This window comes from Clavibacter sp. A6099 (genome assembly GCF_021919125.1).
Classification (GTDB): Bacteria; Actinomycetota; Actinomycetes; order Actinomycetales; family Microbacteriaceae; genus Clavibacter; species Clavibacter seminis.
Map to the genome: position 1 here is coordinate 3,106,463 of NZ_CP083439.1, position 54,315 is coordinate 3,160,777.

At 74.4% G+C, this 54,315-nt stretch carries 60 protein-coding genes (2 of these 60 only partly in view); 37 read left to right on the plus strand and 23 right to left on the minus strand.

Annotation, left to right across the window (positions count from 1 at the left end; translation table 11 throughout):
* A protein-coding gene (locus tag KYT88_RS14760) for a DUF2029 domain-containing protein (RefSeq protein WP_051629217.1) crosses the window boundary here: on the plus strand, nt 1-375 show its end. 1,008 nt of this gene lie to the left of the window's left edge; only the last 375 of its 1,383 coding nucleotides appear in the window; its start codon lies off the left edge, out of view; it ends in the stop codon at nt 373-375.
* Here KYT88_RS14760 and atzF read toward each other — a convergent pair.
* Genes atzF through KYT88_RS14775 form a run of 3 tightly spaced genes read right to left on the minus strand, consistent with a single transcriptional unit; the run spans nt 354 to nt 4,224 of the window.
* Complete coding sequence (gene atzF, locus KYT88_RS14765) at nt 354-2,123, minus strand: allophanate hydrolase (protein WP_081840893.1); 1,770 nt, start codon at nt 2,121-2,123, stop codon at nt 354-356. The genes KYT88_RS14760 and atzF overlap by 22 nt on opposite strands.
* Complete coding sequence (gene biuH / locus KYT88_RS14770; protein WP_081840892.1) at nt 2,120-2,851, minus strand: biuret amidohydrolase; 732 nt, start codon at nt 2,849-2,851, stop codon at nt 2,120-2,122. Before biuH ends, atzF begins: the two co-directional genes overlap by 4 nt.
* A complete protein-coding gene (locus KYT88_RS14775; RefSeq protein ID WP_043583864.1) occupies nt 2,848-4,224 on the minus strand; it encodes a purine-cytosine permease family protein in 1,377 nt (458 codons plus the stop codon). Before KYT88_RS14775 ends, biuH begins: the two co-directional genes overlap by 4 nt.
* A gap of 149 nt (nt 4,225-4,373) precedes the next feature.
* Here KYT88_RS14775 and KYT88_RS14780 point away from each other — a divergent pair, with 149 nt between their 5' ends.
* Complete coding sequence (locus KYT88_RS14780; protein WP_043583862.1) at nt 4,374-5,060, plus strand: GntR family transcriptional regulator; 687 nt, start codon at nt 4,374-4,376, stop codon at nt 5,058-5,060.
* Between the two features lie 20 nt (nt 5,061-5,080).
* Here the strand turns inward: KYT88_RS14780 and KYT88_RS14785 are convergent, their stop codons facing one another.
* Entirely contained in the window at nt 5,081-5,779 is a 699-nt protein-coding gene (locus KYT88_RS14785; RefSeq protein WP_043583860.1) for an HAD family hydrolase, read from the minus strand.
* 55 nt (nt 5,780-5,834) lie between these two features.
* The gene (locus tag KYT88_RS14790; protein WP_041464758.1) at nt 5,835-6,344 is read right to left on the minus strand and encodes a MarR family winged helix-turn-helix transcriptional regulator; all 510 of its coding nucleotides are present in this window, start codon (nt 6,342-6,344) and stop codon (nt 5,835-5,837) included.
* 135 nt (nt 6,345-6,479) lie between these two features.
* On the opposite strand from KYT88_RS14790, the gene mmuM reads away from it, so the two are divergent.
* A complete protein-coding gene (mmuM, locus tag KYT88_RS14795; RefSeq protein ID WP_043583858.1) occupies nt 6,480-7,385 on the plus strand; it encodes a homocysteine S-methyltransferase in 906 nt (301 codons plus the stop codon).
* Nucleotides 7,386-7,470: 85 nt separating this feature from the next.
* On the opposite strand, the gene KYT88_RS14800 is transcribed toward mmuM, so the two are convergent.
* On the minus strand, nt 7,471-8,334 hold the full coding sequence (locus KYT88_RS14800; RefSeq protein ID WP_043583856.1) for an SDR family oxidoreductase: 864 nt from the start codon (nt 8,332-8,334) through the stop codon (nt 7,471-7,473).
* 113 nt (nt 8,335-8,447) lie between these two features.
* On the opposite strand from KYT88_RS14800, the gene KYT88_RS14805 reads away from it, so the two are divergent.
* The 3 genes from KYT88_RS14805 to KYT88_RS14815 all read left to right on the plus strand — a co-directional run bounded on the left by KYT88_RS14805 (nt 8,448) and on the right by KYT88_RS14815 (nt 11,176).
* Nucleotides 8,448-8,828, plus strand: a complete 381-nt coding sequence (locus KYT88_RS14805; RefSeq protein ID WP_043583854.1) for a winged helix-turn-helix transcriptional regulator — start codon at nt 8,448-8,450, stop codon at nt 8,826-8,828.
* A 76-nt stretch (nt 8,829-8,904) separates the two neighbouring features.
* Complete coding sequence (locus KYT88_RS14810; RefSeq protein ID WP_043583852.1) at nt 8,905-10,200, plus strand: MFS transporter; 1,296 nt, start codon at nt 8,905-8,907, stop codon at nt 10,198-10,200.
* A gap of 109 nt (nt 10,201-10,309) precedes the next feature.
* On the plus strand, nt 10,310-11,176 hold the full coding sequence (locus tag KYT88_RS14815; protein ID WP_043583850.1) for an aldo/keto reductase family oxidoreductase: 867 nt from the start codon (nt 10,310-10,312) through the stop codon (nt 11,174-11,176).
* Nucleotides 11,177-11,193: 17 nt separating this feature from the next.
* Here the strand turns inward: KYT88_RS14815 and KYT88_RS14820 are convergent, their stop codons facing one another.
* Entirely contained in the window at nt 11,194-12,129 is a 936-nt protein-coding gene (locus KYT88_RS14820) for a LysR family transcriptional regulator (protein ID WP_043583848.1), read from the minus strand.
* An 89-nt stretch (nt 12,130-12,218) separates the two neighbouring features.
* Between KYT88_RS14820 and KYT88_RS14825 the strand changes: the two genes are divergently transcribed.
* The 6 genes from KYT88_RS14825 (at nt 12,219) to KYT88_RS14850 (ending at nt 17,240) form a co-directional block, all read left to right on the plus strand.
* Nucleotides 12,219-13,196: a DMT family transporter gene (locus tag KYT88_RS14825; protein WP_043583846.1), complete on the plus strand. Its 978-nt coding sequence runs from the start codon at nt 12,219-12,221 to the stop codon at nt 13,194-13,196.
* Nucleotides 13,193-13,582 (plus strand): YidH family protein, encoded by a 390-nt coding sequence (locus KYT88_RS14830; protein WP_043583844.1) that lies wholly within the window; start codon nt 13,193-13,195, stop codon nt 13,580-13,582. The genes KYT88_RS14825 and KYT88_RS14830 overlap by 4 nt, the downstream gene beginning before the upstream one ends.
* Nucleotides 13,579-13,932, plus strand: a complete 354-nt coding sequence (locus KYT88_RS14835) for a DUF202 domain-containing protein (RefSeq protein WP_043583842.1) — start codon at nt 13,579-13,581, stop codon at nt 13,930-13,932. The genes KYT88_RS14830 and KYT88_RS14835 overlap by 4 nt, the downstream gene beginning before the upstream one ends.
* Before the next feature lie 113 nt (nt 13,933-14,045).
* Nucleotides 14,046-15,344 carry an ABC transporter substrate-binding protein gene (locus tag KYT88_RS14840; protein ID WP_051629216.1) on the plus strand — a complete coding sequence of 433 codons (1,299 nt, stop codon included), beginning with the start codon at nt 14,046-14,048 and terminating at the stop codon, nt 15,342-15,344.
* Entirely contained in the window at nt 15,344-16,318 is a 975-nt protein-coding gene (locus tag KYT88_RS14845) for a carbohydrate ABC transporter permease (RefSeq protein ID WP_237583699.1), read from the plus strand. The genes KYT88_RS14840 and KYT88_RS14845 overlap by 1 nt, the downstream gene beginning before the upstream one ends.
* Before the next feature lie 10 nt (nt 16,319-16,328).
* Nucleotides 16,329-17,240, plus strand: coding sequence for a carbohydrate ABC transporter permease (locus KYT88_RS14850; RefSeq protein WP_081840891.1), 912 nt, complete (start codon nt 16,329-16,331; stop codon nt 17,238-17,240).
* Between the two features lie 46 nt (nt 17,241-17,286).
* On the opposite strand, the gene KYT88_RS14855 is transcribed toward KYT88_RS14850, so the two are convergent.
* From KYT88_RS14855 to KYT88_RS14865, 3 genes are all read right to left on the minus strand, one after another.
* Complete coding sequence (locus KYT88_RS14855) at nt 17,287-18,075, minus strand: SDR family oxidoreductase (RefSeq protein ID WP_237583700.1); 789 nt, start codon at nt 18,073-18,075, stop codon at nt 17,287-17,289.
* Nucleotides 18,076-18,390: 315 nt separating this feature from the next.
* Complete coding sequence (locus KYT88_RS14860) at nt 18,391-19,281, minus strand: carbohydrate kinase family protein (protein ID WP_043583840.1); 891 nt, start codon at nt 19,279-19,281, stop codon at nt 18,391-18,393.
* Nucleotides 19,274-20,338, minus strand: coding sequence for a LacI family DNA-binding transcriptional regulator (locus tag KYT88_RS14865; protein ID WP_043583838.1), 1,065 nt, complete (start codon nt 20,336-20,338; stop codon nt 19,274-19,276). The genes KYT88_RS14860 and KYT88_RS14865 overlap by 8 nt, the downstream gene beginning before the upstream one ends.
* Nucleotides 20,339-20,451: 113 nt before the next feature.
* Here KYT88_RS14865 and KYT88_RS14870 point away from each other — a divergent pair, with 113 nt between their 5' ends.
* Genes KYT88_RS14870 through KYT88_RS14885 form a run of 4 tightly spaced genes read left to right on the plus strand, consistent with a single transcriptional unit; the run spans nt 20,452 to nt 23,673 of the window.
* Entirely contained in the window at nt 20,452-21,543 is a 1,092-nt protein-coding gene (locus KYT88_RS14870; protein ID WP_043583836.1) for a substrate-binding domain-containing protein, read from the plus strand.
* Between the two features lie 2 nt (nt 21,544-21,545).
* Nucleotides 21,546-22,589, plus strand: a complete 1,044-nt coding sequence (locus KYT88_RS14875) for an ABC transporter permease (protein ID WP_043584183.1) — start codon at nt 21,546-21,548, stop codon at nt 22,587-22,589.
* Nucleotides 22,586-23,383, plus strand: coding sequence for an ATP-binding cassette domain-containing protein (locus KYT88_RS14880; RefSeq protein ID WP_043583835.1), 798 nt, complete (start codon nt 22,586-22,588; stop codon nt 23,381-23,383). Before KYT88_RS14875 ends, KYT88_RS14880 begins: the two co-directional genes overlap by 4 nt.
* Nucleotides 23,380-23,673, plus strand: a complete 294-nt coding sequence (locus tag KYT88_RS14885) for a putative quinol monooxygenase (RefSeq protein WP_043583834.1) — start codon at nt 23,380-23,382, stop codon at nt 23,671-23,673. Before KYT88_RS14880 ends, KYT88_RS14885 begins: the two co-directional genes overlap by 4 nt.
* A 102-nt stretch (nt 23,674-23,775) precedes the next feature.
* Here KYT88_RS14885 and KYT88_RS14890 read toward each other — a convergent pair whose 3' ends face one another.
* Nucleotides 23,776-24,528 carry an SDR family NAD(P)-dependent oxidoreductase gene (locus tag KYT88_RS14890; RefSeq protein WP_043583832.1) on the minus strand — a complete coding sequence of 251 codons (753 nt, stop codon included), beginning with the start codon at nt 24,526-24,528 and terminating at the stop codon, nt 23,776-23,778.
* Between the two features lie 192 nt (nt 24,529-24,720).
* On the opposite strand from KYT88_RS14890, the gene KYT88_RS14895 reads away from it, so the two are divergent.
* The 3 genes from KYT88_RS14895 to KYT88_RS14905 all read left to right on the plus strand — a co-directional run bounded on the left by KYT88_RS14895 (nt 24,721) and on the right by KYT88_RS14905 (nt 28,029).
* Nucleotides 24,721-26,796: a PhoX family protein gene (locus KYT88_RS14895; protein ID WP_043583827.1), complete on the plus strand. Its 2,076-nt coding sequence runs from the start codon at nt 24,721-24,723 to the stop codon at nt 26,794-26,796.
* A 196-nt stretch (nt 26,797-26,992) separates the two neighbouring features.
* Nucleotides 26,993-27,376, plus strand: a complete 384-nt coding sequence (locus KYT88_RS14900; RefSeq protein WP_200871133.1) for a biopolymer transporter Tol — start codon at nt 26,993-26,995, stop codon at nt 27,374-27,376.
* A gap of 47 nt (nt 27,377-27,423) precedes the next feature.
* The gene (locus tag KYT88_RS14905) at nt 27,424-28,029 is read left to right on the plus strand and encodes a hypothetical protein (protein WP_043583825.1); all 606 of its coding nucleotides are present in this window, start codon (nt 27,424-27,426) and stop codon (nt 28,027-28,029) included.
* Nucleotides 28,030-28,048: 19 nt separating this feature from the next.
* On the opposite strand, the gene KYT88_RS14910 is transcribed toward KYT88_RS14905, so the two are convergent.
* Nucleotides 28,049-28,543: a hypothetical protein gene (locus KYT88_RS14910; protein ID WP_119374162.1), complete on the minus strand. Its 495-nt coding sequence runs from the start codon at nt 28,541-28,543 to the stop codon at nt 28,049-28,051.
* Nucleotides 28,544-28,626: 83 nt separating this feature from the next.
* Between KYT88_RS14910 and KYT88_RS14915 the strand changes: the two genes are divergently transcribed.
* Both KYT88_RS14915 and KYT88_RS14920 read left to right on the plus strand, forming a co-directional pair.
* On the plus strand, nt 28,627-29,364 hold the full coding sequence (locus KYT88_RS14915; protein WP_043583820.1) for a ZIP family metal transporter: 738 nt from the start codon (nt 28,627-28,629) through the stop codon (nt 29,362-29,364).
* A 63-nt stretch (nt 29,365-29,427) separates the two neighbouring features.
* The gene (locus tag KYT88_RS14920; protein WP_043583819.1) at nt 29,428-30,078 is read left to right on the plus strand and encodes a hypothetical protein; all 651 of its coding nucleotides are present in this window, start codon (nt 29,428-29,430) and stop codon (nt 30,076-30,078) included.
* 38 nt (nt 30,079-30,116) lie between these two features.
* Here the strand turns inward: KYT88_RS14920 and KYT88_RS14925 are convergent, their stop codons facing one another.
* Complete coding sequence (locus KYT88_RS14925; protein ID WP_051629213.1) at nt 30,117-30,680, minus strand: MarR family winged helix-turn-helix transcriptional regulator; 564 nt, start codon at nt 30,678-30,680, stop codon at nt 30,117-30,119.
* A gap of 156 nt (nt 30,681-30,836) precedes the next feature.
* Here KYT88_RS14925 and KYT88_RS14930 point away from each other — a divergent pair, with 156 nt between their 5' ends.
* Nucleotides 30,837-32,648, plus strand: coding sequence for a MinD/ParA family ATP-binding protein (locus KYT88_RS14930; protein WP_237583701.1), 1,812 nt, complete (start codon nt 30,837-30,839; stop codon nt 32,646-32,648).
* A gap of 80 nt (nt 32,649-32,728) precedes the next feature.
* The gene (locus tag KYT88_RS14935) at nt 32,729-34,057 is read left to right on the plus strand and encodes an MATE family efflux transporter (RefSeq protein ID WP_237583702.1); all 1,329 of its coding nucleotides are present in this window, start codon (nt 32,729-32,731) and stop codon (nt 34,055-34,057) included.
* 19 nt (nt 34,058-34,076) lie between these two features.
* On the opposite strand, the gene KYT88_RS14940 is transcribed toward KYT88_RS14935, so the two are convergent.
* The 6 genes from KYT88_RS14940 to KYT88_RS14965 all read right to left on the minus strand — a co-directional run bounded on the left by KYT88_RS14940 (nt 34,077) and on the right by KYT88_RS14965 (nt 38,145).
* Nucleotides 34,077-34,937: an aldo/keto reductase gene (locus tag KYT88_RS14940; protein WP_043584176.1), complete on the minus strand. Its 861-nt coding sequence runs from the start codon at nt 34,935-34,937 to the stop codon at nt 34,077-34,079.
* Nucleotides 34,938-34,987: 50 nt separating this feature from the next.
* Nucleotides 34,988-35,428, minus strand: coding sequence for a hypothetical protein (locus tag KYT88_RS14945; protein WP_043583813.1), 441 nt, complete (start codon nt 35,426-35,428; stop codon nt 34,988-34,990).
* Nucleotides 35,429-35,503: 75 nt separating this feature from the next.
* On the minus strand, nt 35,504-36,430 hold the full coding sequence (locus KYT88_RS14950; protein WP_043583811.1) for a methyltransferase family protein: 927 nt from the start codon (nt 36,428-36,430) through the stop codon (nt 35,504-35,506).
* On the minus strand, nt 36,427-36,717 hold the full coding sequence (locus KYT88_RS14955) for a hypothetical protein (RefSeq protein WP_147362379.1): 291 nt from the start codon (nt 36,715-36,717) through the stop codon (nt 36,427-36,429). Before KYT88_RS14955 ends, KYT88_RS14950 begins: the two co-directional genes overlap by 4 nt.
* A 152-nt stretch (nt 36,718-36,869) precedes the next feature.
* Nucleotides 36,870-37,385, minus strand: coding sequence for an ASCH domain-containing protein (locus tag KYT88_RS14960; RefSeq protein WP_043583807.1), 516 nt, complete (start codon nt 37,383-37,385; stop codon nt 36,870-36,872).
* 40 nt (nt 37,386-37,425) lie between these two features.
* A complete protein-coding gene (locus tag KYT88_RS14965; protein ID WP_043583805.1) occupies nt 37,426-38,145 on the minus strand; it encodes a class I SAM-dependent methyltransferase in 720 nt (239 codons plus the stop codon).
* A gap of 38 nt (nt 38,146-38,183) precedes the next feature.
* Here KYT88_RS14965 and KYT88_RS14970 point away from each other — a divergent pair, with 38 nt between their 5' ends.
* Together KYT88_RS14970 and KYT88_RS14975 are read left to right on the plus strand one after the other, a co-directional pair.
* Nucleotides 38,184-38,711 (plus strand): hypothetical protein, encoded by a 528-nt coding sequence (locus KYT88_RS14970; RefSeq protein WP_043583803.1) that lies wholly within the window; start codon nt 38,184-38,186, stop codon nt 38,709-38,711.
* 66 nt (nt 38,712-38,777) lie between these two features.
* Nucleotides 38,778-39,338 carry a GNAT family N-acetyltransferase gene (locus KYT88_RS14975; RefSeq protein ID WP_043583801.1) on the plus strand — a complete coding sequence of 187 codons (561 nt, stop codon included), beginning with the start codon at nt 38,778-38,780 and terminating at the stop codon, nt 39,336-39,338.
* Here the strand turns inward: KYT88_RS14975 and KYT88_RS14980 are convergent.
* Nucleotides 39,335-39,853, minus strand: coding sequence for a GNAT family N-acetyltransferase (locus KYT88_RS14980; protein WP_043583800.1), 519 nt, complete (start codon nt 39,851-39,853; stop codon nt 39,335-39,337). The two genes, KYT88_RS14975 and KYT88_RS14980, sit on opposite strands and share 4 nt — an antisense overlap.
* Nucleotides 39,854-39,905: 52 nt before the next feature.
* Complete coding sequence (locus tag KYT88_RS14985) at nt 39,906-40,616, minus strand: alpha/beta fold hydrolase (protein ID WP_043583798.1); 711 nt, start codon at nt 40,614-40,616, stop codon at nt 39,906-39,908.
* 160 nt (nt 40,617-40,776) lie between these two features.
* Between KYT88_RS14985 and KYT88_RS14990 the strand changes: the two genes are divergently transcribed.
* The 11 genes from KYT88_RS14990 (at nt 40,777) to KYT88_RS15040 (ending at nt 50,422) form a co-directional block, all read left to right on the plus strand.
* A complete protein-coding gene (locus tag KYT88_RS14990; protein ID WP_043584173.1) occupies nt 40,777-41,682 on the plus strand; it encodes a DMT family transporter in 906 nt (301 codons plus the stop codon).
* A 24-nt stretch (nt 41,683-41,706) separates the two neighbouring features.
* The gene (locus tag KYT88_RS14995) at nt 41,707-41,967 is read left to right on the plus strand and encodes a ribbon-helix-helix protein, CopG family (protein WP_043583796.1); all 261 of its coding nucleotides are present in this window, start codon (nt 41,707-41,709) and stop codon (nt 41,965-41,967) included.
* Entirely contained in the window at nt 41,964-42,203 is a 240-nt protein-coding gene (locus tag KYT88_RS15000) for a hypothetical protein (protein WP_182480725.1), read from the plus strand. Before KYT88_RS14995 ends, KYT88_RS15000 begins: the two co-directional genes overlap by 4 nt.
* 62 nt (nt 42,204-42,265) lie before the next feature.
* Entirely contained in the window at nt 42,266-42,961 is a 696-nt protein-coding gene (gene nucS / locus KYT88_RS15005) for an endonuclease NucS (protein ID WP_043583795.1), read from the plus strand.
* Between the two features lie 248 nt (nt 42,962-43,209).
* A complete protein-coding gene (locus KYT88_RS15010) occupies nt 43,210-44,418 on the plus strand; it encodes a hypothetical protein (protein WP_237583703.1) in 1,209 nt (402 codons plus the stop codon).
* Nucleotide 44,419: 1 nt separating this feature from the next.
* On the plus strand, nt 44,420-46,078 hold the full coding sequence (locus tag KYT88_RS15015) for a glycosyltransferase family 2 protein (protein WP_043583792.1): 1,659 nt from the start codon (nt 44,420-44,422) through the stop codon (nt 46,076-46,078).
* Between the two features lie 49 nt (nt 46,079-46,127).
* Nucleotides 46,128-46,847, plus strand: a complete 720-nt coding sequence (locus KYT88_RS15020) for an HAD family hydrolase (RefSeq protein WP_051629211.1) — start codon at nt 46,128-46,130, stop codon at nt 46,845-46,847.
* 113 nt (nt 46,848-46,960) lie between these two features.
* Nucleotides 46,961-47,422: a MarR family winged helix-turn-helix transcriptional regulator gene (locus tag KYT88_RS15025; RefSeq protein WP_043583791.1), complete on the plus strand. Its 462-nt coding sequence runs from the start codon at nt 46,961-46,963 to the stop codon at nt 47,420-47,422.
* A 59-nt stretch (nt 47,423-47,481) separates the two neighbouring features.
* Nucleotides 47,482-48,351, plus strand: coding sequence for a M56 family metallopeptidase (locus KYT88_RS15030; protein WP_043583790.1), 870 nt, complete (start codon nt 47,482-47,484; stop codon nt 48,349-48,351).
* Between the two features lie 250 nt (nt 48,352-48,601).
* On the plus strand, nt 48,602-49,711 hold the full coding sequence (locus tag KYT88_RS15035) for a VIT1/CCC1 transporter family protein (protein WP_043583789.1): 1,110 nt from the start codon (nt 48,602-48,604) through the stop codon (nt 49,709-49,711).
* Between the two features lie 63 nt (nt 49,712-49,774).
* Nucleotides 49,775-50,422 (plus strand): HEAT repeat domain-containing protein, encoded by a 648-nt coding sequence (locus KYT88_RS15040; RefSeq protein WP_043583787.1) that lies wholly within the window; start codon nt 49,775-49,777, stop codon nt 50,420-50,422.
* 96 nt (nt 50,423-50,518) lie between these two features.
* Here KYT88_RS15040 and KYT88_RS15045 read toward each other — a convergent pair whose 3' ends face one another.
* Entirely contained in the window at nt 50,519-52,009 is a 1,491-nt protein-coding gene (locus KYT88_RS15045; protein ID WP_043583786.1) for a glycoside hydrolase family 28 protein, read from the minus strand.
* A gap of 106 nt (nt 52,010-52,115) precedes the next feature.
* Nucleotides 52,116-52,982, minus strand: coding sequence for an alpha/beta fold hydrolase (locus KYT88_RS15050; RefSeq protein WP_051629210.1), 867 nt, complete (start codon nt 52,980-52,982; stop codon nt 52,116-52,118).
* A gap of 149 nt (nt 52,983-53,131) precedes the next feature.
* Here KYT88_RS15050 and ectB point away from each other — a divergent pair, with 149 nt between their 5' ends.
* Nucleotides 53,132-54,315, plus strand: partial view of a diaminobutyrate--2-oxoglutarate transaminase gene (ectB, locus tag KYT88_RS15055; RefSeq protein ID WP_200871132.1) — the 5' portion only. The gene runs 151 nt beyond the window's last position; only the first 1,184 of its 1,335 coding nucleotides appear in the window; the start codon lies at nt 53,132-53,134; its stop codon lies beyond the right edge, outside the window.

Here is a 54,315-nt window from a genome sequence, read left to right on the forward strand (position 1 = left end):
GTGCCGATCATCGTGATGCTCGTGCACGACCGCCACGCGCCCGGCACGGCCCTCGCGGCGCGCCTGGGGCTGGTCGTGGCCGCGCTCACGCAGCTCGTGTTCCCGTACGCGTACCTGCTGCTCATCGACGTGGTCCCGGTGATGGTCGGGGTGATCACGCTGCGCGACCTCGGCGAGATCGCGCTCCTGGGCGTGGCCGTGATGCAGCTCGTGCGGCTGCGCGGCACGGCGGAGGACGGGCCCGCGCGGGTGCGGGCGGGACGCGCGGCGCGGGCCGCCGCGACGGCCCCCGCGACCGCAGCTCCCGCCGCCGCCGCGCACGAGATCAGCCCGTGGCGGTCGGCGCCCGCGGATCAGGAGCCCGGGACCGCCTGACCGCGGGACGCCAGGTACCGCATCCACCCGCCGTGCGCGCTGATGTCCGGCGCGTCGGCCGTGTCGGTGCAGAGGAACCCGACGGCCCACGTGCCGTCCTCGAGCTCCAGCGGCCCGAGGGCCATGGGTCGGACCATGCCGGCGAGGAACGCGGCGAGGCCGGCGCGGGTGAGGGTCCAGGCCTCGCCCGCGAGCGCGACGCCGTCGCCGTCGGGCGCCGGCGCGACGCCCGGTCGCGCGGGCTCGCCCGGGAGGTGCGCCATGCGGTACCCGGCGCTCGTGCGCACGTCGCGGGAGAAGCGCGCGCCGAGGTCGCTGAGCTGGCGGTGCAGGGGCTGCCCGCCCAGATGCGCGCCGAACACGACCACGTCGACCGCGTCGGTCGGCAGGAGGGCCGGACGCGCGGGGTCGCCGGTGATCCGGCCGGCGAGGTCGATCACGACCTGGTCGGCGAACGCGGGCGCGACGAGGCTGACGCCGAACGGGGATCCGTCCGCCTCCCCCGCGGGCACCGCGACGGCGCACAGGTCGAAGAGGTTCACGAAGTTCGTGTACGTGCCGAGGCGCGCGTTGACGGCGACCGGCTCGGCGGCGACCTCGGCGAGCGTCGGGTGCTCCGTGGTCGTCGGCAGCAGCAGCGCGTCGATCCCGCGACGGGCGCCGCCCGGGGCGTCGAACACCGCGCACGCGTCGACGCGCAGGCGCTCGAGCAGCGCGCGGTCCTCCACGAGCCGGTGCGCGGGGATCTCGAGGGCGGCGCGCACGATGCCGGCGACCGTGGGATCCAGGTCCGCCGCGTCCGCGAGCACGGACGGCCCCGCCGCCTCGCAGCGCTCGGCCACGAGCGCGCCCTCGTAGAGGAGGAGCGCGGCGCGGAGGAAGGGGCCGAGGTCGACGGTCTCGACGACGGCGCCCGAGGCGCGCATCCGCTCGACGGCCGCCGCGAACGCCGCCTGGGCGCCGGGCGAGAGGGGCGCGAGGTCGCGGTCGGCGGGAACGCCGATCACGGGCGCGCCGCGCGGCGCGAGGCGCGTGGTGGACGGCCAGTCGCGGCTCGCGGGATCCGCCGGGTCGGGCCCGACCATCACGGCGAGCGCGCGCTGCGCGGTCGCGAGGTCCGCGGCGAGCACGCTCACGGTGTCGTAGGAGCGGCAGGCGGGCACGACGCCCGTGGCGGGCACCAGGCCGAGCGTGGGCTTGATCCCGACGAGGCCGTGCAGCGCGGCGGGCACCCGGCCGGATCCCGCGGTGTCGGTGCCGAGCGCCACGTCGACGAGGCCGAGCGCGACGGCGACCGCCGAGCCGGAGCTGGATCCGCCCGAGATGCGGTAGGGCCGGGTCGCGTGCCGCACGGCCCCGTAGGGGCTGCGCGTGCCGACGAGACCGGTGGCGAACTGGTCGAGGTTGGTCTTGCCGAGCACGAGCGCGCCGGCCTCCCGGAGGCGCGCGACCGCGGGCGCGTCGGCCTCGGGCGCGGTGGCGGCGGACGGGCAGGCGGCGGTCGTGGGCATCCCGGCGACGTCGATGTTGTCCTTCACGGCCACGAGCCAGCCCGCGAGCGGCAGCGCACCCGCCGGCGCCCGGGCGATGCGGTCGTCGAGCTCGGCGGCGCGTTGCCGGGCCTCGGCCGGGTCGAGCAGCGTGATCCACACCTCGGGCCGGTCGACCTCCGCGATGCGCGCATAGGCGGCCGCCACGCGGTCGACGACGGACGCGGATCCCACGGGCGGCAGCGCGGTCGCGCTCACGAGGCGACCTCCGCCCCGGCGAGCGCCGCGAGCACGTCATCCGATGCGGCGACGGCGCCGAACACGCCGCCCTGCATCGTCACCATCCGCAGCGCCGCGTCGTGGTTCGCCGGATCGGTGGCGCCCGTGCAGTCGGACAGCACCAGGCACTCGTAGCCGCGGTCGTTGGCCTCGCGCATGGTCGTGGAGACGCACACGTCGGTGGTGATGCCCGTGAGGATCAGCCGGTCGATGCCGCGCGAGCGCAGCACCAGGTCGAGGTCGGTCGCGTAGAAGGCGCCCTTGCCGGGCTTGTCGATCACGGGCTCGCCCGGGAGCGGGGCCACCTCGGGGACGATCTCCCAGCCGGGTTCGCCGCGCACGAGGATCCGCCCGCACGGGCCGACGCTGCCGATCTCGGCGCCCGCGCGCTCCGACCGCCAGCGCTTGTTGGCGGGCAGGTCGGAGAGGTCGGGGCGGTGGCCCTCGCGGGTGTGGATCACGGTCATGCCGAGCGCGCGCACCCGCTCGAGCAGCCGGGCGGTGGGCGCGAGGCCGGCGCGCGTGAGCGCGAGGTCGTAGCCCATGCGGTCGACGTAGCCGCCGACTCCGCAGAAGTCGACCTGCCAGTCGATGCAGACCACGGCGGTGCGGGCGACGTCGACGGCGCCGTCGTAGGGCCAGGCGTAGGGATCGGCCGCGACGGACGTGGTGCCGGCGACCGGCAGGGCGGCGGGGGCGGCGCTCACGAGCGGGCCTCCCCCGCGTCGACGGCCGCGCCCAGCGGGGCGCGCACCCGCCCCGCGGCGTCGGCGACGACGAGGACGACCGCGCCGACGACCATGCCGACGACGGCCGTCGAGAGGAAGTCGGCGTACGCGTGCGCCACGAGCGCGACGACGGCGCCGACCGCCCAGCCCACGAAGGCGGGGGCACGCCAGGCGCCGCGGGCGACGACGGAGCCGGCCGCCGCGCGTCGGGGCGCGAGCAGCAGCTGGTCGACGATGAGCACGGCGCCGATGGGCGGCACGATCACGCCCAGCAGGTTCAGCCACACCTCGAAGTAGGTCCAGATGCCGGCGACCGCGAGGACGACGCCCACCGCGCCGAGCACCAGGGTCGTGCGGCGCATGCGCATGCCGGTGAGCTGGCTCCAGCCGACGGCGCCGTTGTAGAGGCAGTGCGCGCACACGGATCCGAGGTTCACGACCACGAACAGCACGGCGAGAGGCACGAGGGCACCGCCCTGCGCCACGAGGATCCCGAGGAAGTCGCCGCCCGCGGTGCCCGGGTCGGTCGCGCCGCCCAGCGCGACGACGAGGCCGCCGACCACCAGCGCGATCGCGTTGCCGAACGGGAAGGCCGCGAGGGTCGCGAGCACGGCCTGCCGGCCCGAGCGCGCCCAGCGCGTGAAGTCGGCGGTCATGGTGCCGGAGTCGGCGAAGAGCGCGACGACGAGGGTCACGGCCGCGCCGAAGCTGAGCGCGCCGGCTCCCGCCGCGGGCGCCGTCTGCAGCTCCGCGCCGCCCGGACGGGTCGCGACGATGACGACGGCGACCGCGCCGAGCACGAGGTAGAGGGGAGCGGCGACCACGCCGATCCAGGAGAGCGCGCGGATGCCGAGCAGCGTGACCGCGACGAAGAGGAGTCCGGCCACGAGCGTGGTGCCCGTCTGGTCCCAGCCGAGGCTGCCGTGCAGGGTGGATCCGGTGAGCCCGGTCTGGAACGCGAACCAGCCGATGACCACGGTGGCGAGGAAGCCCGCCGGCACGACGTACCCCTTCGCCCCGAACGTGCGCATCGCCATGAGCGCGAAGCTCTCGCCGCTGCGCCCGGCCAGGTAGCTGAGCGCGCCGACGTAGACCATGAGGACGAGCGTGCCGACCGCGATCGCGCCCATGCCCGGCCAGAAGCCGAGCGAGTGCACGACCAGGCCGCCGAAGACGGCGCAGGTGAGGATCATCGGGAAGCCGAGCCACACGGCGGCGACCGATGCGGTGCGGCGCCGCGCGTGGGGAGGCACGGGCTCCGACTCGTACTCGGAGAACGCGGGGCGGTCGGCGGGATCCGGGGCGGCGGGGTCGGCGTGGCGCGCGACCGGCGGGGCGGCGGGGTGCGACATGGGATCTCCTGGGGAGTCGGGTGACGCCGGCGGGGGATCCGGCTGCGTCCTATAGGAACAGCCCGGCCGCACACGGGCGTTTCTGTCGTGTTTCCGGGATGTGAAACACGTCTGGGTGGCGGCCTGGCGGCGGATCCTATAATCAGGGCATGGCCTCCCCCGCCCTCGTCCCCGCCCGTCTCGGCGCCGCGGAGCGCGTGCGCGTGCTGCTCGAGGAGGAGATCCTCGGCGGCGTCATCGCCCCCGGATCCCGCGTGAAGGCCGACGAGGTCGCCCAGCGGATGGGCACGAGCCACATCCCCGTGCGCGAGGCGCTGCGGGCGCTCGAGGCCGACGGCTGGGTCGTGCATCGCGCGCACGAGGGCATGTCGGTGCGGTCGCGCGTGCTGTCCGAGCTGGTGGACCTGTTCGAGGCGCGCGCGCTCGTCGAGCCGCGGGCCGTCGAGCTCGCCGCGGGGCGCCGCACGGCCGACGACCTCCGCGAGCTCGAGCGCGTGATCCGCCTGCAGGAGCGCACCGCGGATCCGGCCGACCTCGCGCGCCTCAACTACGACTTCCACGTGGCCCTCGCGGCCGCCGCGCACAACAGCACGCTGGCGCAGGTCGTGGAGTCGATGTCGAAGCGCGTGCGCTTCCACTACCTGCCGGCCGCGAGCGCCCGGCGGACCGACTCGCTCGCCGACCACCGCGAGCTGCTGACGCTGATCGAGCGGCGCGAGGGCGAGCGGGCGGCGGACCTCGCGCGCCGGCACGTCGAGGCCACGCGCGTCGACGCGTGCGCCGCGCTCGAGGACCTCCTGCGCGCGGAGGCCGACGCGGCCGAGGCAGCGGGCTAGGGCGCGTCGCCGGCTCGGGATCAGAGCCCGAGCAGCCGCTCCAGCGCCGGGTCCTCGAGGGACTCGAGCACCAGGTCGGCGCCCGCGTCGCGCAGCTCGTCGGCCGAGTAGTGGCCGCTCGCGACGCCGACCGCGGTGGCCCCGGCCTCGTGCGCGGAGGTGATGTCGTTCGGGGTGTCGCCGACCACGAGCACCTCGTCGCGGGCGGGCGCGGCACCGCGCAGGGTGCCGGCCGTCGCGATCGCCCGGCGCACCACGTCGACCCGGTCGGGCGCGTCGGATCCGTAGGCGCCGAACACGAAGAACCGGCCGAGCCGCGCGGGCTCCATCTTCGTGCGGGCCGCGCCCTCCATCGCGCCGGAGACGACGCCGAGCACGACGCCCGCGTCGGCGAGCCGGTCGAGCAGCGCCTCCGCGCCGGCGAGCACGCGGTAGCCCTCTGAGACGCGGATGTCGTCGGCGAGGTGCCGCAGGTAGGAGGCGTAGAGGCGGGCGAGCTCGGCGGGCTCGGGATCCCGGCCCATCACGCCGCGGAACGTCGCCGCGCCGACCTGCGGATCCGTCTCCCCCGCCGACGAGTGCTCGCCGATGTCGGCCTCCACGTCGTGCAGGTCACGGAAGGCCATCGCCCAGCTGCGGGCGCCGGAGCCGCCCGTGTGGATGAGGGTCTCGTCGATGTCGAAGAGGACGGCGGGCGGGATGCGATCGGTGTCGGCCATGGATCCATCGTGCTCCGGCGGACCTCCGTGCGACCCGGACGGCGGGCCCGATGGATCAGGAGCGCCGCGCCCGCACCCGCTCGGTCGTCCGCGCGATGACGCGCAGGCTGTCGATGAGGGTCGCGATCTGCTCGCGGCTGAGGTCGGCGAGCACCTCGTCCTCGTCGGCGACGAGGCGGCGCATGGCCCGGTCGACGCGCTCGATGCCGAACGGCGTGAGCACCACGAGCCGGCTGCGGCCGCCCGCCGGATCCTCCTCGCGCGTGATGAAGGAGCGCGCGGTCAGCCGGTTCACCCGGTGCACGAGGCTGCCGGTGTCGGTGCCGAGGCGCTCGGCGAGGCCGGCGCGCGTGAGGCCCGCGTCGCCCTGCTGGCGGAGCACGGACAGGAACTCGAACTCGCTCGTGGTGAGGCCCTCGGCGGCGAACGCGCCCTCGCGGATCCGCTGCATCTGCGGCAGCAGCCGCCGCAGCCGCGACACCACGTCGAGCGGCGCGAAGTCGACGTCGGGCATGGCGGCGCCCCAGGCGTCGATCACGAGGTCGACGTCGTCGTCATCCTTCATCGGGACTCCCACCGTCGCGTCCACGGTACCCGGGACGGCGGCGGCTCGCGGGCGGGTGGGCACGCGGCGGAAGGGCGGTGTCGCGGGACGTCGCGGAATCGCGGATCCGTCACCGCGCTCCGGCAGGATGTGCGCATGACCCGGCCGCTCCCGCTCCCCGACCGCCCGCTGGTGCTCGACGGCGGCCTCGGCACGCTGCTGGAGGCGCGCGGGCACGACCTGTCGGATCCGCTGTGGAGCGCGCGAGTGCTCGCCGACGAGCCCGACGCCGTCCGGGCGGCGCACGCCGAGTTCTTCCGCGCGGGAGCGGACGTGGCGATCACGGCGTCGTACCAGGTGGGATTCGCGGCGTTCGCGGCGCGCGGGCTGGGCACGGCGGAGACCGAGGCGCTGCTGCGGGCGAGCGTGCGGCTCGCGGCCGAGGCGCGGGACGAGGTCGCGCGGGACGACGCCGCGGGGGCGGGCCGCGACCGGTGGATCGCCGCGTCCGTCGGCCCCTACGGCGCGACGCTCGGCGACGGATCCGAGTACGCGGGATCCAGCGGCCTGACGCGCGACGAGCTCCGCCGCTGGCACGCGCCGCGGTTCGCCGTGCTCGCCGACGCCGGCGCCGACCTCCTCGCCTGCGAGACCATCCCGAGCCTCGACGAGGGCCGCGCGCTCGTGGATCTCGCGCGCGGCTCGGGCGCATCCGCCTGGCTCGCGTTCACGGTCGTCGACGGGCGCCTGCGCTCCGGCGAGCCGATGGCCGAGGGGTTCCGGCTCGCGGAGGAGGCCGACGAGGTCGTGGCCGTGGGGATCAACTGCGCGCACCCGGATGAGGTGCCGGCCGCGATCGCCGCGGCCCGGAGCGTCACCGACCGGCCGGTCGTCGTCTACCCGAACTCCGGCGAGCGCTGGGACGCCGTCGCGCGGGGCTGGCGCGGCGACCCGGCCCTGCCGTCCGTCGGGGCGTGGATCCGGGCGGGAGCGAGCCTCGTGGGCGGCTGCTGCCGGGTCGGCCCGGACGAGATCGCGCGGATGAAGGACGCGCTGGGCTGACGGCGCGCAGACGACGACGACCCGCCCCCGCGAGGGGACGGGCCGTCGTGGTGTGCGGATCCGCCTCGGGTGCGGATCCGTGGGATCAGGCGCCCGCGACCGCCTGGCGGAGGCCGTCGGCGAGCGACGTGGTGGGACGGCCGAGCAGGCGCGCGAGGTCGCCCGTCTCGTCGTCGAGCTGGCCGGCGCGCGTCGCCGCGTCGAGGCCGACGACGAAGCCGACGGTGCCCTCGTCGAGGCCGGCGCCGCCGAGGATCCGCGCGTGCTCCTCGCTCGAGACCTGCGAGACGGGGACGGGCTGGCCGAGGATGCCGGAGATCGCCTGGGCGAGGTCGTCCTGGGTCCAGCGCTCGTCGCCCGCGAGCTCGAACGTCTGCCCGGCGAGCGAGTCGTCGAGGGCCGCGACCGCGGTGGCCTCGGCGAAGTCGGCGATGGTGGCGCTCGCGACGCGACCGTCTCCCGCGCTCGTGAGGAGCGCGCCGGACTGCTTCACGGAGTCGACCGTGCCCGCGTAGTTCTCCGTGTACCAGCCGTTGCGGAGCAGCGTGACGGGGACACCCGACGCGGCGAGCACCTCCTCGGTGGCCTTGTGCTCGCCCGCGATGAAGAGCTCGGTGGTGGAGGCGCGGAGGACGCTCGTGTAGAGGATCCGGCCGACTCCCGCGGCCTTCGCGGCCTCGATGACGGTGGTGTGCTGCGGCACGCGCTGGCCGACCTCGCTGCCGGAGACGAGCACGAGGGTGTCGCCGGGCTGGATCGCGGCCTTCACGCTCTCGGCGTCGGTGTACTCGAGGCGCGCGGTGCGGACGCCCTGCGCGGCGAGGTCGGCGAGGGCCTCGGGGCGGCGCGCGGTGGCGAGCACGTCGGATGCGGCGGCGCCGCGGGCGAGGAGGGACGCGACGATGCGCGATCCGAGGCGGCCGGTGGCGGCGGTGACGACGATGGTCATGGGGTGCCTTTCGAGTGGGGGACGAGCGGTACGTCGGGGTCAACGACTCCGTTGCGGAGTACCTTCCCACAGGGAGGTACCCACCTTCTGGTAAGTTGTGGGATGTGACGCAGATGAGCTTCCGGGTGAGCCGCGACCGACCCGGCGTGACCGAGGGCCGCTACCCCGCGAACTGCCCGTCGCGCACCCTGCTCGACCACATCACGAGCAAGTGGGGCGTGCTCGTGCTCCTCGCGCTCGGGGAGCGGTCGCGTCGGTGGGGCGAGCTGCGGCGCGAGGTCGAGGGGATCAGCGAGAAGATGCTCGCCTCCACGCTGCGCACGCTCGCCGACGACGGGCTCGTCCTCCGCGAGGCGCAGCCCACCATCCCGCCGCGGGTCGACTACCGGCTCACCGAGCTCGGCCACGAGGTGAGCGCCCGGCTCGTGCCGCTGATGGACCTCGTCATGGACGTCACCGAGGACACGTCGCCGCTGGCGTCGCGCCGACCCTAGGCTGGATCCGGCAGCCGAGGGATCGGCGCCGACCCGCCCCGCGCCACGGCGCCACCCGGCCAAAGAGAGACCGACGATGCCCTCCCCGTCCGCGCCGACGCTGTCGCGCACGCTCGCCCCGACCCGCGACGTCCGCCGCGCGCGCGTCGCCGTCGGCGTCCTCTTCTTCACCAACGGCGCGATCTTCGCGAACCTGCTGCCGCGCTACCCGTCGATCAAGGCGGAGCTGGGGCTCGCCAACGTCGAGTTCGGGGCAGCCGTCGCCGCGTCGCCGCTGGGCGCGCTCATCGCGGGGCTCGCAGCCGGCGTGCTCATCCGCCGGTACCGGTCGGCGCGCGTGGCGGTCGCCGCGACCGTGGTGGCCTCCATCGGGATCCTCCTGGCCGGCCTCGCGCCCGGCTGGCTCGTGCTCGCGGGTGCCCTGTTCCTCGCGGGCGCCATGGACTCGATCACCGACGTCGCGCAGAACTCGCACGCGCTGCGGGTGCAGCGGCTGTACGGGCGCTCGATCATCAACTCCTTCCACGCGGTCTGGTCGATCGGCGCGGTGGCCGGCGGGATCATGGGCGCGGCCGCCGCGCAGATCCGGATGCCGCTGATCGTGCACCTCTCCATCTCGGCCGTGCTGTTCAGCGCGCTGGCGGTGCTCTCGCTGCTGTGGCTGCTGAAGGGCCCGGAGCCGGAGCCCGGCGAGGGCGGCGCGGCGCACGCGCACGCGCCGGATCCCGAGGGCGACGTCGCGCGCGCCGCCTCCCCGCGCGCGCTCGGCCTGGTCGCGAAGTACGGCGTGCTGCTCGCGCTCGTGATCATCGCGTCCGGCGGCGCCATCGTCGAGGACGCCGGCAGCTCCTGGTCGGCCATCTACCTCTCGGGCGACCTCGGCGCGAGCGCGTTCGTCGCGGGCCTCGGCTTCATCTCGCTCCAGGGCATGCAGTTCGTCGGCCGGATGCTCGGCGACCGCATGGTCGACCGCTTCGGCCAGCGCGCCATCGCCCGCCTCGGCGGCGTCCTCGTGCTCGTCGGCATGGGCGCCGCGCTCGCGTTCCCGAGCATCGTCGGCACGATCGTCGGGTTCGGCGTCGCGGGCTTCGGCGTCGCGACGCTCATCCCCGCCGCGATGCAGGCCGCGGACGAGCTCCCCGGCTTCAAGCCCGGCACCGGCCTCACCATCGTCGGCTGGCTGCTGCGGCTCGGCTTCCTCATCTCGCCGCCCGTCGTCGGCGCCATCGCGGACGCCTCGTCCCTCCGCTTCGGCCTGATCTTCATCCCGGCCGCCGGGCTCCTCGTGCTGGTGTTCTCGCGGGTGCTGGCGACGCGGCGGGCGCACCCGGCGGCGCAGGCGGCACCGGGCGCGGCCGTCCCCTCCCCCTAGGGCGCCCTCGCGCGGATCCGCTCACGGGCTCCTGCGAGTGCCGTCGCGCGCATGCTCGCCGCGGGAGAGTGGGCGCACGCCGACCGCCGCGCCACCCGAGAGGATCGCCATGTCCACCGACCTGCCCGGAGGGCTCTTCCCCCTCGCCCACGACCTCACCGTCACGCGCTTCGGCTACGGCGCCATGCAGCTCGCGGGGCCGCGCGTGTTCGGGCCGCCCGCGGATCCCGACGCCGCCCGCGCCGTGCTGCGCGAGGCCGTCGCGCTCGGGATCACGCACATCGACACGGCCGACTTCTACGGCCCCGGGCACACGAACGCGCTCATCGAGGAGGCGCTGTTCCCGTACCCGGAGCACCTGCACATCGTCACGAAGGTCGGATCCCTGCGCGACGCGAAGGGCCGCTGGCCGCAGGCGCTCTCCGCGGCCGAGCTCCGCCAGGCCGTCTACGACAACCTCACGCACCTGACGCTCGACGTGCTCGACGTCGTGAACCTCCGCGTGGGCGCCTTCGACAGCCCGACCGACGGATCCATCGAGGAGCCGTTCACCGCCCTCGCCGAGCTGCAGCGGGAGGGCCTGATCCGGCACCTCGGCGTGAGCAACGTGACGCCCGCGCAGGTGGCCGAGGCCCGCGGGATCGCGCCGATCGTGAGCGTGCAGAACCACTACAACCTGGCGCGCCGCGACGACGACGCGCTCATCGACGAGCTGGCCGCCGACGGCATCGCGTACGTGCCCTACTTCCCGCTCGGCGGGTTCTCGCCGCTGCAGTCGGAGACGCTGGCGCGCGTGGCGGCATCGCTGGGCTCGGCGCCGCTTCCGGTCGCGCTCGCGTGGCTCCTGCGGCGGTCGCCGAACGTGCTCGTCATCGCGGGCACGTCGTCGGTGGAGCACCTGCGCGAGAACGTGGCGGGGGTGCGGATCCGGCTGCCGGAGGATGCGCTCGCGGAGCTGGAGGGGATCGGCGGCTGACGACGCGGCGGGCCGCGTCAGCTCACGGCAGCCCGCTCGGCGGCGGCGGCCGCGGCCTCCGCCACCCGCCGCAGCGCCGCCAGCACCACGCGGACGGGCGCCTGCGCGAGCGCGTCCGGCCGGGCGAGCACGTCGACGTGGCGCACGAGGGTCGCGCCGAGTACCGGCCGCAGCACCATCCCGTCGACCGCGAGCGGCGCGCCGGTCGTGCGCGGCATCACGGCGATCGCGTCGCCGGCCCGCACGATCTGCGCGGCCACCGAGAACTCGTTGACGCTGTGGACGATGCGCGGCGCCTGCCCGATCAGGGCGCCCAGGTGGTCGAGCACGCCCGCGAGCGGGAAGCCGGCGTGGGTGGAGATCCACCGCTCGTCGCGGAGCTGGTCGGGCGCGATGCCCGCGGACGATGCGAGCGGGTGCCCGGCGTGGAGGGCGACGTCGAGCGGCTCCACGAGGAGCGGCACGACCACGAGGCGGGCGGTCGGCCACGGCGGGTCGTGCGGGAGGCGGTGCGCGACGACGAGGTCGTGATCCGCGGTGAGGCCGGCGAAGTCGCCCTGCGCCACGTCGGCGTCCGCGAGCGCGACGCCCGTGCCGGATCCCTCCGCGCCCGCCAGCTCCGCGAGCAGCGGCCCGAAGAGCGCGAGACCGGCGCTGTGGAATGCGGAGACGCGGACGACCCGGGCGTCGTGCTCGAGGAACGACCCGACGGCGTCCCGGGCCGCGGCGAGCGCCTCGTCCACGCGCACCGACGCCGCAGCGAGCGCCTCCCCGGCCTCCGTGAGCACCAGCCGCCGCCCGCGCTTGACGGTGAGCGGCACCGCGACGCCGGCCTGCAGCGCGGCGAGCTGCTGCGAGACGGCGGATGCGCTCACGTGCATCGCGACCGCCACGGCCGCGACGCTCCCCCGGTCGCCGAGCTCGCGCAGGAGACGGAGGCGGGCGGGATCCATGAGCCCTGTCTAACGCATCAGCGCTGCCTAACGCATCGATGAAGACGATGCCCGTCGATCTTCCGCGTCGCCTGCCGGACAGTGGGGACATGGCCTCCCGCACCCGCCCCGAGCCCGTCGTCGACCTGCTGCTCCTGGCCGTCGCGGCCGTCTGGGGCGCGAGCTTCCTCGCGGCCAAGGACCTCGCGGCGGAGACGGGTGTGCCGGCGGCCGTCGCGCTGCGCTTCCTCGTCGCGGTCGTCGCGACCGGGCTGGTCTGCGTGGCCCGGCGCGAGCGGCTGCCCCGCGGTCGCGGCCTCCTCATCGCGGCGGCGCTCGGCTGCTCGCAGGCCGCGGTCATCGGCCTCGAGACCTGGGGCGTGCACCTGACGAGCGCGACCAACGCGGGCCTCCTCATCAGCCTGGCGCTCGTGATGACGCCCGTGCTCGAGGGCGCCGCGTCGCGCTCGTGGCTGCCGCGGTCGTACTTCGTCGCGGCGGTCGCGGCCGTGGTGGGCGTCGCGCTGCTCGTCTCGGAGGGCGGGCTGCGCGCGCCGACCCCGGGCGACGGGCTGGTGATCGCCGCGGCGGTCGTGCGGGCCGTGCACGTCACCGCGAGCGGGCGCCTCACACGCGGGCGCAGCGAGGGATCCCTCGGCGTCGTCCTCGTGCAGATGGGCGTGTGCGCGGCCCTCTTCTCCGCGATGGCGGGGCCCGACCTGCCCGCGGCGGCCGCGGCGCTCGACGCCCCGGGCTGGGCGGGCGTCCTCTTCCTCGGGGTGCTGTGCTCGCTGTTCGCGTTCGCCGTGCAGCTCTGGGCCGTGAGGCGGACGTCGGCGTCGCGCGCGAGCATCCTCATGGGCACCGAGCCGGTGTGGGCGCTGCTGGTGGGCGTGGTGCTGGCCGGGGAGGCGATCGGGCCGGTCGGCGCGGCCGGGGCGGCGCTGATCGTCGCGGCGTCGTACGCGGGCCAGGCGATCGAGCGGCGGCACCGGGCGCGGATCGGCGCGGCGGTCGGCCCGGTCGGCCAGGATGGCGGCATGCCCTCGCGCGCCCCGGCCGACCGGTCCCTGGATCCCGCCGCATGACCGCCCCCGACCCCGGCTCGCCGCCGAGCGACCGCCGCTTCCCGCGGAGCGTCTACCGCGAGGGCGCCGAGCCCGACGTGCGCTTCACCCTCGCGAACGAGCGCACGTTCCTCGCCTGGATCCGCACCTCGCTCGCCCTGATCGCCGGCGGCGTCGCGCTCGAGGCGCTGGGGCTCGGGCTGCAGCCGGGGTTCCGACTCGCGGCCTCGATCGTGCTGATCCTCACCGGGATCGCCGCGCCCGCGCAGGCCTGGATCGGCTGGAAGCGCACCGAGCGCGCCCTCCGCCGCGACCGCCCGCTGCCGTCGGCCGCGCTGTCGCTGCCGCTCGGGATCGCCGTGGTCGCGGCCGGGGTGCTCGTGCTGCTGGGCGTGCTGACGGCGTGAGCACGCCGGATCCGGCCGGCCGCCCCTCCGACCCCGGCCTCCAGCCCGAGCGCACGGCGCTCGCGTGGCGGCGCACGGCGCTGGCGCTCGTCGTCGGATCCCTCCTCGGGCTGCGCGTGCTCCCGACGCTCCTCGGCGCGGCCGGCCTGGTCGTCGCCGCGGCCGGTGTGCTCGCCGCCCTCGCCGTGCTCACGACCGCGCACCTCCGCTACCGGCGCGTGCACCGGATCCTCACCGCGGGATCCGTCGACCCCGGCACCGGCCTCCCCGGCGGCGCGCTCCCCGCGCTCGTGGCCGCCCTCACCGCGTGCGCCGGCCTCGCCGCGCTCTTCCTGGCGCTCGGACGCTGAACGGACAGCAGATCTGACGGATGCATCCGAGGGCGCCCCGGTTCCCTCGCCTGGGGTATTCAGTGGCGGTACATCGCGTCGACTCGGGCGATGCCCCATCGGAAAGGGAATTCATGGAACTCGACCGCCGACGCTTCCTCACCGCCACCGGCGCCGTGTCGCTCACCGCGCTCCTCGCCGGCTGCGCCGGCTTCAGCAAGCCCGCGACGTCCGCCGCCGCCGGCACCCTCACCTTCACGACCTGGGGCACCGACTCCGAGCTGGCCGGCTTCCGCGACCAGATCTCCCGGTTCCAGGACGCCAACCCCGGATCCACCGTCGCGCTCAACGCAGTCCCGTACGAGCAGATGTTCACGAACATCGACGCGCAGCTCCAGGCCGGCAACCCGCCGGACGTCTTCCGCGTGCCGTACTACACGTTCGGCAGCTACGCGGGACGCGGCCAGCTCCTCGACCTGAGCGACCACCTCGACGGCGACTTCGGCGACCGCTTCACGCGCGGCGCGTGGGCGGCCGTGCAGAACGAGGGCTCCCCCTTCGGCATCCCGCACCACACCGACACCACGGCGATCCTCTACAACAAGGCGCTCCTGGACGCCGCCGGTGTCACGGACATCCCCACCGCACTCGAGGATGCCTGGACGTGGGAGGAGTTCGACGCGGTCGCCGCGCAGCTGCGCGCGTCCCTCCCCGCTGACCAGTACCCGTTCGCCTACAACTGGCAGGGCAACGGGGTCACGCGCTGGCTCACCTGGCTGTTCGAGGCCGACGGTCGCTTCCTCACCGAGGACCTGTCCGACGCGGCCATCGACTCCGACGCCGCGCGCAAGGCCGTCGACTTCACGCGCGCCTTCTTCGCCAAGGGCTACGTGCCGGACAACGACACGATCAAGTCCTCCACCTACGCGCAGGACAGCTGGTACGCGCAGACCACGGCCATGGTCTTCTCGGGCGCCTTCTCCATCCCGGACGCCACCGACACGCTCGACTTCGAGTGGGGCGCGACCTTCGCGCCGCGCGACGTGCGCGCCGCGAGCGACTTCGGCGGCAACGCCCTCGTCGTGACCAAGGACACGGCGGATCCCGAGCTGGCCGCCGCCTTCCTGGACTTCCTCACCCAGGAGGACGCCATGCGCGCCTTCTGCGAGGGCGCGTCGCTGCTTCCCACGCGGCAGGACCTCATCGACTCGGGGATCGAGTTCGCCGTGCGCCCGGAGCTGGCGCCCGTCTACGTCGGCCAGGCCAGCACCGTGCAGGCGTCGGACTCGGGGCAGGTCGCCTCGCCATCGATGTCGCGCATCATCACGGTGCTGCAGGACGAGCTCGAGAAGGCGTTCACGAGCGACGCGAGCACGGACGACGTCGTGGCGGCGCTCAGCACGGGCGTCGCGTCGGCCGTCCAGGCGGGCTGATGACGGCGGCACCCGGGGTCGCGCCCCGCGCGACCCCACCCGTCGGCCGGGGGACGGACGCCGGGAGGTCGACGCCCCGCCCGCAGCGGCCGGGGTCCCGTTCGCGCTCCCGCGGCGAGGCGGCGGTCGCGTGGATGCTCCTCACGCCGAACCTGTTCATGCTCACGCTCTTCGTGCTCGTACCGCTCGTCTGGGCTGTGTTCGTGAGCCTCCAGCGCACCGACGGCTTCGGCGGCGGCACGTTCACGGGCCTCGACAACTACCAGCGGCTCGTGTCCGATCCCGTGTTCTGGCGCTCGGCGGCCAACACCGTGCTCTTCACCGTGATCGTCACCCCGCTGTCGATGGGCCTCGGCCTCGGCGCCGCCGTGCTGCTCAACTCGGTGCTGCCGGCGCGCGGGCTCTTCCGCTCGATCCTCATCCTCCCGATGGCGATCTCGGGCGTCGCGACCGCGCTCATCGGCGTGCTCCTGTTCGACGAGAACAGCGGGCTCATCGACAAGCTCGTGCGCGCGGTCGGCCTGCCGGGTGTGCCGTGGCAGTCGGACGGGACGGCGGCGTTCGTCTCGATCGTGCTCATCACGCTGTGGTGGCGCGTCGGCTTCAACATGCTCATCTACCTGGCGGGCCTGCAGTCCGTCGACGCGGGCGTCTACGAGGCCGGTCGGCTCGACGGCGCGGGCGGCTGGCAGCGCTTCCGGTACCTCACGGTGCCGCTCGTGGGCCCGTCGTCGTTCTTCCTGCTGATCCTCAACGTCATCTACTCGTTCCAGGTCTTCGATCTGGTCTTCGTGATGACGGGCGGCGGGCCGGGCAACGCCACCAGCGTCATCGTCACGTACGCCTACGACCAGGGCTTCGTGACGCGCGACCAGGGCTACGCGGCCGCCATCGGCGTCGTGCTGCTCGCCGTCATGCTCGCCTTCACGGTGGTGCGCTGGTACTCCAGCCGCTCCCGGGACCTCGTGGATTGAGAGCCGCGCCATGACCACCGCACCCGTCGCGCCCGTGGAGCAGGAGGTCCGCCGCGCGCGGACCGCTCCCGACGCGCCCCTCACCCGCCCCGGCGCCCGCCGCGCCCGCGAACGCCGCCTCCGCGCGCTGCGGCTCCTCGCCGCCGTCGTCGTCTCGCTGATCATCCTGTTCCCGCTGTACTGGATGGTCGTCGTCGCCTTCTCCACGCGCGCCGACCTCCTCGGCGGGGCGCTGCGCATCTTCCCGACGACCCTCACGACGGCGAACTTCGAGCGCGTGCTCGACTCCTTCCCCGTCGCCACCTGGTTCGGGAACTCGACCGCGATCGCCCTCGTGGTCGCGCTCATCACCGTGACCATCAACGTGCTGGGCGGATACGCGTTCGCGCGGCTGAGGTTCCGCGGATCCAACGCCGTGTTCCTCGTCGCGCTCGCGACGCTCATGATCCCGGTGCAGGTGATCATGGTGCCGCTGTTCACGCTCGTCACCGGCCTCGACCTCTACGGCACGTACTGGGCCGTCATCCTGCCGACCGCAGCGAGCGCCTTCGGGCTGTTCCTCGCGCGCCAGTCCATCCTCGGGATCCCGACGGAGCTCATCGAGGCCGCGCGCATCGATGGCGCGAGCCACCTGCGCATCCTCCGCAGCATCGTCCTGCCGCTGTCCAAGCCGCTGCTCGCGGTGCTCTTCTTCATGAGCCTGCTGTCGACGTGGAACGACTTCTCCTGGCCGCTCATCGCGCTCAAGCAGAACGAGCTCTTCACGCTGCCGATCGGCCTGCTCTACCTGCAGGGCCAGTTCGGCTCCGACTACGGCGGCACGATGGCGTTCGCACTCATCAACGTGGCGCCGATGGTGGTGCTGTTCCTGGTCTTCCAGCGCTACTTCGTGCAGGGGTTCGCCCGCAGCGGGATCCGCTGACGCGACGCCCGGACGCCGCCGTGATCGGCATGCTGGCCGGGTCCCGCTAGGAGACGGGCCCGAGCAGCTCCCGCACGTAGTCCTCGTACGCGCGGGGCGCGTGCCCGAGGATGCCGCGGAGACGCGCGATGGCCTCGGGGCTCCCGATGAGCCCGTCCCGCTGGAAGCCGGAGTACATGCGCTCGTAGTCGTAGACCAGCCACGAGGGCATGGAGGCGAGGGACGCCTCGCGCCACGCCACCAGGTCGTCTCCCCCGTACGTCACGGTCCTCCCGAGGGCGTCGGACAGGGCCGCGGCCGTCGCCTCGCCGGTCCATGGGGTCGGGCCGGCCACGTCGACCGGACCGGCGAGCTCCGTCCCCGGCACCAGGGCGCTCACCGCGACCTCGGCGATGTCGCGCACGTCGACCCGGGAGACGCCCGTCCCGCCGAGCGGCTGCGGGTACACGCCGTCGCGGATCGCGTCGAGGTACCAGACGTCGTTCTGGAAGAAGTTGTTGACGCGGAGGAAGCAGGCCTCGACGCCGCTGTGCTCGAGGAGGGACTCCACGGCGAGCTTCGCCGAGTTGTGCGGCACCTGCGGCGCCCGGTCGAGGTCCTGGACGGAGAGGTAGACGATCCGGCGGACCCCCGCCGCCACGGCGTGGTCGACCGCGACGGTGGTCTCGTACAGCTCGGTGGGCGTCCCCGTCAGGGCCAGGAACACCTGCTCGACTCCGTCGAACGCCGGCATGGCGTCGTAGGGGTCGCCCAGATCCCCGACCACGCCCTCGACGCCGTCGGGGAGGTCGGCGAGCCGCCGCGCGTCGCGGCTCATGACCCGCAGTCCGGTCATCCCCCCAACGCAGGGCCTCGGCGATGACGGCCGAGCCGACCGTCCCTGTGCCGCCGATGATCAGGGTTCGTGCGTCGCCCATGGTGATCCTCCTCGTCTGCTCCATCGGTGCGCCGCGCAGGGCCCGCAGCCGCCTGCCGAGGAAGGGTGTCGCCGGCGGACGCATCACGTGAGGACTGCGCTGACCTGCCCGAGCACCGCCGCCGAGGGGCTGTCCGCTCGGCGGTTCGATCGATTCGTGCGCGTCGACGCTACGCCGCACGCGGGGGTCGGGCCGCGCGGATCCGCGCACCGGTACCCTGCTCCCTGCGCGCCTCAGGCGGTCGGCATCCGCAGCAGCGCGCCCTGCTCACGGCAGGTCGCCGCGGCGATCGCCATGCAGGTGCGGAGCATCGCCTCGCCCTCCGCGGGCGTGCGCGGCGCACCCCGGCGCACGATGGCGTCGGCCGCGGCGGCGAGGCACGCGTCCCCGGCGCCCATGGTGTCGACGATGGGTCGCGGATCCGGCGCGATGCCCGCCGTGACCACCGACCCGTCCTCGAGCTGCACGGACGCGCCGCGCGCGCCCTCGGTCGCGAGCACGAGGCGGCTGCCGGTCGCGTGCAGGGCCGCGCGCGCGTCGGCGAGCGCGCCCAGCTCGAGCAGCGCGGTGTCGTCGTCGCCGACCTTCACGAGCAGCGCCTGGGCGGCGGCGCGCGCGAACCCGGCGCGGAACCGCGCGGCGTCGTGGAGCATGCCGGCGCGGGGGTTCGGGTCGACGAGGAGGCGCTCGCGCGGATCCCGCACGGCCGCCAGGAGCTCGTCGGCCTGCGCGTGGTCGTCGTACGGGAAGCAGCTCACGACCACGAGCGACGCCGCGTCGAGCGCCGCCCGCTCCGCCTCGCCGATGCGCACGCGCCGGTTCCAGGCGGCGTCGTTGAAGGAGTAGCGCGGCTCGCCGTCCTCGCGCTCGCTCACCGCGACGGAGGTCCCGGACGGGCCGACGGTGGCGATGAGCTCGACCCCGTGCGCGGCGAGCTCGGCGCGGATCCGCTCGCCGTGCTCATCGTCGCCGACCATGGCGACGAGCTGGACGCGGTGCCCGAGGATCGCGAGGCCGACGGCGACGTTGAGCGCGGCTCCGCCGACGAACGCGGTCTCCTCGCCGCCCTCGCGGATGAGGTCGATCAGGGCGTCGCCGACGACGACGATGGGCTGGTCATGCATGGCGGGGGACCTCTCCTGAGCCTCGGACGATGAGCGTGGTGGGGACGACGACGGTCTGCGCGGGGCCGGCGTCCCCGTCGAGCCGGGCGAAGACGCGCTCCGCGGCGGCGTGGCCGATGCCCGACGGGTCCTGCGCGATCACGGTGACGGCCGGATCCAGCAGGGCCGCCAGCGGCAGGTCGTCGAAGCCGACGAGCGCGATGCGCCGGTGGGCGTCGTGCCGCCGGAGGGCCGTGATGACGCCGATGGTGATGAGGTTCTGCCCGCTGACGATCGCGGTCGGCGGCTCGGGCAGGTCGAGCAGTCGCTCGGCGAGCGCCTCGGCCACGCGCTCGTCCCACGCGCCGTCGAGGACGAGCTCGGGCGCCACGGGCAGCCCGCGCCGCTGCATCTCCTCGACGAAGCCGCGCTCGCGCTCCCGGGCAGTGAAGATCTCCGGCCGGTCGCCGAGGAACGCGATCCGGCGGTGGCCCTGGTCGGCGAGGTGCGCGACGGCCCGGGAGACGCCGGCCGCGTTGTCGACGATGACCGAGTCGGCCTCGAGCCCGGCGGGCACGCGGTCGACGAACACGAGCGGGGTGCCGCGCGACGCCGCGACGCCGAGGTAGGCCTGGCTGGGCGCGATGGTGGTGAGGATGAGCCCGTCGACCCGGCGGGCGAGGAACGCGTCGACGGAGGAGCGCTCCCGCTCGGGGTCGTCGTCGAGGCTCGAGGCGAAGACGGCGACCCGTCGCTCCTTGGCCACCTCCTCGACCGCGCGATGCACCGCTCCCGAGAACGGGTTGGCCACGCTGCCGACGAGCAGGCCGAGCGTGTTGGTGCGTCGGTCGGCACGGCGCAGGTTGCCGGCGTGCAGATCGGGCTGGTACTGCAGCTGCTCCACGGCGGCCTGCACCCGGGCGGTCATCTCCGCGGAGACGTTCGGCTCACCGTTGACCACGCGCGACACCGTCTTGATGCCGACGCCCGCGAGCCGCGCCACGTGCTTCATCGTGGGGCGGCGCGCGCCCGACGGCGGGTCGGGTGGGGATCCGGGCGGGGATGACAACGGTGTCACGAAAGGGTCTCGCTCTCTGCGCAATGGCTTGACCATACCGGGTCCCACCCGGTAGACCTCTACCTGACAACGTTGTCGGGAGCGCGCTCCCACCCGAAGGACAGGATCCACCAATGACGAACCGATCCCCGCGCCTCGTGCGCACCATCGCCCTCGGCTCGGCGGCCCTCATCGCCGCGGGCGGGCTCGCCGGCTGCTCCAGCTCGAGCGGCGCCTCCGGATCCGGCGGATCCGGCGACGTCGGCGTCTCGCTCATCGTGAAGACGACCACCAACCCCTTCTTCGTCGCGATGGAGGACGGCGCGAAGGAGGCCGCGGCGAAGGACGGCATCGACCTCACGCTCGCCGCCGGCAAGGCGGACGGCGACGAGGACACCCAGATCCAGGCCATCGAGAACGCCATCTCGAAGGGCGACAAGGGCATCCTCATCACGATCAACGGCCCCTCGGTCCTCGACGCGATCCAGAAGGCCCGCGACGCCGGCCTCTTCGTCATCGCGCTCGACACGGCACCCGACCCGGCCGACTCCGTCGACATCACGTTCGCCACCGACAACTTCGCCGCGGGCGAGTCCATCGGCAAGTGGGCCGCCGCGCAGCTCGGCGGCAAGAAGGCGACCATCGCCCTCCTCGACCTGTACGACGACAAGGCCATCTCGGTCGACTACAACCGCGACCAGGGCTTCCTCACCGGAATGGGCATCGACGTCGGCGACAAGGCCAAGAACGGCGACGAGGCGAAGACCGGCGACTACAGCGGCGGCGACTACGAGATCGTCGGCAACGAGGCCACGCAGGGCGCCGAGGACGGCGGCCGCACGGCGATGGAGACGCTGCTGTCGAAGGACCCCGACATCAACGTCGTCTACACGATCAACGAGCCCGCCGCGTTCGGCGCTTATCAGGCGCTCCAGGCGGCCGGCAAGGAGAAGGACGTGATCCTCGTCTCGGTCGACGGCGGATGCGCGGGCGTCAAGAACGTCAAGGAGGGCGTCATCGGCGCCACCGCCCAGCAGTACCCCGTGAAGATGGCGCAGCTCGGCGTCGAGGCCATCGCGCAGCTCGCGAAGGACGGCACCAAGCCCGCCACGAGCGCCGGCCTCGACTTCTTCGACACCGGATCCGCGCTCGTCACCGACACCCCCGTCGACGGCCTCGACAGCATCACGGCCGACGACGCCGCGACGAAGTGCTGGGGCGAGTGACCGTGAGCCGGACCACCGACCCGAACCCGCCCACCTCCGCCCTCGACCTCGCGAACGAGTTCCTCGACCGGCGCACGCCCCTCGACCGGATCCGCGGGGTGCTGCACCGCTACCCCGCCGTCAGCCCGGCCGTCGTGCTGGTCCTCGCGGTCATCGTGTTCGGCCTGCTCAACGACCGCTTCCTCGATCCCGCCAACCTGTCGCTCGTCACGCAGCAGGTCGCCGTGGTCGGCACGCTCGCGGTGGCGCAGACGCTGATCATCCTCACCGCGGGCATCGACCTCTCGGTGGGCGCGGTCATGGTGCTCACCTCGATGGTCATCGCGCAGACCGCGAGCGAGAACGGCCTGCCGGCACCCGCCGCGCTGGCCGCCGGGCTCGTCGTCGGCCTCGCGGCCGGCGCGTTCAACGGCCTCCTCGTGACGCGGCTGCGGCTCCCCCCGTTCATCGTCACGCTCGGGACGCTGAACATCTTCGTGGCGCTCACGCTCCTCTACTCCAACGGCGCGACCATCCGCGGCGTGGACATGCCGGCCGCCCTCTCCTGGACGGGCCGCACGTTCGACCTCGCCGGGGTGAAGATCAGCTTCGGCGTGGTGCTCATGCTGGTGCTCTACATCGTGGTCGCGTTCATCCTCGGCAAGACCGCGTGGGGCCGGCACGTGTACGCGGTCGGCGACGACAAGGAGGCCGCGCGCCTCGCTGGCATCAGCGTCAACCGGGTGCTCATGAGCGTGTACCTCGCGGCCGGGGCGATCCTCGCGGTCGGCGCGTGGATCGCGATCGGCCGCAGCAACGCGGCCAGCCCGAACGCGGGCGCCGACCTCAACCTCGACTCGATCACCGCGGTGGTGATCGGCGGCACGAGCCTCTTCGGCGGCCGCGGCACCGTCTGGGGCACGCTCCTCGGCGCGCTCATCGTCGGCGTCTTCCGCAACGGGCTCTCGCTCGCCGGGCTGGACGTGCTGTACCAGACCCTCGCCGTGGGCGTCCTCATCATCGTGGCGGTCTCCGTCGACCAGTGGATCCGAAAGGTGCGCAAGTGACCCTCACCGACCCCGCGGGGAGCGCCCCCGCCCCGACCCGCACGCCCGTCCTCGAGGCGAAGCGGCTCGTGAAGACCTTCGGCCGCGTGGTCGGACTCGACGGCGTCAGCCTTGAGCTCTTCCCCGGCGAGGTGCTCGCGATCATCGGCGACAACGGCGCCGGCAAGTCGACGCTCATCAAGTGCCTCACGGGAGCGGAGACGCCCGACGAGGGCGAGCTGTTCCTCGACGGCAAGCCCGTGTCGTTCAAGCGGCCGCAGGACGCCCGGGCCGCGGGGATCGAGACGGTGTACCAGAACCTGGCCGTCTCGCCCGCGCTCGACGTGGCCTCGAACCTCTACCTCGGGCGCGAGAAGCGGAAGAAGGGGATCCTCGGATCCGTCTTCCGCATGCTCGACACGGCCGGCATGCGCCGGGAGGCCAAGGCGGAGCTGACCGAGCTCGGCATCTCGACGCTGCAGGACGTGACCGTGCCGGTCGAGAACCTGTCCGGCGGGCAGCGGCAGGCGGTCGCCGTGGCGCGCGCCGCGGCGTTCGGCTCGAAGGTCGTGGTGCTCGACGAGCCCACCGCGGCGCTCGGCGTGCGCGAGTCGAACCAGGTGCTCGAGCTGGTGCGGAACCTGCGCGACCGCGGCATCCCGGTGATCCTCATCAGCCACAACATGCCGCAGGTGTTCGAGGTGGCCGACCGGATCCACATCCAGCGCCTGGGCAAGAAGGCCGCGACGATCACGCCGCAGTCGCACTCGATGACCGACGCCGTCGCGATCATGACGGGCGCGGCGACGGCGTGACGGCGACGGTGCTGTACGCCGAGTTCACGGCGCTGCCGGGGCACGAGGAGCAGGTGGCGCGGATGATCGCCGGCCTCGCGGAGCTCGTGCGCGCCGAGCCCGGCAACGTCGTGTTCGAGCCGTACCGGCGGGTGGAGGATCCGGCGCGCTTCGTCGTGCACGAGGTCTACCGCGACGAGGCCGCGTTCCAGGCGCACATCGGGGCGTCGTACGGCGCCGAGTTCAACGCGGCTCTGGGGCCGCTCATCGTGGAGGACGGATCCCAGCTCACGTTCCTCGCGCCCGTCTGAGCCGCGGATCCTGCGCGCACCGCGGCCGCCCGGCGTCTCGACGCGCCGGGCGGCCGCGGCCATGCGAGGTCGTGCGCCGCGGGTGCGCGCGCGACCCGCGGATCAGCGCGCCGAGTACCCGCCGTCCACCAGGTGGTAGCTGCCCGAGATGAAGGACGCGTCGTCGCTGAGGAGGAAGAGCACGAGGGCCGCGACCTCCTTGTCCGTGCCGAGGCGGCCGGTCGCGTGCTGGCTCTCGAGGTACGCCAGCGCGTCCGCCGAGAGGGACGAGCGCACGAGCGGGGTGTCGATGAATCCGGGGCCGACCGCGTTGGTGCGCACGCCGCGGGCCGTGTACTCGAGCGCCGCGACCTTGGTGAGGCCGACGAGGGCGTGCTTGCTCGCGACGTAGGCGGCGTTCTGGGCGAAGCCGACGGATCCGAGCACCGAGCTCATGTTGACGACCGCGCCGCCGCCCGCCTCCACCATCGCGGGGAGCTGGTAGCGGAGGCCGTAGAAGACGCCGTCGAGGTCGATGGCGCGCGTGCGGTCCCACGCGGAGATCTCGTAGTCGCCGATGTCGGCGGCCGGGGCGCTGATGCCGGCGTTGTTCACGGCGAGGTGCAGCGCGCCATACGCGTCGACGGCGTGCGCGACGGAGGCCTCCGAGTCCTCCGCCTTCGCGGTGTCCTGGCGGAACGCGGTCGCGGTGCCGCCTGCCGCCTCGATCTCCGCGACGACGCGCTCGGCCGCCTCCAGCTGGATGTCGGTGACGACGACCGACGCGCCCTCCGCGGCGAGCGCCCGGGAGATCGCGGCGCCGATGCCGCTGCCACCGCCCGTCACGAGCGCGGTTTTCGTGTCGAACCTGGCCATGGGGATCCTCCTCGGGCTGAGGCGGCGCGGATCCGCGCCGCTCCTCGACGCTACGCCCGCGCGATCCGTCCATCCCCGGTTAACCCGGCGTCCACCCCGGAGTCGGGGGCGCGCCCGAGGGCGCCAATACCTTCCAAGCGTGATGCGTCCGCCGCCCCCGCTGGGGACGCCCGAGATCGATGGAGACCCCACATGACCCTCACCCGCGAGAACCACCACCGGCTGCTGCCGATCCTGTCCCGCGACCCGCACGCCCGCGGCAAGCGCAGCACCGTCACCTGCCACCTCAAGTGCGACGACGCGTGCACGAAGCCCGTGCCGAACGTGACCGACAACTCCTACTTCCGCGACATCGCGGGGCGCGCCCTCTCGCGCCGCACGCTGCTCGGCGGCGCGGGCGCCGGTGCCCTCGCGATCCTCGTGGCGCAGAACGCCGCAGCTCCCGGCGCCGAGGCCGCCGCCGCGCAGGCCGCGTCGAACCTGCCCTTCACCGCGATCACGCCCGTCGACGCCACCGTCGACCAGTTCACCGTGCCGACCGGGTACCGCTGGCAGCCGATCATCCGCTGGGGCGACCCGCTCTTCAGCTACGCCGACGACTTCGACGCCGACAACCAGACGGCCAAGCTCGCGTCGCGCCAGTTCGGCTACAACAACGACTACCTCGACATCATCCCGATCAACTCGCGGAACAAGGAGGCGCTGCTCGTCGCCAACCACGAGTACACGAACGAGAACATCATGTTCCCGCCCGCGGCCGACGACGCCGAGCTCGCCGAGCAGCGCCGCATCGGGAAGGCCTCGCACGGCATGTCCGTCGTGGCGCTCCGCCGCAAGACGGTCGGCCAGCCGTGGACCTACACGATCGGCCACCACCGCAACCGCCGCATCACCGCGGACACGCCCTTCTCCGTGTCGGGCCCCGCCGCCGGATCCGCGTCGCTGCGCACCAAGGACGACCCCAAGGGCACGCGCATCCTCGGCACGCTCGGCAACTGCGCCGGCGGCACCACCCCGTGGGGCACCGTGCTCTCCGGCGAGGAGAACTTCAACGGCTACTTCCGCACCGCGGGCACGAGCGTCTCCGACAAGCGCTACGGGCTCGCCGACAAGGCGACGACCCGCGGCTGGGAGGCCATCGACCCGCGCTTCGACGCCCGCACGGCCGGCTACGAGAACGAGCCGAACCGCTTCGGCTGGATCGTCGAGGTCGACCCGTTCGAGCCCGGCGAGGCGCCCGTGAAGCACACCGCGCTCGGCCGCTTCAAGCACGAGGGCGCGAACGTGATCCTCGGGAAGAGCGGCCACGTCGCCGCGTACATGGGCGACGACGAGCGCTTCGACTACCTGTACAAGTTCGTCTCGCACGACACGATGGTCGTGGGCACGTCGCGCCAGGACCGCCGCAAGAACAAGCAGCTGCTCACACGCGGCGCGCTCTACGTGGCGCGCTTCACGGGCGACTCGCCCGTCGCGGAGATCACCGGCACCGGCCAGGTCCCGTCCGACGGCTCGTTCGACGGCATCGGCCAGTGGATCCCGCTGGTGATCGACGGCGTCTGCCAGGTCCCCGGCTTCACGACCGAGGAGGCGCTCGTGCACACGCGCCTCGTCGCCGACGCGGCCGGCGCCACGAAGATGGACCGCTGCGAGGACGTCCAGCCGAGCCCCGTCACCGGCAAGATCTACGTCGCCTGCACCAACAACACCGACCGCGGCAAGGCCGGCAAGGAGGGCGCAACGGAGATGAACCCGCGGACGACCAACCGCGACGGCCACATCGTGGAGATCACCGAGGACGGCGGCGACCTCCGCTCGACCACCTTCACGTGGAACCTGCTGCTCGTCGCGGGCGACCCGGCGAAGAACGAGTCGACCTACTTCTCGGGCTTCCCGAAGGACAAGGTCTCGCCCATCAGCTGCCCGGACAACGTCGCGTTCGACTCCGAGGGCAACCTCTGGATCTCCACCGACGGCGCCCCGAGCACCATCGGCCTCAACGACGGCCTGTTCAAGGTCCCCGTCGAGGGCGCCGAGCGCGGCCACGTGCAGCAGTTCCTCTCGGTGCCCACCGAGGCGGAGACCTGCGGGCCGGTCGTGCACGACACCGAGGGCATGGTGTTCGTCGCGGTGCAGCACCCGGGCGAGGACGGCTCGTTCGCCGAGCAGCACTCGTTCTTCCCCGACTACGTGCCGGCAGGCGCCACCCCGCCCAAGGGCGCGTGGCGCGGACCGCGCCCGTCGGTGATCCAGGTGTGGCGCGGCTGACCCACCGAGAGCTACTCGCGGGGCGACCCGTGAGCTGATCGGGGGGCCGATCGGAGGGCCGGGGCGTGCGTGCGCCCCGGCCCTCGTGCGTCTGCCAGTCGTGCGCGGAGGCGGGTGCGTGCGCGCCTGTCGCCGTGCGTGGCCGATCGCCGCGGACGGTCGGTCGTGCAGCACGGCCGGGGCTAGCGTCGGGATCATGACCGAGCGCCCGCAGGATCCCGACGCCAACGCGGCCGACCCCACGGTCGCCTCGGACGCCGCGGCAGCCTCGGACGCCGCGATCGAGGCGGAGCGCTGGCTGGTCGTGGACGGGCGGCGGTGGCCCCGCACGGATCCGTCGCTGCCGGCCGAGCTGGTCGACGCGCTGAAGTCGCATCTCGGCCGCGGCCGGTCGGGGGTCCGCACGGCGAAGCGCGCGGGCGACGATGCCGCGATCGCGACGGCCCGGGAGCGGGTCAGCCTCGCGAAGCACGGCCTCGGCGAGCGCGGCCCGCGCTGGTGGGACGAGCCGGAGGATGCGCGCCTCGAGCGGGCGCGGGAGGCGCTGCGCGCTCTGGAGGCGCTCGACGCCTCCGGGTGACCGACCGCCCGGCGCATCCGGGACGGCCTGCGGGCCAGGCTGGACGCATGCAGCTCTACTCCGCGCTCCCCCTCGTCCGCGCCCGGCAGATCGCGGCCGACACCGCGGCGCTCGCGGGCATCGTCGTGTCGGTGCTGGTGGGGATCGCGGTGGCCGCGCTCATCCGCCCGCTCGGCGACCTCGGCCGCAGCATGGAGGAGTCGGGCACGCGGCTCAGCGGATCCATGACCGACGCCGCCACGGCGCTCGGCCGCATCCCGCTCGTGGGCGACGCCGCGCGCGGGCCCTTCGAGGACGCGAGCGGGATCGGATCAGGCCTCGTGCAGGCGGGTCGGGACCAGCAGTCGCTCGTCAGCACCATCGCGCTCGTGCTCGGGCTCCTCGTGGCGCTCGTGCCGATCGCGTTCATCGTGCGGCACTGGCTGCTGCGGCGGATCTCGTTCGTGCGGCGCGCGGCGGCCGCCCGCTCGCTCGCGGCGACTCCCGGCGGCACCGAGCTGCTCGCGCTCCGGGCCCTCTCGTCCCGGAAGTCCGCGGCGCTGCTGAAGGCGCACCCGGATCCGGTCGCCGCCTGGCGCGCGGGCGACCCGCGTGTCGTGCGCCAGCTCGCCGACCTGGCGCTGCGCGACGCGGGGGTGTCTGCGGGGCGGTGATCCGTACGCCCCCGCGCCCCTAGACCGGCAGCGCCACGATGCGGAACGCGACGCTCTCCGGCACCTCCACGGTGACGGTCAGCGGGGTGTCGCGCTGCGGGATCGGCATGGCGGCGCTGTTCGCGGTGGTCGGCGAGCAGCCCGAGCCGTAGACGAAGACGCCGCCCACCAGGATCCGGTACTCGCCGGTCGCGCACGTGACGAAGAACTGCAGGGATCCGACCGCGGCCTCGGGCTGCGGCACCTCGAACGTCGCCGGTCCCGTGCCGCCCTCGTGCAGCGCCGGCTGCACGTCCTCGGCGATGGACGCGCCTGTGCCGGGCGTGGTCACGATGTCGAGCGGGTCGGTCAGACCATCCGCGGCGTCCGCCGAGGGAGAGGCCGACGTCGGCGCGGGGGTGGGACCCGATCCGGCTGATCCCGCGGTGCAGCCCGCGAGCAGCAGCGCGGCGAGCGCCGCCACGGCGATCCCGCCCGGTCGATGGAGGTCCGTGGTCCCCCGTGTGATCCGCATCCGCCCCATCAGATCGGCTCCGGGCGCCTGCCGCAACCGGGTCGACATGACGCGGGCCGCGTGCGAGGAGCATCCTCGGAGGCATGTCGCCTCTCCTCCTGGCCGGGCTCGCCGGCCTGCTCTCCGGGCTGTCGCTCGTCGTCGGATCGCTCGTCGCGTGGTTCGTGAAGGTGCCGCGCGAGGTCGTCGCGCTCGTGATGGCGTTCGGCGCCGGCGTGCTCATCTCGGCGCTGTCCTTCGACCTGGTCGACGAGGCGGCGGGGAGCGGCGGCGTGGTCCCCACGCTCGGCGGGTTCGTCGCGGGCGCGGTCGTGTACGTGGTGCTCGACCAGATCCTCGAGCACGGCGGGTTCCGCCGGAAGCACCACGGGAGGTCGGGCGGCGGAGGCGGCACCGGCGTGGGGATCGCGCTCGGCGCCCTGCTCGACGGCGTGCCCGAGACGGCCGTGCAGGGCCTCAGCCTCACGGGCGGCGGCGCGCTGAGCATCGGCGTGCTCGTCGCGGTCGTGATCTCGAACTTCCCCGAGGGCATGTCGAGCACCGCGGGTCTGAAGCAGAGCGGCCGGAGCGCGCGCTACGTCTTCGGGCTGTGGACCTCCATCGCCGTGGTCTGCGCGCTCTCCGCGCTCGGCGGCTACGCGCTGCTCGGCGGCCTGCCGGAGAGCGGGCAGTCGGTCGTGATGGCGTTCGCGGCCGGGGCGATCCTCGCGATGATCTGCGACACCATGATCCCCGAGGCGTTCCGCAGGGCGCAGGCGCTCACCGGGCTCGTGACGGTGCTCGGGTTCGTGGCGAGCTACGCGGTGCACCAGGCCGGCTGAGGCCGATCGGGACTGTCGCGATCCGTGCTGAGCAGAGCTGAGCTGAGCTGAGAGACTTCCCCGGTGACCGATGCTCCCGGATCCGCGACAGACCGACCGCGCTGGCGTCGATCGTGGATCCTGCCGCTGCTCGCCGCCCCGGTGATCTTCGTCGTGTCCATCCTCATCAGCGGCGCGATGCTGGACGCGGACGGGCGCGTCTGGCACCTGCTCGCGATGATCCCCACCGGCATCGCCCTCCTCGGTCCCGTGGCCGCCATCGTGCTCTCGATCGTCAACGCGCTGTGGGCGAGGAAGCACCCGCGCCGCCCCGGCGTCTTCCGGAGGCTCTCCGACGCGGACGCCGCGAGTCGGGGTCTCACGCGCGAGGAGTACGGCGTCTACAAGGGCGACCTCTTCGTGCTGAACCCGGGGAGGCTGACGGTCACCTCGGCGAGGGGGCTCCTGGCGCTCTCCATCGCGTTGTCGGCGATCTCCGTCTTCGTGCTCGTCATGATCGGGATCCTCATCGCGCAGGATGCCGGCCTCCTGGCGAAGACCCCGGGGGACAGGGTGCTCACTCCGGTCGAGTGGTTCTTCGTGGCCGTGTCCTTCCTCGCCCCGTTCGCCGGGTGGCACCTCTACCGCGTGGAGCGGAAGGCCCAGAGGCTCCGCCTCTCCCGCGGGCTCCCCGAGGACCTCCCCGACGAGGATCGGAGGAGCCGGCCTCGCTGATCGTCCGGACCCGCCGGTGCTGCCCTCAGGCTTCCGCGTCAGGCGTCCGCGGGACGGTCGCGCGGCGACACGTTGAAGCGGTGCAGCAGGCCGGCGAACTGCTCGACCTCATCGGTGTCCCACGCGTGGAGGCGGTTCTGCAGCCGCTCGCGCGTGCCCATCCGCACCTGCGCGAGGCGCTCCTCGGCGAGCGGCGTGAGGGTGAGGATCGTGGAGCGGCGGTCCTCGGGATCCGGCTCGTCCTGCACGTAGCCGGCCTCGCGCAGCACGCGCAGGTGCCGGCTCACCGAGCTCTTGTCCATGAGGAGGCCGGCGGCGACGGCGCCGGCGGACGCGGGCCCGTCGGTGCGGATCCACCGGGCGACGGCGAACGCGCCGGGCTGGAGGCCGGCGTGGAACGCGGCCGCCTCCTCGACGCGCAGGGAGCGGATCTGCATGAGCAGGGCCCCGAGCTCGGTCGCGACGGACGACACCGCGGCCGAGCGGTCGCCGGCGGGCGCGGGCACGTCGGGCACGGGCGCATCGGGCACGGCCCCGCCGTCCGCGGGCGCAGCGTGGACGGGCACGCCGGCGGGGCGGTCGAGGGTCGGCTCCGGGATCACGTGCCGACCCTAACCGACGCCGATCCGGGCATCCGCCGCATGGGGAGACGGCCTCCCCGGCGGGGGCGCGGCCGCGGGGGCGCCAGCGGGATCCGGGTGCCCGACCGCCCCCTGGTAGCCTCGTCCGCGCAGGCGGGGACGATGAAGGCGAGCCACATGACCGACGACACGCAGGACACCGGCCACCGCGACGGCGGGGCGTCCGAGCCTCCCCTCCTCAGCCGCAGGGAGCTGCGTCGCCGCCAGCAGGAGATGGAGCGGAGCTCCGCAGACGCGTCGGGCGACGCGCACCGCTGGGTGGATCCGTTCCCCGCCGTGCCGCGCACCCCCGAGGGCGGCCTGTTCGGGCCCGACCGCGTGCGCCCCGGTGCCGCTCCCGTCGAGGCCGCGGCTCCCGAGGCCGAGTTCCCGGCCGATGACGCCGACGGCGATGCGCACGAGGCCGACGCGTCCGGCGCCGAGCCCGACGAGGAGGTCATCGTCGGCACGCACGCCTTCGACGAGCTGTTCGACGACGCCGAGGACGACGACGTGGATCCCGAGGACCGCGTGCCCGCCGCCGAGGCCCCCTCACCCGCGGACGACGACGCGCGCCCCGCCGCCGCGTCCACCCCCTTCGACGCCGTCGTCTCCCCCGAGGCCGGATCCGCATGGGCGGTCCCGGCGCCGCACGTCGTGAACGCGCACCCCTTCCGCATGCCGCTGCGCCCGAGCGCGGAGTCGTCCGGCCCCGAGCCGGCCGCCGCTGAGCGCACCAGCCCCGCCGAGTCCGAGTCGCCGACCGCGCCCGCCGACGCGCCCGCCGCCGTGCCCGTCGACGACGCGCCGCCCGCGCGCCCGGCCGCCGCCGCGGTGGAGCCCCAGCCGACCCCGGTCGCCTCGCTCCCCGCCGCGCCCGACGACATCGAGGATCCCGCCGACGCCCCGCGGCCCGGCACCGACCTCACGGCCTTCCCCGACGCGGATCCGCAGCGCTACGCCATGCGCACCCCGCGCGCCGACGCCGCCACGAGCGCCCTCACCCTCTTCCCCGAGCAGACGGGCCAGCGCGCACCGCGCGGACCCGCCGTCGCCCGCACGGGCTTCCGCGGCTTCATTAACAGCATCACGGGCGGCGTCTTCAAGATCGGCCCGGGCGCCGAGGAGGCCGCCGCGAACGCGGAGGTCGCCCGACGCCAGGGCGACGAGCGCGTGATCCGGCAGGCCACCTGGTCGCGCGCGGTCAGCGTGCTGGTCGCGAACCGCAAGGGCGGCGTCGGCAAGACGCCCACCTCCCTCATCCTCGGCGGCGTGCTCGGCTCCATCCGCGGCGGATCCGTCGCGGTGGTCGAGGTCACCGACGATCCCGGAGCGCTCGGCTACCGCGCCGAGGGCCAGCCCACCCGGGGGCTCGGCGAGCTCGTGCGCGACCGCGACGAGATCCACAGCGCGGGCCAGCTCGCGGGCTACACGGCGCCGCAGACGAGCTTCGCCTCCGTCGTCGCGTCCGTCGGGCCGCGCCGAGAGCTCACGGGCGACGACGTGATCGGCGTCTCGCGCCTCATCGACGAGTACTACGCGATGCGCGTGATGGACTCCGGCAACCAGCCGTCGTCGTCCGCGTTCCGCGGCGCCATCGAGGTCACCGACGTGCTCGTCGTCCCCGTGCTCAACGCGGGCGACGCCGTGCTCGAGGCCGTCGCGCTGCTCGACTTCCTGCGCGAGCTCGGCGGTCACGCGGCGATGCTCGCGGACAACGCGATCATCATCCGCCTGCACGACGGGCGCCCGGAGGATCCCGCGGTCGTCGCGCGCATCGACCGGATCCTCGACGACGCCCGCCCGGCGCAGATCTTCACGGTGCCGTACGACGCGCACATCGCGGAGCGCGGCCCGATCTCGCTCGCCTCGCTCGACCCCGAGGTCGCGCGCGCCTTCACGGCCGCGACCGCCGGGGTCGTGCAGCGGCTCGCGCACGCGGTCCGCTGACGGGCGCACCCGAAGGCGGATCCGCCGGGCGCGGCCCGCGGATCCGCCGCCCGCTCGACCGCGAGATCCTCGCGCTGGCGGTGCCGGCGCTCGGCGCGCTCGTGGCCGAGCCGCTGTTCCTGCTCACCGACACGGCGCTCGTCGGGCACCTCGGCAGCGCGCCGCTCGCGGGCCTCGGCATCGCGAGCGTGATCCTGCAGACGATCGTCGGCCTCCTCGTCTTCCTCGCCTACGCGACGACGCCCACGGTCGCCCGGCGGCTCGGCGCGGGTGACCGGCCGGGCGCGATCCGCGCGGGGATCGACGGGCTGTGGCTCGCGCTCGCCCTCGGTGCCGTGGTGCTGGTGCTCGGCCTGCTGTTCGCGGGTCCGCTCGTGCGCGCCCTCGCCGACACCGGCGGCGCCGACGCGGACCCCGCCGCGACCGCCGCCGTGGTCGACGCCGGCCGCACCTACCTCGGCATCTCGCTCGCCGGGATCCCCGCGATGCTCCTCGTCATCGCCGCGACCGGCCTCCTCCGCGGCCTGCAGGACACGCGCACCCCGCTCGTCGTCGCCGTCTCCGGCTTCGCGGCGAACGCGGCGCTCAACGCGTTCCTCATCTACGGCCTCGGGTTCGGCATCGCCGGATCCGCGTGGGGCACCGTCATCGCGCAGTGGGGCATGGCGGCGGTGTTCGTCGTGATCGCCGTGCGCGCCGCCCGCGAGACGGGCACGACGCTGCGGCCCGGGATCCGCGGGGTCGCGCGCTCGGCGGCGTCCGGCGGCTGGCTGCTCGTGCGCACGGCCTCGCTCCGGGCGGCGATCCTCGCGACGGTCGCGGTGGGCGCGGGCCTCGGGGTGACCGGGCTCGCGACCCTGCAGATCGCGCTCACGCTCTTCTCGACCGTCGCGTTCGTGCTCGACGCGCTCGCGATCGCCGGCCAGGCGCTCGTCGGCCATGGGCTCGGCGCCGACGACGTGCCGCGCGTGCGCGCCGTGTCCCGTCGGCTCGTGCAGTGGGGCGTGGGCCTCGGCGTGATCCTCGGCCTCGTGCTCGCGGCGCTCTCGCCGCTGCTCGGGCCGGTCTTCACGGGCGACCCGGGGATCCACCGCATGCTCACCGCCGTGACGCTCGTGCTCGCCGTCGGCCTCCCCGTCGCCGGCTACGTCTTCGTGCTCGACGGCGTGCTCATCGGCGCCGGCGACGCCCGCTACCTCGCCCTCGCGGGCCTCGTGAACCTCGCGATCTACGCACCCGCGCTGATCCTCGTGGCCTGGCTCACCGAGACCGGCCGCGTCGCCGGCACCCCCGCCCTCCTCGCGCTGTGGGCCGCCTTCGGCCTCGTCTACATCGGCGCGCGGGCGCTCACGCTGGGGCTCCGTGCGCGCGGCGACCGGTGGATCGTGACGGGGGTCGCGCGCGCCTGACGCGGCGGCGTCTCGCGCCTCAGTACATCGCGAGCGGACCCGCGCCCGCGGGTGCGGGGAACGCGCGGTCGAGCTCGGCGAGCGTCTCGTCGGGGATCACGAGGTCGAGCGCCGCGCGGTTCTCGGCGACGTGCGCGGCGGTCGCTGCCTTGGCGGTCGCGAAGACCTGCGGCGCCTGGCGGAGGACCCAGGCGAGCGCGAGCTGGCCCGCGCTCACGCCGAGCGGCTGGGCGAGGGCGGCGAGGGTCGGATCCGTCGCGAGGCGTCCCTGGTCGAGCGGCGAGTACGCCATGACGGGCATGCGGCGCGAGCTCGCCCACGGGATCACGTCGGCCTCGGGCCCGCGCTGGGCGAGGTTGTAGAGCACCTGGTCGGTCTGCACGGCGTCGCCGCCGGGGATCGCGGCCAGCTCGTCGAGGGCGCGGGCGTCGAGGTTGCTGACGCCCCACGCGCGGATCAGACCCTCCTCCACGAGCTCCTGCATCGCGGCGACCGTGTCGGCGAGCGGGTGGGATCCGCGCCAGTGCAGCAGGTAGAGGTCGAGCCGGTCGGTGCCGAGGCGGCGGAGGCTGCGGCGGGCGGCCTCGCCCGTGCCGCGGCGGGACGCGTTCGACGGGAGCACCTTGCTGATGAGGAAGACCTCGTCGCGGCGGCCGGCGATGGCCTCGCCGACGAGCTCCTCGGATCGCCCGCTGCCGTACATCTCGGCGGTGTCGATCGCGGTGAGGCCCGCGTCGAGGCCGGCGCGCAGGGCGTCGAGCTCGGTCGCGCGGGCGGCGGGCTCGTCGCCCATGTTCCAGGTGCCCTGCGCGAGGGCGACCGCGCTGCGTCCGTCGGGGAAGGTGGTCGTGGGGATCTCGGTGTCAGCCATCGCGTCCATCATCCGCCTCGGGACGCGTGCGCGGGCGGTCCGGGCGGCGCGGCGGGCGCTCAACCGCAGTCGGTCGCGTGCCGCATCTCGAACCGCGGCAGGTCTTCTCCGAACCCCTCCGCCTCGAGGCGCGCGGTCGCCTCGTCGAGGACCGCGGCACCCCGCGCATCGGCCTCCACGCGCAGCAGGTCCTCGGGCGACGGATCCGACTCGCGGACCCGCAGGGCGCTCTCGAGACCGGCCTCGGACGCCGCGATGCCGTCCACCCCGGGATCCACTTCGAGGAGCGCTTCCTCGAACCGCTCGATGGGGCCGTCCCGCTGGTCGAACCCGTCGATGACGCCCAGGCTCCAGCTTGTCGCGCACTCCGCACCGTCGGAGCGGGTCCATGTCTCCTCGCGCACCGTCTGCGAGCCGTTCACGATGCGGGCGACGGAGGCGCACCCGGCGAGGAGTCCGACCATGACGACCGCAGCGAGGAGGAGTCGGAGGCAGCGCATGCCCCGACGCTACGGAAACGCAGAGCCCCGGACGTCGGCCGGCCGGATCACACGCGTACGCCGCGAGTCGCCACCTCAGCGCACCCGTGGCGTCGCCGCGACGCCCGGGAAGGTCGGCACCCAGCAGCGCACGGCAGCGCGGTAGCGGCGGAACGGATCCCCGAAGCGGGCCTCGAGGTCCGCCTCCTCGCCCGGCCGCACGACGTGGTTCCAGAGCGACGAGCCGATGACGGCGTAGGCGACCACGAGCCAGGATCCGAGCATCAGCCCGACCGCCGCCGCCTGCGTCACGCCCGCGAGCGCCATGGGGTTGCGGACGAAGCGGTATGGGCCCGCGATCACGAGTCGCGTGGCGGTCGCGGCCGGGAGCGGGGTGCCGCCGCCGCGGGTCGACATGGCGGCGGCCGACCAGATCCCGAGCGCGCTCGCGAGCACCAGCACGGCGACCCCGACGGGCAGCGACCACGACGGCAGCGGCACGGCCACGCGCCAGCGCAGCTCCAGCCACCGGATCCCGAGCGGCGCGACCGCGAGGAAGGAGCCCCAGAAGACGACGATCTGCAGGGCCGTCGCGAGCACGTGCCGCGAGGTGGCCGCGCTCGCGTCGGCCGGGCGCGCGGCGAACGGGCCGATGAGCGCCCAGCGGGTCGGCAGCCGGCCGACGAGCACCAGGGCGCAGGCGACGAGGGACCCGAGCGCGGCGACCGCCATGACGATGACGCCTATCCCGGCCTCGGTCGTCACGGTCGCGTACGCGGCGAGCGCGACGGCGACCAGGAGCGTCCAGGAGGCGGCCACCACGGCCGCCCATCGGATCCCGGCCGCGGCGAGCGCCGACCCCACGACGAACAGCGGGACGTCGAGCAGGGCGACGGGCAGCGGATCCAGCGACCCGAGCGTCGCGACCCGCACCGCCGGGAAGAGCGGGACGGCGATCCACCACGCGGCCCCGCCGAGCGCCTGCGCGGCGAACCAGAGGCGCGCCCAGGTGCGCGCGGTCACCCGGTCACCGTGATCGGCACCTGGTAGGCCGCGCACGAGCCCTCGCCGTCGTCGCAGTCGTCGATGGCGCTGCCCCGCACCGAGATCGACGCCGGGCCGGGCGCGATGTCCCCTGGCACGACGACGTCGCGGCGGAAGGCGCCGTCCGCGCCCACCTCGAACCCCTCGCCGCGCACGGACGCGGCCCCGCCGCCAGGGAGGGGCGCGTCGCTCTTCACCGCGATGGTGTGCGTGCGACCGGATCCGTAGCCCAGGTCGCAGTCGACGGCCGGGCTCGAGACGGTCACGGTGCCGCCGGGGGCGACATTCGCGGGCGATGCGCTGAGCGGCGCGGGCAGGCAGCGGTCCGACCGGAGCGCACCGCAACCCGAGAGTCCGCCGGCCAGCAGGACCGCCGCGGTCGCGCCCGCTGCGAGCGCCGCCGCCCTCCGCAACCGCGTCACCGTGGGTCCGCGTGCTCCGGCGGCCACACCACGGAGAAGCGCTCGAAGACGATCTCGTCGTCCTCCGACCAGACGGCGCCGCGGGCCGCGCTGACGCGCTCCCAGTAGATCCGGTGCTGCGTGCGCCAGCTCTCGAGCGAGAGGTCGTCCTCGCCCTCGTCGTGCGCGAAGGCGGCGTCGGCGCTCGGGAACGGGCCGACGCGGAGCTCGGTGCTGCGGATCACGATGCGCGGCTCCCCGGTGCTGTCGCAGGCGATCCAGTGGGACCCGATCCGCGGCACCTCGTCGCCGCGCGCGAGGAAGTCGGCGACCAGCTCGGCGGTGGCCCGCTTCCGGCCGGATAGCACGATCCCGAGCAGCTCGTCGGCGAGTCGGGCGTGGTCGCCGAAGTGCTCGACCGTGTGCTCGCGCCCGGCCGCGGCGGCCTGCGGATGCGCCTCGGCGTACGCATCCCACATCTCGGCGGCCGCGGCCAAATCGGCTGGGGAGACGGGCGCGGTCGCATCGCTCATGGATCCGATGCTCCCACGCGTGGGGTGCCCGCCCGCGGCGTCAGACCGCCCGCGCCACGAACACCATCACGCGCGACGACTCCGTGAGCGGGCCGCGCGCGAAGTCGCCGTGCACCGCGTCCACGTCGAAGCCGGCGCCCTCCAGCTGCGCCGTGAGCGTCGCGCGGTCACGGAACGCGAACTCCTGCACGTCGGTGACCAGCTCGCCCGTCGCGGCGAACCGGCTGCGGAAGGCGACCGTCACGCGGCCGGGCCCGGTCTCCTCGACCTCGGCCCATTCCTCCAGCGGTCCGTGCGCGGTGGCGCGGGTCGCGGCCGGCCCAGCCCACCTCTCCCACGCGCGGTCGGCCGGTTCCCGGCTCTCGAAGGTGAGCGTGCCGCCCGCGCGGATGGCGCCGCGGAGGTCGGCGAGGGTCCGGATCCAGTCGGCGTCGGGGATGTGCTGCACCACGTTGCCGGTGAGGAACGCGAGGTCGAACGGGCCCGGCGGGATCGCGCGGCTGTCGCCGTGTATCCACTCGACCGCGTCGCCGCCGGGCCGGTGCCGCGCGACGTCGAGCATCGCGGCGGACGGATCCACGCCCACGACCCGGCGCCCGGGCGTCGCGAGCGAGACGGTGAGCATGCCCGTGCCGCAGCCGAGGTCGAGCACGGAACGCGCCCCGACCTCCTCGGCGAGCGCCCGGTCGAAGTCGTGGTCGGGTCCGTCGGGGTTGTCGCCGTCGTAGAGCGCGACGATGCGGGGATCGAGGTCGGGCATGCCCCGACGCTATCGGCCGCCCGGCCTACCCTGATCCCGTGACCGACCCGGAACAGCAGCCCGCCCGCGACCGCCGCCGCCCCGACGCCGAGCAGCGATCCGAGGCCCTCAAGGAGCGGATCTACGTCACGTTCACCGCGCTCGCGGTGACCATCGCGACCGAGCGGGAGGCCGAGCACGCGACCGTCGGCGGAGCCGCGCTCACCCTGCTGCTCACGGTCGTCGGCACGCTGCTCGCGGTGTCGGTCGCCGAGTGCATCGCGCAGATGGTGCGCGACGGCGAGGTGCCGGACCGGCGCGACGTCGGCCACATCCTCTACGTCGCCGCGAGCTCGCTGGGCGCCCTGCCCGCGCCGATGGCGATCCTCGGCCTGGCGGCGCTCGGCGTGCTCGACCTCGCGACGGCCCTGCGGATCATCGCGATCGTGCTCGTGGCGACGCTGGTGGTCGTGACGCTCGTCGCCGTCCGGCGCCTGCGGGTGGCGTTCGGCGTCAAGCTGCTGGTGCTCGCGGGGGTCGCGGTGCTCGGCGTGGCGGTGCTCGTGGTGGAGCTCGCCATCCACTGATCCGCCGGGTATCCGCTCGCCGAGGCCCGCCGCCGACCCGGCGCACCCGCCACGTAGCGTGAGGGCATGACCGCCTCCCCGCTGCCCGCGCTCCTCGAGACCGCTCGCCTCCGGATGCGGCCGCTGGGCCCGGCGGACGTCGACGTCGTGCACCGCCTCTGGGCCGAGCGCGATCCCCGCCACCCCGCGAGCCGGCGCCTCGACGACGAGGGCCGCCCGTCGCGGGACGAGGTGCGCGACCGCCTCACGGTGCAGGCGGAGGAGTCGCTCCGGACGGGGATCGGTCTGCTCGCGATCGAGCGTCGGGACGAGCCGGGAGCGATCGGCTACTGCGGCCTCGTCGTCGGAAGCGCCTCCGTGGACGAGCCCGAGATGGCGTTCGAGCTGCTCCGCGACGTCCACGGCTCGGGGCTCGCGACGGAGGCGGCGCGCGCCGTGGTCGACGCCGCCCGGGAGTCGGGCCGCGCACGGCTCTGGTCGACCGTGCGCCGGTGGAACACCGCGTCCTTCCGCGTGCTGGGGAAAGCGGGCTTCACGGAGAGCGGGCGCGTCACGCCGGATCCCGAGGACGGCGACACGGTGTGGATGACGTGCGATCTCCTGATCCCGACCGCCGCCGGCGCCTAGCCCGCCCGCAGCTCCCAGCGCACCTCGCCGTCGACGCGCTCGTCCGTGGGCGCGAGCCCGAGCCGCCGGGCGACCGCCTCGGACGCCGAGTGATCCGGGTGGATGTGCGCGCGCACGATCCCGACGCCGTCCTCCCGGAGCCATGCGACCATCGCCGCCGCGCACTCGGCCGCGGCGCCCGATCCCTGCGCCGCGGTGCCGACGAGCCACGCGACCTCCGCCACCCGCACGGGCGCCTCGCCGGTCACGGTCGCCTGCACGAACCCGGCCGCCCGTCCCGACCCGCGGTCGCGCAGGATCCAGACGAGCCACCGCGCGGATCCGTCCGGCGAGCGCCCCGCGGCCTGCCGCGCGAACCTCACCTCGAGCGCGGCGGGCGACGGCGGCTCGCCCCCGGTGAAGCGGTACAGCGCCGGATCCGCCAGCACCCCGACCATCTCCCGCGCGTGCGCGACCACCAGCGGCTCGAGCGCGAACCGCGCCGTGGCGAGCACGGGGGCCGGCGTCGTCGTCATCGCCCGAGCCTCCCACGCGGGGGCCGCGCGCGCCCTGCCGAGCGGGACCGGATCAGCCGAACGCCTCCGGCAGCGCCGCCGTGAAGGCGTCCAAGTGGCTGTACCAGACGGAGTGCGCGGCGCCCGGGATCCCCCGCACGTCGACGCCCGACGCGGCGAGGCGCGCGGCCTCCTCCGCGCTCACGAAGCGGCTCGGGTCGGCGCGCACGACGATGGATCCGGGCTCCGGCGCCCACGCGTACGTCGGCACCGCGGCGAGCGCCGCCGCCGTGGCGGGATCGAAGCGCGCGGCGGCGCGGCCCTCCGCCTCCCGGTCGCGGTCGGAGTACTCGGGTCGCGAGATCCGCAGCGCCTCCGCCGTCCGGCCCCGGCGGTCGCGCTCGTAGGCGTCGCGGATCTCGACGGGGTCGCCGCCACCGGCCGGCGCGAGCGGGGCGTCCACGTAGACGACGACCTCGGGGCGGCGCTCCGGGAACGCCTCCCCGAGCACGATCCCGCCGAACGAGTGCCCGACGGCGAGGGCCGGGCGCTCCACGCCCGCGTCCGCGACGGCGCGCGTCACCGCCTCCGCCGCCCGCGTGACCGTCAGCGCCGGATCCCGGTCGGAGAGCCCGTGGCCGGGCAGGTCCACGGCGAGCACCCGGTACCCGCGCGCGACGAGGAGGGGCGCGACCCGCCACCAGCTCTCCGCGGATCCCATCAGCCCGTGGAGCAGGACGGCCGCGCGGGGCCCGGTGCCGGTCTCGTCGATGTGCAGGCGCATCCGGCCATGCAAGCACGGCCGACCGCTGCCCGCCGGCGCACCCCGTCGATACGCTGACGACGTGACACCCCGCGGCGCCCCGACGCCCTCCGCATCCGCCGCCCCCGCCGCGCCGCTCGCGCTCCCCGGCGGCCGCCGCATCGCCGTGCAGTTCGCCGCGATGGGCACGGTCTGGGGCGCGAGCTTCCTCTTCATGAAGGTCGCGCTCGAGGGCGTCTCGTTCGGCCAGGTGTCGTGGACGCGGCTGGTGCTCGGCGCGATCGCGCTCGGCCTCATCGTCGCCGCGCGCCGCCTCCCGCTGCCGAAGGAGCGCGTCGTCTGGCTGCACTTCGCGGTGGTCGGCGTCGTCGGATCCGCCATCCCGTACTCGCTGTTCGCGTGGGCCGAGCAGCACGTCACTTCGGGCGTCGCGAGCATCTACAACGCGACGACGCCGATCATGACGGCCCTCCTCGCGACCCTCGCGTTCCGCGTCGAGAGGCTGGGCCGCCGCCAGCTCGCGGGCATCGCGCTCGGCATCGTGGGCGTCGTCGTGATCATCGGACCGTGGCGCCTCACCCCGTCCGCCGAGGCCGCCGCGTCCGGCCAGCCACTGCTCGAGCTCGCCGGCCAGCTCGCCTGCCTCGGCGCCGCCCTCTGCTACGGGATCACCTTCGGCTACCTCCGCCGGTTCCTCACGCACCGCGGCATCCCCGGCGTCGTCACCGCGTTCATGCAGATCGGCATGGGCGCCGCCGCGATGATCCTCGCCACCCCGTTCCTCGCGACGGGACCGGTGTCGCTCGACCTGCCCGTCGTCCTCAGCCTCGTGGTGCTCGGCGTCGTCGGCACGGGCCTCGCCTACCTCTGGAACATGAACGTGCTGCTCGCCTGGGGCCCCACCGCCACCTCGACCGTCACGTACATCACGCCCGTGGTCGGCGTCGCGCTCGGGATCCTCGTGCTCGGCGAGACCCTGCACTGGAACGAGCCCGCTGGTGCCGTCCTCGTGCTCCTCGGCGTGCTCCTCTCGCAGGGCCGCCGCCGCGCCGCACGCGGATCCGCGACGCCGACCGTGGCCCGGTGACGACTTCCGTATTACGATGAGCGCATGGCGCGCATCATCAACGGCAGGGAAGTCGACGAGTCGCAGGTCGACGAGTGGGTCGACGAAGCGGAAGCGGGATACGACGTCGGCGCGCTCCGCGCCCGCTGGGGCCGCGCTCCCCGGGGGGAGTCCGCCGCGAAGGTCATCCCCGTGCGCCTCACGGAGGCGGAGCTCGAGGCCGTGATGGCGCGCGCCGAGCGCGAAGGGCTGAACCGCTCCGAGGCCATCCGCGCGGCGCTCGACGCCTGGTCGCACGCCGCGTGATCGTCCGTCCGTCCGCGCGCAAGCACGGTGTCGCGGACGAGGACGCCGTCACCGCGGCATCGACTCCGCTGGTCTCGGGTCCCCTCGACGACGAGGAACCGCAGCGTCAGCTCCGCGTGGGATTCGACACCGCGGCGCGTCTCCTCGAGATCGTCGTGCTCGTGTGGGACGACGGGACCGAGGAGGTCATCCACGCCATGAGGTGCCGGCCGCAGTACCTCGAGCTCCTGGGCTGAGACGCACCCGAACCGCGCCCGCCGCGACGCGCACCCCTCCGACGCCCGGATAGGCTCGCCGGGTGCGTCTCGTCATCGCCCGCTGCTCCGTCGACTACGCCGGCCGCCTCAGCGCGCATCTCCCCCTCGCCACCCGCCTCCTCATGGTCAAGGCCGACGGGAGCCTCCTCGTCCACTCGGACGGCGGCTCCTACAAGCCGCTCAACTGGATGAGCCCGCCCTGCACGATCGTCGAGGTCGAGCCCGACGACGACCAGGCGCTCGCGGGCGTCCGCGAGATCTGGCGCGTCGTGCAGCCGAAGACGGCCGACATGCTCGTCGTCTCCATCCACGAGGTGCTGCACGACTCCGCGCACGACCTCGGCGTCGACCCGGGCCTCGTGAAGGACGGCGTGGAGGCGCACCTGCAGAAGCTGCTGGCCGAGCAGATCCACCTGCTGGGCGACGGCCACGAGCTCGTGCGTCGCGAGTACATGACCGCCATCGGGCCGGTCGACATCCTCGCGCGCGACGCGAGCGGCAAGTCGGTCGCCGTCGAGCTCAAGCGCCGCGGCGACATCGACGGCGTCGAGCAGCTCACCCGCTACCTCGAGCTGATGAACCGGGATCCGCACCTCGCGCCGGTCACGGGCGTCTACGCCGCGCAGGAGATCAAGCCGCAGGCCCGCACGCTCGCCGAGGACCGCGGCATCCGCTGCCTCCTCCTCGACTACGACGCCATGCGCGGGATGGACGACGGGCACTCCCGCCTGTTCTGATCCGCCCGCCGGGATCGTCCTGGCGAGGCCGTGGACGGGCGGACGCGGTCCGCGGGCCCGCGCCCTCCTCCCCGCCTATCCGCTCACCGTCGGGCCCCGTACCGCTGCCGGGGACCCGCCCATACTGACGATGCGCGGCGCCTCGCCGCCGTGTCCTCGGGGGTGGATCTGATGGTGTCCGGTGCGTCCCGCCGCCGCGCGCTCCGTCGCGCCCGGGCGAGCGCATCCGCATCCACCGCCGTGCGCCCATGACGACGATGACCGTCGTCGACGCGGCCACGTCCCGTGCCGCCGCGAGGGCAGCCGGCGCCGGTTCGGGAGCGTCCGCCGCGCGCGTGCGCATCGACCCGTACCCCCTCCGCCGCAGGAACCGCTGGCTCCTGCGCCTGCTCCTCTCCCTCCCGTACGTCGTGGTCGCGATCCTCGGCGAGCGGGCGGCCGCACAGACGCCGCCGGCGACGAGCACGGTGAACGCCGACCTCCTCGCGCGGGTCGCCCGGATCGACTGGACCCGGGCCGACGCCGCATGGGTCGGCGACCTCTACCCGCCCGTCGGCACGGTCATCGCGGCCATCACCCCAGGCGGCACGCTCGGCCTCGGGATCGTCGGCGCGCTCATCGCGGGTCCGTTCCTGCAGCAGATGCTCCAGGCGATGCAGCAGCGCCGCTTCCCGCCCGTCGAGTCGGCCATGTTCATGGCCGCCCTCGGCGCCAACCCGCTGTTCGCCCACATGGTCACGACCAACCTCGAGGCGTTCCTCGGCGTCGCGGCGTTCGGCGTGGGCGCGACCAGCATGGTCCGGTTCGTCGCCTACCGGAACACGCAGGCCGGCTTCCGCGCGGGGCTGCTGTTCTCGCTCGCGGCCCTCTCGAGCGCGAGCGGCATCGTCTACATCGTCGTCATCGGGCTGGCCGCGCCGCTGGTCACGCTGGCCCGCCGTGGGGAGCGCGGGGCCCGGGCGTCGAACATCCTCGTGCTCCTGTTCCCGACCCTCTCGGCGTTCCTCACCGTCTCGTTCCTGCAGCTCGTGTTCCTGCACCGGCCCTTCGCGTTCATCGAGGCGCAGTTCCACTACGACCCCGCGCTCTGGGCGACCGTGCCGCAGCTCGTCACCACCCTCAACGGGTTCCTGCTGCTCGCGCCGATGATCTCCGGGTGGATCCTCGCGCTCCTGGTCCGCCGCCCCGGCGCCGTGCTCATCTCCACGCTGCTGTTCCTCGGCCTGCTGACGGGCTACATCCTCGGCCTGATCCCCGCCAACTCCGCCGGGAACACCTTCTTCATCATGACGATGATGGGCATGGCGATCCTCCCGGCCGCCACCACGCGACGGGCCGACGCGCTGATCACGGTCGTCGCCGCCGTCCAGATCGCCATCGCCTGGGCGGCCGCGTACAACCGGCCCGTCGTCCTCGACTGGATGGGATCCATCGCCCGCGCCATCGGATGGGCCTGAGATGACGATCGCGCAGCCGACGTGGACGGACGGCATCGATCCGGACCTCGCCCGACCTGGCGACCGCGCGCGCTACCTCGCCGAGGGCTGGCTCCCCGTCCGACGGCTCGACGACGGTCGGCAGCTCGTCGCCGCGGAGGAGCGGCGCCGGGATCCGGCGTTCGAGGCCGCGCTGGCCGAGGAGCTGGGCGGGCCGATCGCGGTCACGCTCGTCGACGCGTGGGAGCTCAAGGACGCCGTCCTGCGCCTGTTCGGCGAGGCCGTCGCGGACGACGCGGCGAACCGGCTCTTCCGCCGCAACCCCGAGCTGTCCGGCCGCTTCGTCTTCTCGCGCGGCCAGAAGGGGGGCGCCCTGGTGGCCGCGATCCTCCTCGTCGGCCTCGCCGTGATCTGGCCGCGGCAGACCGCCGTCGGCGCGCTCTCCGTGGTGAGCCTCGCGTTCCTCGCGGCGACGACCTTCAAGTTCCTGGTGGCGCTGCAGGGCGCGCGCTTCGACGTGGTGGAGCGCGTCACCGACGCGGAGGTCGCGCGGCTCGACGACGCCGACCTGCCGGTCTACACGGTCCTCGTGCCGGTGTTCCGGGAGGCCAACATCGTCGCCCAGCTCATCGAGAACCTCGGCGGCCTCGACTACCCGGCGCACAGGCTCGAGGTGCTCATCCTCATCGAGGAGGAGGACTCCGAGACGCGGGATGCGATCGTGCACGCGGATCCGCCCGCCCACTTCCACATCGTCACCGTGCCGGCGGGCCAGCCGCAGACGAAGCCGCGCGCCTGCAACGTGGGCCTCACCCTGGCGTCGGGCGAGTTCCTCGTCATCTACGACGCCGAGGACACGCCGGATCCCGATCAGCTCAAGAAGGCCCTCATCGCCTTCGAGCGCGGAGGCCCCGAGATGGTGTGCGTGCAGGCCGCCCTCAACTACTTCAACGCGACCGAGAACGCGCTCACCCGCATGTTCACGCTCGAGTACTCGTACTGGTTCGACTACATGCTCGCCGGCCTCGACCACTCGGACCTGCCGATCCCCCTCGGCGGCACCTCCAACCACTTCCGCACGGACGCGCTCGTCGAGCTCGGCGGCTGGGACCCATACAACGTGACGGAGGACGCCGACCTCGGCATCCGCGCCTCGGCCGTCGGGTACCGCGTGGGCGTCATCAACTCGACCACCATGGAGGAGGCCAACACCTCCATCCCGAACTTCATCCGCCAGCGCTCGCGATGGATCAAGGGGTACATGCAGACGACGCTCGTGCACGCCCGGCGTCCCGTCGCCCTCATCCGCGAGGTCGGGATCGTGCGCTTCCTGTCGTTCGCGCTGCTCATCGGCGGGACGCCGGCGACGTTCCTCGGCGTCATCCCCTTCTACCTGGTGACGATCGCGTCGCTGGCGATCCCGAGCACGGTCCTCACCTCGGTCTTCCCGGCCTGGGCGCTCTGGACGAGCCTGTTCAACTTCCTCATCGGCAACGGGGTCATGGTCTACGTCTCGATGATGGGGCCGTTCAAGCGCGGCACCTTCCACCTGATCCTGTGGTCGCTGCTCAACCCGGTGTACTGGATCCTGCACTCCATCGCCGCGTACAAGGGCCTCTGGCAGCTGCTCACCCGGCCGCACTACTGGGAGAAGACGGAGCACGGCCTCACCCAGCAGTGAGGGTGCGGGTTCCCGGCGGGCACCCGCACGACCCTCGTAGGGTGGCAGCGTGACCGCACCCGACACGTCCACGCCCTCCGCCGCCGTCGTCGGCTCCGCGCCCTGGAGCTGCATCCTCCTCGACCTCGACGGCACCATCACCGACTCGGCCCCCGGCATCACCGCGCAGCTCGCGAAGACCCTCGTCTTCATGGGCCTGCCCGTGCCCGGCCCGGCGCAGCTCCTCGAGTACGTCGGCCCGCCCATCCTCGACTCGTTCCGCGACCTCGCCGGCATGGACGACGACGCCCAGCAGCGCGCGCTCGCCCACTACCGCGAGGGCTACGCGGGCGGCGGCGTCTTCGACAGCTCGGTGTACGCCGGCGTCCCCGAGGTGCTGCGCGCGATCCACGCCGCCGGCATCCCGCTCTCCCTCGCCACCAGCAAGCCCGAGTCGCAGGCCCGCCGCGTGCTCGACCACTACGGCCTCACCGACCTCTTCACGGAGATCTGCGGCGCGAGCGAGGACGAGGTGCGATCGGCGAAGGCCGACGTCATCGAGGAGGCGCTGCGCCGACTGCGCGCGGCGGGCGTCGACCTCGGCAACGCGGTGATGGTGGGCGACCGCGAGCACGACGTGCTCGGCGCGGCCGCCCACGGGATCCCGACCGTCATGGTCGGCTGGGGCTACGGCAGCCCGGCGGAGGCGGCGGGCACCATCGCGGTGGTCGAGACGGCCGCCGAGCTGGAGGCCCGACTGCTCCCGACGGCGGCGCGACCCGCCGCCTGAGGCCGCCGCTCCGAATCCCTCACAAGCAGGAGCCTTTCCACAGATCCGGTTGCTGAGGCCCGATGGCCCCGGGGTTAGCAACACGGAGTGACAGAATGACCCGCGGAGGAACCATGTCAACACCGCAGGACCTGCAGGACCCGCTCGCGCTCGACAGGCAGGTCAGCTACTCGCTCGTCGTCGCCGCCCGCAGCGTGACCGCCCTCTACCGACCCATCCTCGACCCGCTGGGGCTCACCCACCCCCAGTACCTCGTGCTCCTCGCGCTCTGGGCCCGCGGGCCCCGCTCGGTCAAGGACCTGAGCCACGAGCTCCAGCTCGACAGCGCCACGCTGTCCCCGCTCCTCAAGCGGCTGGAGGCGATGGGCCACGTGTGGCGCGTCCGCCGGGCCACCGACGAGCGCGTGCTGGAGATCGGCCTCACCGACCAGGGCCGCGAGCTCCGCGAGAAGGCCGTCGACATCCCGCAGCAGATCCGCGACCGCCTCTCCATGACGGAGGAGCAGCTCGAGGGCCTGAAGACCGTGCTGAGCCAGGTCATCGACAACGCGAAGGCCCTCCCCGAGACCATCTGACCGGCCGACGCACCACCGGCCGTGGCGCACCACCGCACCATCCGATCGGAGCGCGACCAGTGAGCGACACGGTCCGCGCGGTGCTCCTGCTCGAGTGCTACGTCACGGTCACCCTCCTGGCGCCGCTCCTCCTCGGCCGCCTGCCGCTCGTCGCGCAGCGACCCGTCGCGATGCTCGCGGCGTGGCACGGATTCCTCGTCACCGCGGTGTTGAGCCTCGGATCCGGGCTCGGCCTCCTCATCCACCAGGGCATGGCGATGCAGGCGGGCGCCGGCCCGCAGCAGGACGCGGACACGGCGCCCGTCGCCGCGATCCCGCTGGCCTACGTGGCCGCCGGCGTGCTCGGCGTGCTGCTGTTCCGCATCGTGGAGGAGGGCGGCCGGGTGGTGCGCGAGGCCAGGCAGCGCGCGGGCGAGGTGGCGACGCTGCTGCTCGCGTCGCGGCCGTACCGGGTGGCCGGGAGGGATGCGCGCCTCGTCGAGTCCGACGTCCCGCTCGCCGCGCTCTCGCCCGCCACCGGCGTGATCCTGCTCACGACCGAGGCGCGCGCCCGCCTCGACGACGACGAGCTCGCGGCCGTGCTCGAGCACGAGACCGCGCACCTGGAGCAGCGGCACGCGCTGGCGGTGCGGATCGCGCAGGTCTCCCGCGCGATCCTGCCGGCGCTGCCCGCGAGCCAGCGCCTCGCGCTCTCCACGACCATCGCCATCGAGTTCATCGCGGACGACCACGCGGCCCGGGTCGCCGGGCCGGCCACGGTCGCCGCGGCCCTCCGCAAGCTGGATCCCGACGGCGGCCTCTCCGCCCTCCGCGCCGACCGCATGCGCCACCCCCGCGGCGGGCACCGGGTCGCGCTGCGGCTGCTGTGCGCCGTCGCGTGCGCGCTCCCTGTGCTGCCGCTGGTCATCGTGCTGCTGCCGGCGGCCTGAGCCACGGGCCACCCGGGCCGCTCGGACCCGTGCGCTAGGGTCTCCTCTCGAAGGGGAGTAGTCCCCCCGGCCTTCGAGCCGGACGGCGATGCGTCGACATGCTGGCCCCCAGGGCCCGGTGCATCACCCGCCACGAGCACGAGCGGCGGGCGGACGAGACCTTCGGCCAGACGAACGACAGGCGCACGCGCGCCGTCGCGTCGGCCGGAGTCCCTCCCAGGTTCCCGGCCGTCGCCCGACCGGAGGACCCATGACATCCGTGCCCCCTGCCCGAACGCCCGATCCGACGCCCGCCCAGGTGCGCCGCTGGCGGCAGTACCTCGCCGACGAGCGCGCCGAGGCCGCCGTCTACCGCGACCTCGCCGGTCGCCGCACGGGCGAGGAGCGCGAGATCCTGCTCGCCCTCGCCGAGGCCGAGGGCCGCCACGCCGACCACTGGATCGAGCTGCTCGGCGACCGCGTCGGCAAGCCCGTGCGCGGCGACGTCCGCACGCGGATCCTCGGCGTGCTCGCCCGCCGGTTCGGATCCGTCTTCGTGCTCGCGCTCGCCCAGCGCGCCGAGAGCCGGTCGCCGTACGCGGACGACGCCGACGCGACCGACGCCATGGCGGCCGACGAGCGCGTGCACGAGGAGGTCGTGCGCGGCCTCGCCACCCGCGGGCGCATGCGCCTGTCGGGAACATTCCGCGCCGCCGTGTTCGGCGCCAACGACGGGCTCGTCAGCAACCTGGCGCTCGTGCTCGGCATCACGGCCACGGGCGTGCCCAACGCCGTGATCCTCGCCACGGGCCTCGCCGGCCTCCTCGCCGGCGCGCTCTCGATGGGCGCGGGCGAGTTCGTGTCGGTGCGCTCCCAGCGCGAGCTGCTCGAGGCCTCGGCCCCGGATCCGGGCACGCGCGACGCGCTCCCCCACCTCGACGTGGACGCCAACGAGCTCGCCCTCGTCTACCGCGCCCGCGGCATGACCGAGGAGGAGGCGCTGACGCACGCCGACGAGGTGCTGCGCGACCTCGCGGCCGAGACCCGGCCGATCCCGGTCAGCATCGCGGGCGTCGTCGCGCCGGAGGACGACCACGAGAGCGTCGGCACCGCCTGGGGCGCGGCGATCTCGAGCTTCTGCTTCTTCGCGTCCGGCGCCGTGATCCCGGTCCTCCCGTACCTCTTCGGGCTGCAGGGGCTCGCGGCACTCGCCCTCGCGTGCGTGCTCGTGGCCATCGCCCTGTCGATCACGGGCGCGGTCACCGGCCTCCTCTCGGGCGGCCCGCCGCTGCGCCGCGCGGGACGCCAGCTGCTCATCGGCTTCGGCGCGGCCGGGGCCACCTACCTGCTGGGGCTGCTCTTCAACACGCAGGCCGGCTGATCCGCGGGTCCCGCCGCTCGCGGGCGGCGGGGCCGGCCTGCCGCAGCCGATACGGTTGTCCGCATGGCTGACGGAGATGACCCCCGCCGTCGCGAGGACTCCCTCGCGACGCGCATGAGCGACGCGGTGTCGCGCACGAGCGAGCGGGAGGTCGCCCTGCGGGCGATGGGCCTGCTGGACGGCCTGTACGAGGGCGACGACTTCCTGCTGCTGGTCGGCGGACGCCACGCACGCGGGATCCTCAACGGCGCACCTCCCCTCTACTGGCCCGAGGCCTGGGGTGCCCGCGCGCTCCTCTACGCCTGGACCCCCGAGGCCGCCAAGGTCGTCGAGAAGAACCTCACGAACCGCGCCTGGCGCGTGCGCGAGGCGTGCGCGAAGGTCGTCGCGACCCGGCAGCTGCCGCTCGTGCGCGCCCTCACCGTCCTCGTCACCGACGAGAACGCCCGCGTCCGCGGTGCCGCCCTCCGCGCGCTCGGCGCCGTCGGCGGCCCGTCCGACGAGGAGGTCATCCGCCGTGCGCTGACGGATCCCGACACCTCCGTGCGCGTTGCGGCCCACGACGGCCTCGAGGCCCTCGCCGCCCGCCACGAGCAGGTGCTCTCCCCCGCCGGTCGGCACGCGGCCGCCGCGGCCGAGGCGAGCGCGGCGACGGACGCGGACGACGACGCTGACGACGCCGACGACGCCGAGGACGCCGACCGCTCCTAGCCCGCGAGCAGACGGGTGAGGGGCGGCGACCAAGCGGTCGTCGCCCCTCACCCGTCCCCGATCCGATCAGGACGCGCGGATCCCGCGCGTAGCCGGTCAGAGGGCCGGGAAGGCGGGGAAGGCGCAGGTCGGCGGGTCCCCGGCGTCGGTGCCCGCGGTCACGTGCACGTCCGGCCGGGTGGACGCCAGCGGCACGCCCCCGAACGTCGCGCCCGCCGTGGTGATGTCCGCCACGGCCGTGTCGACGGGCGCGGCGTCGACCGACGTGCGGCGGAGCTCCAGGCCCAGCGGGTGCGCCGAGTCGAAGCCCTCGAGCGCGGACGACGCCAGGTGCAGCGAGCGCGTGGCCCGGAAGCCGTCCACCACGATCCCCGTGAACGTCGGGACCGAGGATCCGGCCCCCTCCGAGTAGCTCGGGTCGAACACCATCGGGTACTTCACCTCGTCGACGCACACGTCGCGGTACTCGACGTCCTGCACGACGCCGCCCGACGCGGCGGAGCTCTTGATGCGGATCCCCCCGGCCGCGACGCTCAGCGCCCCGAAGGCGTCCCGTCCGCTGACGGTGACGCGGGCGACGAGCACGTCGCCCACCCCGGCCTGCGTCTCGCTGCCGATCGCGACGCCGTGCGTGCCGAACAGGTGGTCGTCGAGGACGCTGATGTGGGCGGACGCCGCGGTGCCCGCCTTGACGGCGATCCCGTCGTCGCCGGCGCTGATCCACGACTGCGCGATCGTCACGTCGGTGGCGCCGGCCGGGTCGATGCCGTCCGTGTTGCGGGCGCCGGCGGGCGTCCGGATCCGCACGCCCCACACGGTGAGGCCGTCGCCGTGGTCGAAGGACACGTGCGTGCCGGGCGAGTCCACGAGGTCCACGTCGTGCAGCGTCACGTCGTCCGCCCGGGTCGCCGCGACGAGCCGGGGCACGTTCTGGTGGCCGCCCTGCTTGGCGCCCGCCGCGACCTGCCACCAGCTCGCGGTCCCGCCGAGGATCGGGAGGTCGCCCCGGCCGTCGACCCGTCCCTGGCTGAGGCCGGTCGCCGTGCTCGACGCGAGGCCGGAGTGCGACGACAGGACGATGAAGGGCCGGCAGCCGTCGCCCGCGCCGGCGACGGTGCCGCACGTCGCGCGCCCCGACACCTGGTAGTCGGCGGCCGCGCGGGAGGCGTGCAGCACGACGGAGGGATCCAGGACCAGCACCTCGCCGGCGCGCACGGTGATCGGCGCGCTGAGGAACGCCGCCGTGGTGCTCGAGGCCGCGAGGAAGACGGCGCCGCCGGATCCCGCGCACCCGTCGAGCGCGGCCTGGATGCGCGCGGTGTCCGGGGCGTGCGCCTCGTCGGCCGCGGACCCCTGCCGCTCGGCCATCGCGGTGCGAGCCGGGACGGTGGCGCACGTGGTCGCCGGCGCGACCGGCTCCGTGACGGTGCGCCGGTCGCCCTGCACGACGGATCCCGCGTCACCCGCCGACGAGACGGACGCAGCACCTGGCGGCACCGCGGCGACCCCGACGACGGACGCGAGGACCGCCGCGACGAGCAGTCCGCCGACCAGGAGCGTGCGGATGCGGTGGGGAGCGAGGCCCATGCGGCGCCCTTCCGAGGATCAGGGCGAGGAGGTCCCGCGCGATGCGGCCACGGTAGGCCGCCCGGCGACGGCCCGCGCGGACGCTCCCCAGCGGGCCGCCGCCGGATCAGAGGCTCGCGAGGAAGTCCTCGACCAAGCCCGCGAAGAGGTCGGGCCGCTCGATCTGGGGCATGTGCCCGCAGTCGGGGATGAGGCGCGTGCGCGCGTCGGGGAGATCGCGCGCGACGGCCGCGAGGTGCGCGGGCGGGAGGATCCGGTCGCGGTCGCCCCACACCGCGAGCACCGGCAGGCCCGACTCCCGCACGCCCTCCACGAGCGGTCGGCGCCAGCGCGAGCTCACGCCGCGGACCGTGCCGAGGTCGCGCGCGATGTCGAGCATGGTCGCCGCGTGGGCCGGCCGCGCCGAGAGCTCCTGCGCGTGCCGCACGCGCACGTCCGTCGTGAGCGCCGGGTCGTGGAAGATCGTGCGGGTCGAGCGCCGCGAGTTGCCGGGCGTCGGGCGCATCAGCAGCGTCGCGAGCGGGTCGAAGGCGAGCATGCGGAGACCGACGGTGACCTGCCGGCCGAAGCCCGCGCTGTCCGCGAGCACGAGCGCGCGCACGCGTTCCGGATGCCGGGTCGCGAGGGTCATCGCGACCGCGCCGCCGAGCGAGTTGCCGACCACGGTCACGGGGCCGGCGACGCCCGCCGCGTCGAGGTAGGCGGGCAGCGCGTCCGCGAGCGACTCCAGCGTGGTCGCTCCGACGACGGGATCCGACCAGCCGAACCCCGGCAGGTCGAGGCTGTGCAGCTCGTGGCCTGCGGAGAGGCGGGCGTGCTGCTCGTCCCAGTCCTCGAGGCTGCGGCCGATGCCGTGCAGGAGGAGGAGCGGATCCCCGGAGCCCGTCACGCGGTGCCGCACCCGCCGGCCGCCGACGTCGAGCATCGCGGTCCCCGGGGCCCGGAGCGGATCGACGTCCCCGGATGCGGCCATGTCGCGACCCTACCGAGGATCCCCCGGGCGAGGGATTCCGGCGATGTCGGGAGGAGGTGCGACGATGGAGGGGCTGCGCATCGCAGCGCCTTCCCCGTCGCCCGGAGCCACGAGCCCGCCCGACGTGCGGCGATCGACCCAGGTCGCCGATGAGCATCAAGGAGCGACACGGCATGACGATCTTCGAGCAGATGGAGTCCGAGGTCCGGAGCTACAGCCGCGGCTGGCCGGTCGTGTTCGACCGCGCGGTGGGCAGCGAGATGTTCACGGCCGACGGCGACCGCTACCTCGACTTCTTCGCGGGCGCCGGCGCGCTCAACTACGGGCACAACAACCCGGCGCTCAAGCAGAAGCTCGTCGACTACATCCTCCGCGACGGCGTCACGCACTCCCTCGACATGTTCACGGAGGCCCGCCGCGACTTCCTGCAGACATTCCAGGACGTCATCCTCCAGCCGCGCGGGCTCGACTACCGCATCATGTTCCCCGGCCCGGGCGGCGCGAACGCGGTCGAGGCCGCCATGAAGCTCGCGCGCAAGGTCACCGGCCGCACCACGATCGTCCACTTCACCAACTCGTTCCACGGCATGACCGAGGGCGCGCTCTCGGTCACCGGCAACGCGCTCAAGCGCGGCGGCGCCGGGCACCCGCTGCACCACGCGGTCGCGGTGCCGTTCGACGGCTACCTCGGCGGGGGGACCGACACCCTCGCGTACTTCGAGAAGCTGCTCGACGACTCGGGCTCGGGCGTCGACACGCCCGCCGGCGTCATCGTCGAGACCGTGCAGGGCGAGGGCGGCATCAACGTCGCGACGCCCGAGTGGCTGCGGAAGCTGCGCGAGCTGACGGCGCGCCACGGCATCGTGCTCATCGTCGACGACGTGCAGATGGGCTGCGGCCGCACGGGCGGGTTCTTCAGCTTCGAGGAGTCGGGGATAGTCCCCGACATCGTCACGCTCTCCAAGTCCATCGGCGGCTACGGCCTGCCCATGGCCCTCACTCTCCTCAAGCCCGAGCTCGACCAGTGGAAGCCGGGCGAGCACAACGGCACCTTCCGCGGCATCGCGCCCGCGTTCCTCACGGGGGCCGAGGCGCTGCGCCTGTACTGGGCCGACGGCGAGCTCGAGGCGTCCACGCTGCGCAAGGGCGAGCGGATCCACGAGGTCTTCACCGAGATCGCCGCCGACGCCGCGCCGGAGATGCAGCTCGAGGTGCGCGGCCGCGGCCTCGCGCGCGGCATCGAGTTCCCCTCGGGCGACCTTGCCGGCGCGGTCTGCCGGGCGGCGTTCGAGCGCGGCATGCTCATGGAGACGAGCGGCGCCGGCGGCACGGT

Bases quoted from the DNA above. Each gene is read 5' to 3' on its own strand.
- KYT88_RS14895 (WP_043583827.1), top strand. From the start codon at position 24,721: ATGACCCTCACCCGCGAGAACCACCACCGGCTGCTGCCGATCCTGTCC.
- KYT88_RS14855 (WP_237583700.1), bottom strand. From the start codon at position 18,075: ATGACCGGACTGCGGGTCATGAGCCGCGACGCGCGGCGGCTCGCCGAC.
- KYT88_RS14915 (WP_043583820.1), top strand. From the start codon at position 28,627: ATGTCGCCTCTCCTCCTGGCCGGGCTCGCCGGCCTGCTCTCCGGGCTG.
- KYT88_RS14975 (WP_043583801.1), top strand. From the start codon at position 38,778: ATGACCGCCTCCCCGCTGCCCGCGCTCCTCGAGACCGCTCGCCTCCGG.
- KYT88_RS14990 (WP_043584173.1), top strand. From the start codon at position 40,777: ATGGGCACGGTCTGGGGCGCGAGCTTCCTCTTCATGAAGGTCGCGCTC.
- KYT88_RS14800 (WP_043583856.1), bottom strand. From the start codon at position 8,334: ATGACCATCGTCGTCACCGCCGCCACCGGCCGCCTCGGATCGCGCATC.
- KYT88_RS14900 (WP_200871133.1), top strand. From the start codon at position 26,993: ATGACCGAGCGCCCGCAGGATCCCGACGCCAACGCGGCCGACCCCACG.
- KYT88_RS14940 (WP_043584176.1), bottom strand. From the start codon at position 34,937: ATGGACGCGATGGCTGACACCGAGATCCCCACGACCACCTTCCCCGAC.
- KYT88_RS14995 (WP_043583796.1), top strand. From the start codon at position 41,707: ATGGCGCGCATCATCAACGGCAGGGAAGTCGACGAGTCGCAGGTCGAC.
- KYT88_RS14815 (WP_043583850.1), top strand. From the start codon at position 10,310: ATGTCCACCGACCTGCCCGGAGGGCTCTTCCCCCTCGCCCACGACCTC.
- mmuM (WP_043583858.1), top strand. From the start codon at position 6,480: ATGACCCGGCCGCTCCCGCTCCCCGACCGCCCGCTGGTGCTCGACGGC.
- KYT88_RS14780 (WP_043583862.1), top strand. From the start codon at position 4,374: ATGGCCTCCCCCGCCCTCGTCCCCGCCCGTCTCGGCGCCGCGGAGCGC.
- KYT88_RS15050 (WP_051629210.1), bottom strand. From the start codon at position 52,982: ATGGCCGCATCCGGGGACGTCGATCCGCTCCGGGCCCCGGGGACCGCG.
- KYT88_RS15010 (WP_237583703.1), top strand. From the start codon at position 43,210: ATGACGACGATGACCGTCGTCGACGCGGCCACGTCCCGTGCCGCCGCG.
- KYT88_RS14825 (WP_043583846.1), top strand. From the start codon at position 12,219: ATGGCCTCCCGCACCCGCCCCGAGCCCGTCGTCGACCTGCTGCTCCTG.
- KYT88_RS14910 (WP_119374162.1), bottom strand. From the start codon at position 28,543: ATGCGGATCACACGGGGGACCACGGACCTCCATCGACCGGGCGGGATC.
- KYT88_RS14775 (WP_043583864.1), bottom strand. From the start codon at position 4,224: ATGTCGCACCCCGCCGCCCCGCCGGTCGCGCGCCACGCCGACCCCGCC.
- KYT88_RS14805 (WP_043583854.1), top strand. From the start codon at position 8,448: ATGAGCTTCCGGGTGAGCCGCGACCGACCCGGCGTGACCGAGGGCCGC.
- KYT88_RS14980 (WP_043583800.1), bottom strand. From the start codon at position 39,853: ATGACGACGACGCCGGCCCCCGTGCTCGCCACGGCGCGGTTCGCGCTC.
- KYT88_RS14830 (WP_043583844.1), top strand. From the start codon at position 13,193: ATGACCGCCCCCGACCCCGGCTCGCCGCCGAGCGACCGCCGCTTCCCG.
- KYT88_RS14930 (WP_237583701.1), top strand. From the start codon at position 30,837: ATGACCGACGACACGCAGGACACCGGCCACCGCGACGGCGGGGCGTCC.
- KYT88_RS14840 (WP_051629216.1), top strand. From the start codon at position 14,046: ATGGAACTCGACCGCCGACGCTTCCTCACCGCCACCGGCGCCGTGTCG.
- KYT88_RS15045 (WP_043583786.1), bottom strand. From the start codon at position 52,009: ATGGGCCTCGCTCCCCACCGCATCCGCACGCTCCTGGTCGGCGGACTG.
- KYT88_RS14785 (WP_043583860.1), bottom strand. From the start codon at position 5,779: ATGGCCGACACCGATCGCATCCCGCCCGCCGTCCTCTTCGACATCGAC.
- KYT88_RS14965 (WP_043583805.1), bottom strand. From the start codon at position 38,145: ATGCCCGACCTCGATCCCCGCATCGTCGCGCTCTACGACGGCGACAAC.
- KYT88_RS14850 (WP_081840891.1), top strand. From the start codon at position 16,329: ATGACCACCGCACCCGTCGCGCCCGTGGAGCAGGAGGTCCGCCGCGCG.
- KYT88_RS14945 (WP_043583813.1), bottom strand. From the start codon at position 35,428: ATGCGCTGCCTCCGACTCCTCCTCGCTGCGGTCGTCATGGTCGGACTC.
- KYT88_RS15025 (WP_043583791.1), top strand. From the start codon at position 46,961: ATGTCAACACCGCAGGACCTGCAGGACCCGCTCGCGCTCGACAGGCAG.
- KYT88_RS14870 (WP_043583836.1), top strand. From the start codon at position 20,452: ATGACGAACCGATCCCCGCGCCTCGTGCGCACCATCGCCCTCGGCTCG.
- KYT88_RS14810 (WP_043583852.1), top strand. From the start codon at position 8,905: ATGCCCTCCCCGTCCGCGCCGACGCTGTCGCGCACGCTCGCCCCGACC.
- KYT88_RS15015 (WP_043583792.1), top strand. From the start codon at position 44,420: ATGACGATCGCGCAGCCGACGTGGACGGACGGCATCGATCCGGACCTC.
- KYT88_RS15035 (WP_043583789.1), top strand. From the start codon at position 48,602: ATGACATCCGTGCCCCCTGCCCGAACGCCCGATCCGACGCCCGCCCAG.
- KYT88_RS15040 (WP_043583787.1), top strand. From the start codon at position 49,775: ATGGCTGACGGAGATGACCCCCGCCGTCGCGAGGACTCCCTCGCGACG.
- KYT88_RS14860 (WP_043583840.1), bottom strand. From the start codon at position 19,281: ATGCATGACCAGCCCATCGTCGTCGTCGGCGACGCCCTGATCGACCTC.
- KYT88_RS14960 (WP_043583807.1), bottom strand. From the start codon at position 37,385: ATGAGCGATGCGACCGCGCCCGTCTCCCCAGCCGATTTGGCCGCGGCC.
- KYT88_RS14820 (WP_043583848.1), bottom strand. From the start codon at position 12,129: ATGGATCCCGCCCGCCTCCGTCTCCTGCGCGAGCTCGGCGACCGGGGG.
- KYT88_RS14890 (WP_043583832.1), bottom strand. From the start codon at position 24,528: ATGGCCAGGTTCGACACGAAAACCGCGCTCGTGACGGGCGGTGGCAGC.
- KYT88_RS14905 (WP_043583825.1), top strand. From the start codon at position 27,424: ATGCAGCTCTACTCCGCGCTCCCCCTCGTCCGCGCCCGGCAGATCGCG.
- KYT88_RS14985 (WP_043583798.1), bottom strand. From the start codon at position 40,616: ATGCGCCTGCACATCGACGAGACCGGCACCGGGCCCCGCGCGGCCGTC.
- KYT88_RS14790 (WP_041464758.1), bottom strand. From the start codon at position 6,344: ATGAAGGATGACGACGACGTCGACCTCGTGATCGACGCCTGGGGCGCC.
- KYT88_RS14845 (WP_237583699.1), top strand. From the start codon at position 15,344: ATGACGGCGGCACCCGGGGTCGCGCCCCGCGCGACCCCACCCGTCGGC.